The sequence below is a fragment of the Streptomyces sp. NPDC058619 genome (assembly GCF_042717785.1).
Classification (GTDB): Bacteria; Actinomycetota; Actinomycetes; order Streptomycetales; family Streptomycetaceae; genus Streptomyces.
In genome coordinates this window covers 1-57,671 of the sequence record NZ_JBHXQN010000022.1, presented here as the reverse complement: position 1 = coordinate 57,671, position 57,671 = coordinate 1, and the positions used below count along the sequence as shown (strand labels likewise).

The 57,671-nt window shown below is 72.1% G+C and carries 46 protein-coding genes, 1 tRNA gene and 3 pseudogenes (1 of these 50 running past the window's edge); 12 read left to right on the top strand and 38 right to left on the bottom strand.

All coding sequences use genetic code 11. The annotated features are described in order from the left end of the window. The 5 genes from ftsH to dacB all read right to left on the bottom strand — a co-directional run. A protein-coding gene (gene ftsH, locus ACFWTC_RS21980; protein ID WP_383918048.1) for an ATP-dependent zinc metalloprotease FtsH crosses the window boundary here: on the bottom strand, positions 1-1,139 show its 5' portion. 895 nt of this gene lie to the left of the window's left edge; the window shows 1,139 of its 2,034 coding nt (coding positions 1-1,139); the start codon lies at positions 1,137-1,139; the stop codon falls past the left edge of the window. A 207-nt stretch (positions 1,140-1,346) separates the two neighbouring features. Beyond that, on the bottom strand, positions 1,347-1,907 hold the full coding sequence (gene hpt, locus ACFWTC_RS21975) for a hypoxanthine phosphoribosyltransferase (RefSeq protein ID WP_383918050.1): 561 nt from the start codon (positions 1,905-1,907) through the stop codon (positions 1,347-1,349). A gap of 66 nt (positions 1,908-1,973) precedes the next feature. Continuing rightward, positions 1,974-3,035 (bottom strand): tRNA lysidine(34) synthetase TilS, encoded by a 1,062-nt coding sequence (gene tilS, locus ACFWTC_RS21970; RefSeq protein WP_383918052.1) that lies wholly within the window; start codon positions 3,033-3,035, stop codon positions 1,974-1,976. A gap of 246 nt (positions 3,036-3,281) precedes the next feature. After that, positions 3,282-4,427: a zinc-dependent metalloprotease gene (locus ACFWTC_RS21965; RefSeq protein ID WP_384028195.1), complete on the bottom strand. Its 1,146-nt coding sequence runs from the start codon at positions 4,425-4,427 to the stop codon at positions 3,282-3,284. Between the two features lie 38 nt (positions 4,428-4,465). Further along, complete coding sequence (gene dacB / locus ACFWTC_RS21960; RefSeq protein WP_384074385.1) at positions 4,466-5,920, bottom strand: D-alanyl-D-alanine carboxypeptidase/D-alanyl-D-alanine-endopeptidase; 1,455 nt, start codon at positions 5,918-5,920, stop codon at positions 4,466-4,468. A gap of 130 nt (positions 5,921-6,050) precedes the next feature. Here dacB and ACFWTC_RS21955 point away from each other — a divergent pair, with 130 nt between their 5' ends. Together ACFWTC_RS21955 and ACFWTC_RS21950 are read left to right on the top strand one after the other, a co-directional pair. Then, positions 6,051-6,545 (top strand): inorganic diphosphatase, encoded by a 495-nt coding sequence (locus ACFWTC_RS21955; RefSeq protein ID WP_267723126.1) that lies wholly within the window; start codon positions 6,051-6,053, stop codon positions 6,543-6,545. Positions 6,546-6,750: 205 nt separating this feature from the next. Continuing rightward, a complete protein-coding gene (locus ACFWTC_RS21950) occupies positions 6,751-8,394 on the top strand; it encodes a threonine/serine exporter ThrE family protein (protein ID WP_383918062.1) in 1,644 nt (547 codons plus the stop codon). On the opposite strand, the pseudogene ACFWTC_RS21945 reads toward ACFWTC_RS21950, so the two are convergent. The 9 genes and pseudogenes from ACFWTC_RS21945 to ACFWTC_RS21905 form a co-directional block, all read right to left on the bottom strand. Next, positions 8,391-9,264: pseudogene (locus ACFWTC_RS21945) on the bottom strand (DedA family protein). The gene ACFWTC_RS21950 and the pseudogene ACFWTC_RS21945 overlap by 4 nt on opposite strands. Positions 9,265-9,396: 132 nt before the next feature. Next, a complete protein-coding gene (locus tag ACFWTC_RS21940; protein WP_383918065.1) occupies positions 9,397-10,155 on the bottom strand; it encodes a MerR family transcriptional regulator in 759 nt (252 codons plus the stop codon). A 93-nt stretch (positions 10,156-10,248) separates the two neighbouring features. After that, positions 10,249-11,034 carry an ABC transporter permease gene (locus ACFWTC_RS21935; protein WP_383918068.1) on the bottom strand — a complete coding sequence of 262 codons (786 nt, stop codon included), beginning with the start codon at positions 11,032-11,034 and terminating at the stop codon, positions 10,249-10,251. Next, a complete protein-coding gene (locus ACFWTC_RS21930) occupies positions 11,031-12,017 on the bottom strand; it encodes an ATP-binding cassette domain-containing protein (protein ID WP_383918071.1) in 987 nt (328 codons plus the stop codon). The genes ACFWTC_RS21935 and ACFWTC_RS21930 overlap by 4 nt, the downstream gene beginning before the upstream one ends. A 94-nt stretch (positions 12,018-12,111) precedes the next feature. Further along, on the bottom strand, positions 12,112-12,726 hold the full coding sequence (locus tag ACFWTC_RS21925; protein ID WP_383918074.1) for a PadR family transcriptional regulator: 615 nt from the start codon (positions 12,724-12,726) through the stop codon (positions 12,112-12,114). A 13-nt stretch (positions 12,727-12,739) separates the two neighbouring features. Then, a complete protein-coding gene (locus ACFWTC_RS21920; RefSeq protein ID WP_383918077.1) occupies positions 12,740-13,252 on the bottom strand; it encodes a DinB family protein in 513 nt (170 codons plus the stop codon). A 133-nt stretch (positions 13,253-13,385) separates the two neighbouring features. Next, the gene (gene mrdA, locus ACFWTC_RS21915) at positions 13,386-15,479 is read right to left on the bottom strand and encodes a penicillin-binding protein 2 (RefSeq protein WP_383918080.1); all 2,094 of its coding nucleotides are present in this window, start codon (positions 15,477-15,479) and stop codon (positions 13,386-13,388) included. A gap of 61 nt (positions 15,480-15,540) precedes the next feature. Further along, positions 15,541-16,998 (bottom strand): aldehyde dehydrogenase family protein, encoded by a 1,458-nt coding sequence (locus ACFWTC_RS21910; protein WP_383918083.1) that lies wholly within the window; start codon positions 16,996-16,998, stop codon positions 15,541-15,543. A gap of 89 nt (positions 16,999-17,087) precedes the next feature. Beyond that, positions 17,088-17,966 carry a helix-turn-helix domain-containing protein gene (locus tag ACFWTC_RS21905; RefSeq protein ID WP_383918086.1) on the bottom strand — a complete coding sequence of 293 codons (879 nt, stop codon included), beginning with the start codon at positions 17,964-17,966 and terminating at the stop codon, positions 17,088-17,090. 357 nt (positions 17,967-18,323) lie between these two features. On the opposite strand from ACFWTC_RS21905, the gene ACFWTC_RS21900 reads away from it, so the two are divergent. Beyond that, positions 18,324-18,833, top strand: a complete 510-nt coding sequence (locus ACFWTC_RS21900) for an ATP-binding protein (protein WP_383918088.1) — start codon at positions 18,324-18,326, stop codon at positions 18,831-18,833. Between the two features lie 123 nt (positions 18,834-18,956). Here ACFWTC_RS21900 and ACFWTC_RS21895 read toward each other — a convergent pair whose 3' ends face one another. Further along, positions 18,957-19,202, bottom strand: a complete 246-nt coding sequence (locus tag ACFWTC_RS21895; RefSeq protein ID WP_069920830.1) for a DUF397 domain-containing protein — start codon at positions 19,200-19,202, stop codon at positions 18,957-18,959. Positions 19,203-19,322: 120 nt separating this feature from the next. Continuing rightward, entirely contained in the window at positions 19,323-21,368 is a 2,046-nt protein-coding gene (locus ACFWTC_RS21890) for an FUSC family protein (protein ID WP_384028197.1), read from the bottom strand. 183 nt (positions 21,369-21,551) lie between these two features. Between ACFWTC_RS21890 and ACFWTC_RS21885 the strand changes: the two genes are divergently transcribed. Further along, entirely contained in the window at positions 21,552-21,668 is a 117-nt protein-coding gene (locus ACFWTC_RS21885; protein WP_383918094.1) for a twin-arginine translocase TatA/TatE family subunit, read from the top strand. A gap of 33 nt (positions 21,669-21,701) precedes the next feature. Here the strand turns inward: ACFWTC_RS21885 and ACFWTC_RS21880 are convergent, their stop codons facing one another. Further along, the gene (locus tag ACFWTC_RS21880; RefSeq protein ID WP_383918096.1) at positions 21,702-22,877 is read right to left on the bottom strand and encodes a DUF2786 domain-containing protein; all 1,176 of its coding nucleotides are present in this window, start codon (positions 22,875-22,877) and stop codon (positions 21,702-21,704) included. Positions 22,878-23,252: 375 nt separating this feature from the next. Between ACFWTC_RS21880 and ACFWTC_RS21875 the strand changes: the two genes are divergently transcribed. Continuing rightward, positions 23,253-25,028 (top strand): bifunctional 3'-5' exonuclease/DNA polymerase, encoded by a 1,776-nt coding sequence (locus tag ACFWTC_RS21875; RefSeq protein ID WP_384028198.1) that lies wholly within the window; start codon positions 23,253-23,255, stop codon positions 25,026-25,028. Positions 25,029-25,053: 25 nt separating this feature from the next. On the opposite strand, the gene ACFWTC_RS21870 is transcribed toward ACFWTC_RS21875, so the two are convergent. From ACFWTC_RS21870 to ACFWTC_RS21860, 3 genes and pseudogenes are all read right to left on the bottom strand, one after another. Further along, on the bottom strand, positions 25,054-25,551 hold the full coding sequence (locus ACFWTC_RS21870; RefSeq protein ID WP_383918102.1) for a GNAT family N-acetyltransferase: 498 nt from the start codon (positions 25,549-25,551) through the stop codon (positions 25,054-25,056). A gap of 135 nt (positions 25,552-25,686) precedes the next feature. Then, entirely contained in the window at positions 25,687-26,925 is a 1,239-nt protein-coding gene (locus ACFWTC_RS21865) for a serine hydrolase domain-containing protein (RefSeq protein WP_384028199.1), read from the bottom strand. Positions 26,926-27,827: 902 nt separating this feature from the next. Next, positions 27,828-28,019: pseudogene (locus ACFWTC_RS21860) on the bottom strand (IS5/IS1182 family transposase); the annotation flags it as partial. 32 nt (positions 28,020-28,051) lie between these two features. Here ACFWTC_RS21860 and ACFWTC_RS21855 point away from each other — a divergent pair. Genes ACFWTC_RS21855 through ACFWTC_RS21845 form a run of 3 tightly spaced genes read left to right on the top strand, consistent with a single transcriptional unit; the run spans position 28,052 to position 29,774 of the window. Beyond that, positions 28,052-28,786: an NAD(P)-dependent oxidoreductase gene (locus ACFWTC_RS21855; RefSeq protein WP_384028200.1), complete on the top strand. Its 735-nt coding sequence runs from the start codon at positions 28,052-28,054 to the stop codon at positions 28,784-28,786. Beyond that, the gene (locus ACFWTC_RS21850; protein ID WP_383918110.1) at positions 28,726-28,974 is read left to right on the top strand and encodes a hypothetical protein; all 249 of its coding nucleotides are present in this window, start codon (positions 28,726-28,728) and stop codon (positions 28,972-28,974) included. The genes ACFWTC_RS21855 and ACFWTC_RS21850 overlap by 61 nt, the downstream gene beginning before the upstream one ends. After that, positions 28,971-29,774: a thioesterase II family protein gene (locus ACFWTC_RS21845; RefSeq protein WP_384028201.1), complete on the top strand. Its 804-nt coding sequence runs from the start codon at positions 28,971-28,973 to the stop codon at positions 29,772-29,774. The genes ACFWTC_RS21850 and ACFWTC_RS21845 overlap by 4 nt, the downstream gene beginning before the upstream one ends. 390 nt (positions 29,775-30,164) lie before the next feature. Here the strand turns inward: ACFWTC_RS21845 and ACFWTC_RS21840 are convergent. Beyond that, a tRNA-Thr gene (locus ACFWTC_RS21840) sits at positions 30,165-30,238 on the bottom strand. Between the two features lie 409 nt (positions 30,239-30,647). Here ACFWTC_RS21840 and ACFWTC_RS21835 point away from each other — a divergent pair. Next, entirely contained in the window at positions 30,648-31,115 is a 468-nt protein-coding gene (locus tag ACFWTC_RS21835) for a hypothetical protein (protein ID WP_384028202.1), read from the top strand. Here ACFWTC_RS21835 and ACFWTC_RS21830 read toward each other — a convergent pair. The 10 genes from ACFWTC_RS21830 to bldG form a co-directional block, all read right to left on the bottom strand. Continuing rightward, positions 31,042-32,664, bottom strand: a complete 1,623-nt coding sequence (locus ACFWTC_RS21830) for an alpha/beta hydrolase (protein WP_384028203.1) — start codon at positions 32,662-32,664, stop codon at positions 31,042-31,044. The genes ACFWTC_RS21835 and ACFWTC_RS21830 overlap by 74 nt on opposite strands. 182 nt (positions 32,665-32,846) lie before the next feature. Then, complete coding sequence (locus ACFWTC_RS21825; RefSeq protein WP_383918164.1) at positions 32,847-34,058, bottom strand: DNA polymerase III subunit delta'; 1,212 nt, start codon at positions 34,056-34,058, stop codon at positions 32,847-32,849. Between the two features lie 73 nt (positions 34,059-34,131). Continuing rightward, positions 34,132-37,431, bottom strand: coding sequence for a dTMP kinase (tmk, locus tag ACFWTC_RS21820; protein WP_384028204.1), 3,300 nt, complete (start codon positions 37,429-37,431; stop codon positions 34,132-34,134). Positions 37,432-37,701: 270 nt separating this feature from the next. Continuing rightward, on the bottom strand, positions 37,702-40,518 hold the full coding sequence (topA, locus tag ACFWTC_RS21815; RefSeq protein WP_384028205.1) for a type I DNA topoisomerase: 2,817 nt from the start codon (positions 40,516-40,518) through the stop codon (positions 37,702-37,704). Positions 40,519-40,783: 265 nt separating this feature from the next. After that, positions 40,784-40,981, bottom strand: coding sequence for a hypothetical protein (locus ACFWTC_RS21810; protein ID WP_383918172.1), 198 nt, complete (start codon positions 40,979-40,981; stop codon positions 40,784-40,786). A 113-nt stretch (positions 40,982-41,094) separates the two neighbouring features. After that, a complete protein-coding gene (locus tag ACFWTC_RS21805) occupies positions 41,095-42,609 on the bottom strand; it encodes a methyltransferase (RefSeq protein ID WP_383918175.1) in 1,515 nt (504 codons plus the stop codon). 224 nt (positions 42,610-42,833) lie between these two features. Continuing rightward, a complete protein-coding gene (locus tag ACFWTC_RS21800) occupies positions 42,834-43,394 on the bottom strand; it encodes a small secreted protein (RefSeq protein ID WP_383918177.1) in 561 nt (186 codons plus the stop codon). Positions 43,395-43,602: 208 nt separating this feature from the next. Next, complete coding sequence (locus ACFWTC_RS21795; RefSeq protein WP_383918180.1) at positions 43,603-46,005, bottom strand: sodium-translocating pyrophosphatase; 2,403 nt, start codon at positions 46,003-46,005, stop codon at positions 43,603-43,605. A gap of 257 nt (positions 46,006-46,262) precedes the next feature. Continuing rightward, entirely contained in the window at positions 46,263-46,703 is a 441-nt protein-coding gene (locus ACFWTC_RS21790; RefSeq protein ID WP_383918183.1) for an ATP-binding protein, read from the bottom strand. A 101-nt stretch (positions 46,704-46,804) separates the two neighbouring features. Then, the gene (gene bldG / locus ACFWTC_RS21785; protein ID WP_267751850.1) at positions 46,805-47,146 is read right to left on the bottom strand and encodes an anti-sigma factor antagonist BldG; all 342 of its coding nucleotides are present in this window, start codon (positions 47,144-47,146) and stop codon (positions 46,805-46,807) included. An 81-nt stretch (positions 47,147-47,227) separates the two neighbouring features. Between bldG and ACFWTC_RS21780 the strand changes: the two genes are divergently transcribed. Continuing rightward, entirely contained in the window at positions 47,228-49,726 is a 2,499-nt protein-coding gene (locus ACFWTC_RS21780; RefSeq protein WP_383918188.1) for a DEAD/DEAH box helicase, read from the top strand. 42 nt (positions 49,727-49,768) lie between these two features. Here the strand turns inward: ACFWTC_RS21780 and ACFWTC_RS21775 are convergent, their stop codons facing one another. From ACFWTC_RS21775 to ACFWTC_RS21750, 6 genes and pseudogenes are all read right to left on the bottom strand, one after another. Beyond that, positions 49,769-50,173, bottom strand: a complete 405-nt coding sequence (locus tag ACFWTC_RS21775; RefSeq protein WP_383918191.1) for an Rv3654c family TadE-like protein — start codon at positions 50,171-50,173, stop codon at positions 49,769-49,771. Further along, a complete protein-coding gene (locus tag ACFWTC_RS21770) occupies positions 50,170-50,580 on the bottom strand; it encodes a TadE family type IV pilus minor pilin (RefSeq protein ID WP_383918193.1) in 411 nt (136 codons plus the stop codon). Before ACFWTC_RS21770 ends, ACFWTC_RS21775 begins: the two co-directional genes overlap by 4 nt. After that, positions 50,567-50,764: a DUF4244 domain-containing protein gene (locus ACFWTC_RS21765; protein WP_383918195.1), complete on the bottom strand. Its 198-nt coding sequence runs from the start codon at positions 50,762-50,764 to the stop codon at positions 50,567-50,569. The genes ACFWTC_RS21770 and ACFWTC_RS21765 overlap by 14 nt, the downstream gene beginning before the upstream one ends. 48 nt (positions 50,765-50,812) lie before the next feature. Next, a complete protein-coding gene (locus ACFWTC_RS21760; RefSeq protein WP_384028206.1) occupies positions 50,813-51,592 on the bottom strand; it encodes a type II secretion system F family protein in 780 nt (259 codons plus the stop codon). After that, entirely contained in the window at positions 51,592-52,479 is an 888-nt protein-coding gene (locus ACFWTC_RS21755) for a type II secretion system F family protein (protein WP_384028207.1), read from the bottom strand. Before ACFWTC_RS21755 ends, ACFWTC_RS21760 begins: the two co-directional genes overlap by 1 nt. Next, positions 52,476-52,784, bottom strand: a pseudogene (locus ACFWTC_RS21750) (ATPase, T2SS/T4P/T4SS family); the annotation flags it as partial. The pseudogene ACFWTC_RS21750 and the gene ACFWTC_RS21755, both read right to left, overlap by 4 nt. 44 nt (positions 52,785-52,828) lie before the next feature. On the opposite strand from ACFWTC_RS21750, the gene ACFWTC_RS21745 reads away from it, so the two are divergent. After that, the gene (locus ACFWTC_RS21745) at positions 52,829-54,394 is read left to right on the top strand and encodes a recombinase family protein (protein WP_384028208.1); all 1,566 of its coding nucleotides are present in this window, start codon (positions 52,829-52,831) and stop codon (positions 54,392-54,394) included. Positions 54,395-55,062: 668 nt separating this feature from the next. After that, on the top strand, positions 55,063-55,641 hold the full coding sequence (locus tag ACFWTC_RS21740) for a recombinase family protein (RefSeq protein ID WP_384028209.1): 579 nt from the start codon (positions 55,063-55,065) through the stop codon (positions 55,639-55,641). 76 nt (positions 55,642-55,717) lie between these two features. On the opposite strand, the gene ACFWTC_RS21735 is transcribed toward ACFWTC_RS21740, so the two are convergent. Next, the gene (locus ACFWTC_RS21735; protein ID WP_384028210.1) at positions 55,718-56,824 is read right to left on the bottom strand and encodes a helix-turn-helix domain-containing protein; all 1,107 of its coding nucleotides are present in this window, start codon (positions 56,822-56,824) and stop codon (positions 55,718-55,720) included. Positions 56,825-57,671: the final 847 nt, after the last annotated feature.

Here is a 57,671-nt window from a genome sequence, read left to right as displayed (position 1 = left end):
GCACCGGTGAAGCCGGGCGTGCGCCGGGCAACCGCGCCCAGGTCGACGTCCGGGGCGACCGGCTTGCCCTTCTGGTGGACCTTGAGGATCTCCAGACGGCCCTGCATGTCGGGACGGTCGACCGCGATCTGCCGGTCGAAACGGCCCGGACGCAGCAGCGCCGGGTCGAGGATGTCCGGACGGTTCGTGGCGGCGATCAGGATGACGCCGCCCTTCACGTCGAAGCCGTCCATCTCGACCAGCAGCTGGTTGAGGGTCTGCTCGCGCTCGTCGTGGCCGCCGCCGAGACCCGCACCGCGGTGCCGGCCGACGGCGTCGATCTCGTCGACGAAGACGATCGCCGGGGCGTTGGCCTTGGCCTGCTCGAACAGGTCACGGACACGCGAGGCACCGACACCGACGAACATCTCGACGAAGTCGGACCCGGAGATCGAGTAGAAGGGGACACCGGCCTCGCCCGCGACGGCGCGCGCGAGCAGGGTCTTTCCGGTGCCGGGCGGGCCGTACAGCAGCACGCCCTTGGGGATCTTGGCGCCGACGGCCTGGAACTTCGCCGGCTCCTGGAGGAACTCCTTGATCTCGTGGAGTTCCTCGACGGCCTCGTCCGAACCCGCGACATCGGCAAACGTCGTCTTCGGGGTGTCCTTGGTGATGAGCTTGGCCTTGGACTTCCCGAAGTTCATGACCCGGGAGCCGCCGCCCTGCATCTGGTTCATCAGGAACAGGAAGACAACGACGATGAGGACGAAGGGCAGGAGCGAGAGCAGCACGCTCAGGAACGGGCTGGTCTTGTCCGGAGAGACGGAGTAGCCCTTGGGAATCTGACCGGCTTCGTACTTGCTCTGGAGGTTCTGGGCGAGCTGGACGCCCTGATCCCCGATGTAGTTGGCCTGGAACTTGGTGCCGTCGCGCTTGTCGAGCTTCTGATCGCTCTTCAGATCGATCTTGATCATCTGGCTGTCGCCGGTGGTCAGGCGTGCCTGCTCCACCTGGCCACTGTTGATCGCCTTGATGACCTCGCTGGTGTCCACCGACTTGTAGCCGCCGCCGGAGCCGACGACATTCATCAACACGACCACGGCGAGGACGGCCAGCACGATCCACATGACCGGCCCACGGAAGTATCGCTTCACGTCCATCCATACGGGGCGCCAGGCACCCCGTCCCTCCTGCCCGTAGGTAAATGCTGCTGTGAGTAAAGACTGTTCTTCGGAATGTACCCCTGTATTGTCACCCGCGGCCTCGTGGGACGGCTGACAGACCCGCTTCCCCTGCTCCAACGCCGGAGAGCGCCCCCAGGTTCCCCTCGCTCTGCGAGGGGGCGGTCCCGGGGGCCGGGAGGGTGCTCAGCCGCCGTACACGTGCGGGGCGAGCGTGCCGACGAACGGCAGGTTGCGGTACTTCTCCGCGTAGTCGAGGCCGTAGCCCACGACGAACTCGTTGGGGATGTCGAAGCCGACCCACTTCACGTCGATGGCGACCTTCGCGGCGTCGGGCTTGCGCAGCAGCGTGACGACCTCCAGGGAGGCCGGCTCGCGGGAGCCCAGGTTCGACAGCAGCCAGGACAGCGTCAGACCCGAGTCGATGATGTCCTCGACGATCACGACGTGCTTGCCCTTGATGTCGGTGTCCAGGTCCTTGAGGATCCGGACCACGCCCGAGGACTGGGTCCCGGCGCCGTACGAGGACACCGCCATCCAGTCCATGGTGAGCGGGGTGGACAAGGCGCGCGCCAGGTCCGCCATCACCATCACGGCGCCCTTGAGCACACCGACGATGAGCAGGTCCTTGCCCGCGTACTCCGCATCGATCTTCGCGGCCAGCTCGGCCAGCTTCGCGTCGATCTCTTCCTTGGTGATGAGCACCGACTGGAGGTCGCTGCCCATGTCCTTCTCGTCCACCCGCATCACTTTCGTTGTCGGCCGGGGCTCCGGGGGCGACCCCGGAGGACTCAGCCGTGTTTCGAGCGCCAATCAGCCCTGCCGAATGACAAGTCTGCCACCCTGCCGCTGGGCCTCGACCCGGCCGGGCAGGTTGATGGCGCCCTGACCGCGCCATCCGGTGATGAGGCGGTCGACTTCCTCGATGTGACGGGCGAAGAGGGACCCCGCGGGGGAACCGGCGGCGACCACGGCCCTGCGCAGCACCCGGCGGCGGACGGCCGGGGGCAGGGCGTACAGCTTGGCGCACTCCAGGCGGCCGTCGTCGTCCCGTACGCCGGTCTCCGCGGAGGCGGCCCAGGAGTCCAGGGCGTCGGCGTCGTCGCGGGACAGCTGGGCGGTCCGGGCGAGAGCCTCGACGACCCCCTTGCCCAGCGCCTTCTCCAGGGCGGGCAGTCCCTCGTGGCGCAGGCGGGAGCGGGTGTAGGCGGGGTCGGCGTTGTGCGGGTCGTCCCAGACGGGGAGGGACTGGACCATGCAGGCCTTGCGGGCGGTCTGCCGGTCGACCTGGAGGAAGGGGCGGCGGTAGCGGTTGGTGCGGCCGGGGCCGCCCGACTTCTCGGCCATGCCGGAGAGGGACCGGATGCCGGAGCCGCGGGCGAGGCCCAGCAAAACGGTTTCGGCTTGGTCGTCGCGGGTGTGGCCCAGCAGTACGGCGGCGGCGCCCAGCCGGTCGGCGGCCTCGTCCAGGGCTCCGTAGCGGGCGTCGCGGGCGGCGGCCTCGGGGCCGCCGTCACGGCCGACGCGCACGGCGACGGACTCCACCGGGTCGAGGCGGAGCGCGGTCATGCGGGTGACGACCTCGGCGGCGCGCAGGTCGGAGCCGGCCTGGAGGCCGTGGTCGACGGTGATGCCGCCGGCCCGGATGCCGAGCTTGGGCGCCTCGAAGGCCAGGGCGGAGGCGAGGGCCATCGAGTCGGCGCCGCCGGAGCAGGCGACGAGGACGAGCGGCGGGCCGCCGGCCGGGGTGCGCGGGTCGGCACAGGGCGCGGCCCCGGACCGGGTCTGGGGAAGTTCGGTGAGATCGGTGAGGATGTCGTGGAGTACGCGGCGGACCGCCAGGCGTATCGCCGCGACCGCAGGATGGGGACCCATGTCCGGTGCCCTTCGGTGGAGTTCGGATGCCTCGGAGGCTCCCCCGGCAGGTGTCGGGAGGGCCCCTGGTATGGGGTGCTCTGGAGTGGTGCCCGGATTTCCCCGCGGAGCGGGGATGTCACTCAGAGTGCGTCGATGGTGACAGAGCCGAGCCGTTCCCCGAGCATCGCACGCCCTTTCCCGGCCCACGGTCCCTCGGACGGGTGACGCTGCTTCCCCCAGTGAGACATGTTTACGCCCCCTGCGTCACCCCCGTTCGCTCTCTTCGCTCCCCTTGCGGTGCACCCGGGCCACCCAGTCCGCGGGCCTGGCGATCTCGGCCTTGGTCGGCAGTGTGTTCGGAGAGGTCCACACGCGGTTGAAGCCGTCCATGCCGACCTGGTTGACGACGGCGCGCACGAAGCGTTCGCCGTCGCGGTACTGGCGCAGCTTCGCGTCGAGGCCGAGGAGCTTGCGCAGCGCGGCGTCGAGTCGGCCGGCCCCGGTGGCCCTGCGCTGCTGGAACTTCTCCCGGATCTCGGCGACGGAGGGCACCACCTGGGGGCCGACCCCGTCCATGACGAAGTCGGCGTGGCCCTCCAGGAGGGACATGACGGCGGTGAGCCGGCCCAGCACCTCGCGCTGCTCGGGGGTCTGCACGAGCTCGACGAAGGAGCGGCCCTCGTCGCCCCGTTCGGCGTCCGGGCGGGCCCCGGCGAAGGACTGGGCGGCTTCACGGATTCGCTCCAGGACCGTCGAGGGGTCCATGTCGGTGGCTCCGAGGAACGTCTGGATTTCGCCCTCCAGGTGGTCCCGGAGCCACGGGACGGCCGTGAACTGCGTACGGTGGGTCTCCTCGTGCAGGCAGACCCACAGCCGGAAGTCGTGCGGGTTCACCTCCAGCTCGCGCTCCACGTGCACGATGTTCGGCGCGACGAGCAGCAGCCGCCCGCCGCCCGCGGCGGCGCCCGGCAGGTCGCGGGAGGGCGGGGCGAAGGTCTCGTACTGGCCGAGGACGCGGGAGGCCAGGAAGCTCAGCAGCATGCCGAGTTCGACGCCGGTGACCTTGCCGCCGACCGCACCGAGGACGGCGCCGCCGGGAGTGGCGGCGCGGCGCTCCTGCATCGTGCCCAGCAGGGGCTGGAGGAGGGCCCGGAAGCCCGCCACGTTGGCCTTGACCCATCCGGCGCGGTCGACGACCAGCACGGGCGTGTCGGGGAGGACGATGCCCTCGGGCATCATCCGGGTGAACTCGCGCACGTGCCGTTCCGAGGTCCTGGCGTGCCCGCGCAGCTCCGCGACGACGGCCCGCGCCTCGTCCCGGCCGACCTCCGGGCCGGGTCGCACCAGCCGGGTCGCGGTCGCCACCGCGAGGTTCCAGTCGACCATCTCCGCACCACTGATGCTCGTCATGCGTCAACCGTACGTGGACCGGCCCCCCGGCGGACCCCCTACGACGTGGCCGCGACCGCCGCGGCCAGCTTGTCCAGGGCCTTCTCCGCGCCTTCGGGGCCCGGGCTGTTCGAGGTGAGGAAGGCGAAGGCGAGGAGCCGGCCGGAGGAGTCGACGACGGTTCCGGCGAGGGAGTTCACCCCGGTCAGGGTGCCGGTCTTGGCCCGGAGCAGGCCCGCGGCCGGGGAGGCGCCGGCGTTGCGGGCGCGCAGCGTGCCGGTGAACCCGGCGACGGGGAGCCCGGTCAGGACGGGCCGCAGCTCCGGCCGCTGCGGGTCGGCGGCCTCGGCCAGCAGCCCGGTCAGCAGGCCGGCGCTGACCTTGTCGGCGCGGTTCAGACCGCTGCCGTCGGCGAAGCGGGAAGCGGCGGTGTCGACGCCGAGGGAGGCGAGGCGGGCGGCGACGGCCTTCTCGGCGCCCTCGAAGCTGGCGGGCTGCCCGGAGGCGAGGGCGGTCTGCCGGGCGAGTGCCTCGGCGATGTCGTTGTCGCTGTTGGTCAGCATCCGCTCGACGAGCCCGGCCAGCGGGGTGGAGGGGGTGGAGGCCAGCGGCTGGGCGCCCTGGGGGGCCTTGGCGCGGGCGGGTTCGCCGGTGACCGTGATGCCGCGCTCGGCCAGCAGGGCGGCGAAGGCGCGGGCGGCGTCCTTCGACGGGTCCTCGGACCGGTCGACGGGGCCGGAGACGGACTCGTCGGGACGGCCCTCGTCGGCCGTAAGGGCGGTCACGAGCGCGAGGTTGGGGTTGACGCCGATCGGGTGGCGGGCGGGGCCGGTGTAGAGGGAGTCGTCGTACCCGAGGCCCACGGAGGCGGTGCCGGCGGCCTTGAGGGCCTGGGCCGTGTCGGCGGCGAGGGCTACGAGGCTGCCGCCGGAGCCGGCGGGCGCCTTCTTGCGGGCGGTGAGCGAGGGGTCTCCGCCGCCGACCAGGACGATCTGCCCGGGGGCGGCGCCCTGGGCGACGGTCGTACGGATCCGGTGCTCGGGCCCGAGGGCGGCCAGCGCCGCCGCCCCGGTGGCGATCTTGACGGTGGAGGCGGGGGTCATCGCGTCCCGCGCCCCGGCCTCGTACAGCACCTGCCCGGTGGCGGTGTCGACGACGGAGGCGGCGCGGACGGTGCCGAGGGCCCGGTCGGCGAGCAGCGGGCCGAGCGCGGCGGCGAGACCTCCGGAGGCGGCCGCGGCCTGCCCGCGCGGGACGCCCGGGCCGACGGCCCCGAGCACCCCGGGGGCGCTGGGCGCGGCCTGCGGCTGCGGCCCGGCACCGTGATCTGCGCCACCCGTACGGCCCCAGGAGGCGACCCTGTCCCGCTCGGCCTTACGCTGGCCGGAGTCCCAAGGACCGGCGGCGGACACCGTCGCCACCGACAGGGCCAGGCCGAGGGCGGCCGACCCTGCGATGAGCTGCCACGTCTTGAGCGAGGGCACCTCGGACCAGCCCCTTTCGCGATCACACATATGCGTGAGGGACACTTAACCACTGCGTCTTGCCGCGAGCATGGCACCCCACCCCCGCGGGGCGGGGCACCGCGCGCGCTGGAACCAACGCAGTCCCGGAGCAATGAAGCTGATCATGGAGGAGCAGGACGTGGAGTTCGACGTCACCATCGAGATCCCCAAGGGTTCGCGGAACAAGTACGAGGTGGACCACGAGACCGGCCGGATCCGTCTGGACCGACGCCTCTTCACCTCGACCAGCTACCCGGCCGACTACGGCTTCGTCGAGAACACCCTCGGCGAGGACGGCGACCCGCTGGACGCGCTGGTCATCCTGGACGAGCCGACCTTCCCCGGCTGCCTGATCAAGTGCCGCGCGATCGGCATGTTCCGCATGACGGACGAGGCGGGCGGCGACGACAAGCTGCTGTGCGTGCCGGCCTCCGACCCGCGCGTCGAGCACCTGCGCGACATCCACCACGTGTCCGAGTTCGACCGCCTGGAGATCCAGCACTTCTTCGAGGTCTACAAGGACCTGGAGCCGGGCAAGTCGGTCGAGGGCGCGAACTGGGTCGGCCGCACCGAGGCCGAGGCCGAGATCGAGAACTCCTACAAGCGCCTCGAGGCGCAGGGCGGCCACCACTAGGTTCCGCCGGTGAGCGGGTCCGAGGGGCGCTTCGCCCCCGGCCTGCGCACGCGTCAGCGGGCGGCACCCCCCGTCGGGGGTGCCGCCCGCTGTGCGTTTCCGGTGCGGGCCCGCCCCCCTTCGCCGGGGACGAAACGATTCCGCATACTGAAGGCGCGGATGATCACGGGGATGGTCACGGGGGTGATCACGAACAGGAGGACGCGTGGCGGAGGCCGACGGGGCAGAGGACAGGAAGCCCCAGTCCGACGAGGCGCACAGCGCCTTCACCACGCCGTCCGGGATGGCGCCCGAGGCGGCGGAGGAGGACCAGCCGACCTCCGAGTTCGCGGTGCCCGACGGCTTCGCGACCCTCCCGGTGGAGCCGGAGGGCTCCGCGTTCGCCCACCCCGCGACGTACAGCGCCCACCACTCCCCGCCCGCCCACACCCCCGGCCAGGGGTTCCCCGTGACCCGGTTGAAGGAGTCCCCCTGGCAGGACCGGATGCGCACCATGCTGCGCATGCCGGTCGACGTCCGCCCCGTGCCCGACCGCGTGTACAAGCAGCCCGAGGACACCGGCCCGGCCGTGGGGCGCGTCCTCGACCTGACCCTGCGCATCGGCGAGCTGCTCCTCGCGGGCGGCGAGGCCGCCGAGGACGTGGAGGCGGCCATGTTCGCGGTGGCCCGCTCGTACGGGCTGGACCGCTGCGAGCCCACCGTCACCTTCACCATGCTGTCGATCACCCACCAGCCCTCGCTGGTGGACGACCCGGTGTCGGCGAGCCGCACCGTGCGCCGCCGCGGCACCGACTACAACCGCCTCGCGGCCGTCTTCCGGCTGGTCGACGACATCAGCACCCACGACGACGTCTCGCTGGAGGAGGCCTACCGGCGCCTCGCCGAGATCCGCCGCAACCGGCACCCGTACCCCGGCTGGATGCTCACGACGGCCGCCGGGCTCCTCGCCGGCGCGGCCTCCACCCTCGTCGGCGGCGGGGTCCTGGTGTTCTTCGCGGCCGCGATCGGCGCGGTCCTCGGCGACCGGCTGGCGTGGCTCTGCGCCGGTCGGGGACTGCCCGAGTTCTACCAGTTCGTCGTCGCCGCGATGCCGCCCGCCGCCATCGGCGTGGCACTGAACATGACCGGCATCGACGTCAAGGCCTCCGCCGTGATCACCGGCGGGCTGTTCGCGCTGCTGCCCGGGCGGGCCCTGGTCGCGGCCGTGCAGGACGGCCTGACCGGCTACTACATCACCGCCTCCGCCCGGCTGCTGGAGGTCATGTACCTCTTCATCGGCATCATCCTGGGCGTGCTGGTCGTGCTCTACGTGGGGCTGCAGTTCAACGACGCCTCGCCCCGGCCGGAGGAGGTCCTCCAGATCCAGCAGCGGCCGCTGATCCAGATCGCCGCCTCGATGGTGCTGGTGTTCACCTTCGCGATCCTGCTCCAGCAGGAGCGCTCCACCGTGTGGATCGTGACGCTGAACGGCGGAATCGCCTGGTCGACGTTCGGGGCGCTGCACTACGCGGGGGGCCTGGAGCCGGTGCCGTCCACGGCCATCGCGGCCGGTCTGGTCGGCCTGTTCGGGCAGCTCTTCTCCCGCTACCGCTTCGCGTCCGCCCTGCCGTACGTGACCGCGGCCATCGGCCCGCTGCTGCCCGGCTCGGCGACGTACTACGGACTGCTGCTGATCGCCGAGAACCACCTGAGCCAGGGGCTCGGCTCGCTGACCAACGCCGCGGCCATCGCGCTGGCCATCGCGATCGGGGTCAACCTGGGTTCGGAGGTTTCGCGGATGTTCATGCGGATCCCGGGGGCCGCGAGCGCCGCCAAGCGCCGCGCGGCGAAGCGCACCCGCGGCTTCTAGCCCGAGGGCCGCGTCCCGCACCCCGCTTCCGCGCCCGCCGCTGCCCTCGTGCCGGCGTACGGCGCCCGTGCCGGCGTACGGCGCGCTCGGCGCACGCGTACGCCCCGGGGCCCTCTACGGGCCTCCGGGGCGTGACGGGCGTACCGCGGGCGGGCGGGGCCGCGGGCGGGGTTAGCGCTTGGCGTGGCGGCCGCGCTGGCCCGGCGCCTGCGGGCCCTCGTTCTCGACGGCCGGCGCCTGGGCGGCCTTCGCCTTGCCCTCCTTGCGGGCCTTCAGCACCTCGAAGACCACCGGGATCACCGAGACGAGGACGATGCCCACGAGGATCGGCTCGACGTTGGTCTTGATGAACTCGATCTGGCCGAGCCAGTATCCGGCGACCGTGACGCCCGCGCCCCAGCCGATGCCGCCGATGATGTTGTACGTCAGGAAGGTGCGGTACTTCATCGAGCCGGCGCCGGCGACCATCGGGGCGAAGGTGCGGATGATCGGCACGAAGCGGGCGAGCACGATGGCCTTCGGACCGTGCCGGTCCATGAACTCGTGGGCCTTGTCGAGGTTCTCGCGCTTGAAGAGCTTGGAGTTGGGCCGGTTGAACAGCTTCGGCCCGAAGAACTTGCCGATCATGTAGCCGACCTGGTCGCCGATGATGGCGGCGGCCACGATCAGCGTGCAGACCAGCCACAGCGGCTGCTTGATGTACTGGCCGTCCGCGACGAGCAGGCCCGCCGTGAAGAGCAGCGAGTCGCCGGGCAGGAACGCGAAGAGTCCCGACTCCGCGAAGACGATGACCAGGATGCCGATCAGACCGAAGTGCGAGATCAGATAGTCCGGGGACAGCCACGTAGGGCCGAGCGCAATCGTGTACACGGGTTCCGGACTCTCCTGGATCGGGGGGTTGCCGGCGCAGGCAGGCAGGCGGGGCGGGCGTCTCAATTATCAACGCACACGACCCCCGCCCGGTTCCAGGGACCGGCGGGGGTCGAATCCGTGACCTTCCGTCTACACGTTGCGGACCGCGTTGGCCGTGATCGCGTCCCGCACGAACACCGCCAGGCCGGGCCGCAGGGCGTCGTAGTAGGCCGTGAAGCGCTCGTCCGCGACGTACATCTCGCCGAGGCAGGTGTGCATCTCGTACGAGCAGGCGTAGTGGTTGCCGCTGATCCAGCCGCGGTGTTCCTCGGCCAGGTCCATGGCCGGCTCCGACTCGGCGGGCGCGCCCGAGTCCATCAGCGCGACGAGCCGCCGGTTGAGGTCGTCCGCCTGGTCCTGGATCCGCTGCCAGTCGTCCTTCGTGTAGCCGGCCGACCGGCGCTGCGACTCGGCGTAGGCGTCGGTGCCGCCCCAGCGCCGCTCCACCTCCTCCGCGTGATCGTCGGGATCGAAGTCCCCGAAGACCTCGAACTTCTCCTCGGGCGTGAGGTTGATGCCCATCTTCTGTGCCTCCATGGCGTTCTCCACGGCCGCGGCCATCTGCTGGAGCCGGGCGATCCGGCCGGACAGCAGGGCGTGCTGCCGGCGCAGGTGCTCCCGCGGATCCGATTCCGGGTCGTCCAGCAGGACCGCGACCTCGTCGAGGGGGAAGCCGAGCTCCCGGTAGAACAGGACGCGCTGCAGCCGGTCGAGGTCGGCGTCGTCGTACCGCCGGTGCCCCGCGTGGCTGCGGCCGCTCGGGGAGAGCAGCCCGATCTCGTCGTAGTGGTGCAGCGTGCGCACCGTCACTCCGGCGAATCCGGCGACCTGGCCCACGGAGTAGCCCATCTCTTCCGCTCCTCTCGGTTGGGTACGCCCTTCACTGTGGCTCCTCACGCGGCGTGAGGTGCAAGTCCGCCCCGCCGCGGGTCCGGGGACCGGTCAGCGGCTGAGGCCCCGGAAGCGGCCCACGGCCAGGGGGAAGAAGACCGCCAGCAGCAGGAGCGGCCAGCCGACGGCCAGCAGGCCGGCGTGGTCGGAGGCCCACGAGGAGGAGGCCGCCGCCGGGTTGCCGAACAGGTCGCGGACCGCGGTCGCCGTCGCCGACATCGGGTTCCACTCGACCACCGCCCCCAGCCACCCGGGCATCGACGCCGGGCTGGCGAAGGCGTTGGACAGGAAGCCCACCGGCCACACCAGGATTTGCACGGCCTGCACCAGCTCCGGCCGGCCCGCGACCATGCCCAGGTGGATCCCGATCCACAGCATCGCGAAGCGCAGCAGCAGGAGCAGCGCGAAGGCCGTCAGCGCGGCGCCCGCCGAACCGTGCCAGCGCCAGCCGAGCAGCATCCCGACCCCCGCCAGGACGGCGAGGCCCACCGCCGACTGGAGCATGTCGGCCGCGCTGCGGCCGACCAGGACGGCCGAGGAGGACATCGGCATGGCGCGGAACCGGTCGATGACCCCCTTGCCGAGGTCCTGGGTGACGGCCGTCATGGTGCCCTCCAGGCCGAAGGCCATGGTCAGCACCAGCATGCCGGGGACCAGGAACTCGACGTACTCGCCGTCGACGCCGCGTCCGCCGCCCACGAGGAAGCCGAACATCAGCAGCATCATGACCGGGAAGGCCAGCCCGACGACCACCTGCACCGGCTGCCGCGCCCAGTGCGCGAGTTCGCGCCGGGTCATCGTCCAGGAGTCCGAGACCATCCATGCCGCGGCGCTCATGCGGACACCTCCGTACGGTCGGCGCGGCCGGGCCGGGCGGACCCCCCGGACCCGTCGGACCCGGACCCGCCGGACCCGTCCGTCAGGTGGAGGAACACCTCGTCGAGCGTGGGCCGGCGGACCGCGAGGTCCGCCGCCTCGATACCGGCCCCCTCCAGCGCCCGCAGGGTCAGGGCCAGCCCCGCCATCCGGTCCTCGACCGGGAAGCCGAGCGTCGGCGGGTCCGTGGTCACCACCGGGTCCGGGAGCAGCGCGGCCGCCTCCGCCAGCCGGTCCGCGTCCCGCAGTACGACGACGATCCGGTCCGCGCCGACCAGGGACTTCAGCTCGTCCGCCGTCCCCTCGGCCGCGACCCGGCCGCCGTCGACCAGGGCGATCCGGTCGGCCAGCTGGTCGGCCTCCTCCAGGTACTGGGTCGTGAGCAGGACGGTCGTACCGCCGCCCACCAGGGAGCGGACCGCGCCCCACACCTCGGCGCGGCCGCGCGGGTCGAGCCCGGTGGTCGGCTCGTCGAGGAACAGCACCTCCGGGTCGGTGATGAGCGAGGCGGCGAGGTCGAGGCGGCGCCGCATGCCGCCGCTGTACTGCTTCACCGGCTTGCGGCCGGTGTCCGCGAGGCCGAAGCGGTCCAGCAGCTCGTCCGCCCGCAGCCCGGCCCGCCGGGCGCCCAAGTGGTAGAGGCGGCCGAACATCTCCAGGTTCTGGCGCCCGTCCAGTTCCTCGTCGAGCGCCGCGTGCTGGCCGAGGAGCCCGATCCGCGCGCGGACGGCGGCCGGGTCGGTCCGGGCGTCGTGGCCCGCGACGCGGACGGTTCCCGCGTCGGGGCGCAGCAGGGTGCTCATGATCCGTACGGCCGTGGTCTTGCCGGCTCCGTTGGGGCCGAGCACCGCCTGGACGGTGCCGGCGGGGACCTCCAGGTCGAGCCCGGTGAGGGCGGGCTTGTCCCCGTACCGCTTGTGAACGCCTTCGACGAAGACCGTCAAAGCGACTCCTTTGCTAGTCAAACTTGAATAGCGAGCTGCGCCAAGGTACTGCCCGCGAAGGGCCTAGTCAAACTTGATTACGCGGACTCGCGGATTACGCGTACGGATTCTCCTGGCCCTCGGCCAGAACCCCCACGAACGGTTCGCCGCCCTCGCCCGCGAAGGAGTACGCGCCCCCCTCGATCCGGGCGATCAGGCCCCGGGTCCAGTCCGCCTCGGCATCGGCGGAGTGCACCCAGCGGTGCATGATCTCGCCGATGTGCCCGAGCTGCTGCGGGCCGCCCTCCGGCGTGTAGTAGTCCGTCACCGACGAGCGCCACTGCGCCAGCTTCCCCAGCCGCTCCCGGAGCAGATCCAGCACCTCGGCCCGGGGGAGGTCGACCATGAAGCCGAGCGCCGAGGAGAGGAGGTCCGCCTTCTGGTCGTAGGCGGCCAGGGCCTCCCGCAGCAGCTTGAAGTACTCCTCGCGGCCGGCGGCCGTCACCTCGTACTCGGTGCGCGGCGGACCGCCGGCGACGCTCGGAGCCACCTCGTGCGCGAGCAGGACGCCCTGCTTGGCCATCTGCTTGAGCGCGTGGTAGATCGACCCGGGCTTGGTGTTGGACCACTCGTGCGCGCCCCAGTACTCGAGGTCGGCCCGCACCTGGTACCCGTGCGCCCGCCCGTGCTGGCGGACGGCACCGAGGACGAGAAGCCGGATCGCTGACATGGGGCCAGGCTACTCACCCCATCGCGCGGGTCCCGTCGAGGGATTCGCGGATGATGTCCGCGTGGCCCGCGTGCCGGGCGAACTCCTCCATCAGGTGCAGGAGCAGCCAGCGCATGGAGACCTTCGCGTCCTGCGGGAACCAGGGCGCCGGCGGCAGCGGGAAGCTGTCGTCGAGGCTGGGGACGGCGCGGATGAAGGCCTCCGTCTCCCGCGCGACCCCGTCCCAGTAGGCCAGGACGGACGCGATGCTCTCCCCCTCGACGAGCCGGAAGGCCTCGTTCCAGTCCGCTTCGGAACGCACGGTCTCGTCGGGCCTGCCCTGCGCCATCCGCAGCCAGCCCAGCTCGCACTCCGCCGCGTGCTTGAGCAGCCCGGACAGCGAGAGCTCGCTGACGCTCGGGCGGCTGGCCGCCTGCTCCTCGTTCAGCCCTTCCGCCGCCTCGCGCAGGGCGGCGCGCTGGGCCTCGACGAAGGACAGGAGGGTGCCGCGCTCGTCACCGGGGACCTCTGTGGAAACCTGAGCCATGGCGGACGCCTTCTTTCCGTGGGGTTCTCGTCGTTCTCGTGGTCTGTGCTCGTGGGCGAGGGGTTGTCGTCCCCCCGCTCACGAGAACCACGCTACGGAGCCTTGCGGTCAGTTCCCGTCCTCAATCGCCGGTTCAGCGCGCCGTGTCAGCGGTCTCGTCCGGGCGCAGGGCCGGGAGCCCGGCGGCCGGCTTCGGCAGCAGGGCCTTGGCGAGGTCCTGGTTGCCCTTCTCGTCCAGCCCGTACATGGCCTCGTAGATATTGCGGACCGCCGGGCCCGAGGCGCCGGAGCCGGTGCCGCCCTGGGAGATCGTCATGACGATCGCGTAGTCCTCGGTGTACGAGGCGAACCACGAGGTCGTCTGCTTGCCCTGGACCTCGGCGGTGCCGGTCTTGGCGTGCATCGGGATCTGCTTCTGCGGCCACCCGCCGAAGCGCCAGGCGGCGCTGCCGGTGGTGGCGACGTCGGCGAGGGCCCCGTCGATGTCGTCGCGCAGCTTCGCGTCCATCGGCAGCTTGCCCTGGACCTTCGGGGCGATCTCCTGCACCGAGGTGCCGTCGGCGCTGACGACGGCCTTGCCGACGCTGGGCTGGTGGAGGGTGCCGCCGTTGGCGATGGCCGCGTAGACGGAGGCCATCTGGACCGGGGTGACGAGGGTGTCGCCCTGGCCGATCGAGTAGTTGATGGCGTCGCCCTCGCGCATCTGGTTGCCCTCGCGGCAGTTCTCGTAGGCGATCTTCTCGGCGAAGGTGCCGTTCTTCTTGCCGTCGCGGCACCAGGCGGCCTTGCTCGCTTCGAAGAAGTCCTGCTTCCACTTGCGGTCGGGGACCCGGCCGGGCACCTCGTTCGGCAGGTCGATGCCGGTGGGCTTGCCGAGGCCGAACGCGTGCGCGGTCTTGAAGAACCAGTCGTTGGGGTTCTTCTTGGGGTTGATGCCGCCGTCCTTCTTCCACTCCTGGTCCGCGATGGCGTAGTACACCGTGTCGCAGGAGACCTCCAGGGCGCGGCCGATGGTGATGTCGCCGTAGCCCTGGGACTCGAAGTTGGTGAAGGTCTGGCTGCCGACCGAGTACGAGCTCGGGCAGGGGTAGCGCCGGTTGAAGGGGTAGCCGGCGTTGACCGCCGCCGTCGAGGAGACCACCTTGAAGACGGAGCCCGGAGCCGCCTGGCCCTGGATCGCCCGGTTCAGCAGCGGATAGTTCGACTTCTTGTCGGTGAGCTTGGCGTAGTCCTTGCCCGAGATGCCGCCCACCCAGGCGTTCGGGTCGTAGGTCGGGTTCGAGGCCATCGCCACGACGCGGCCGGTCTTGGCCTCCATGACGACGACGGCGCCCGAGTCCGCCACGTAGTTCTTGCGGGTGTTGTTCTTGTCGAAGGTCTTGCGGGCCTCGACCATGGCGTTGTTCAGCTCGCGCTCGGCGACCGCCTGCACCCGGGAGTCGATCGAGGTCACCACGTTCGAGCCGGGCTGCGACTTGTCGGTCTGGCCCTGGCCGGTGACCCGCCCCAGGTTGTCGACCTCGTAGCGGGTGATGCCGGCCTTGCCCCGCAGGTCCTTGTCGTACGTCCGCTCCAGGCCCGAGCGGCCCACCTGGTCGGAGCGCAGGTACGGCGAGTCGGAGTTCTTCGCCTTGGCGATCTCCTCGTCGGTCACCGGGGAGAGGTAGCCGAGCACCTGGGAGGTGTTGGCCCCGTCCGGTCCGGCGTAGCGGCGCATGGCGGTGGGCTCGGCGGTGATCCCGGGGAAGTCCTCGGCGTGCTCGTGGATCTGGAGCGCCTGCTCGGTGGTGGCCTCGTCGCTGACCGGGATGGGCTGGTAGGGAGAACCGTTCCAGCAGGGCTGCGGCGTCTTGGCGTCGCACAGCCGGACCTTGTCGACGACGTCCTGGGGGTTCATGCCCAGGACCCCGGCGAGGCGGGTCAGCACCCCCGTACCGCGGTCCTTCATCTTGAGCAGCTCGGTCCGGCTGGCGGAGACCACGAGGTGGGTCTGGCTGTCGGCGAGCGGGACCCCGCGGGAGTCCAGGATCGAGCCGCGGACCGCGGGCTGGACCACGCGCTGGACGTGGTTGTTCCTGGCCTCGTCCGTGTACTCCTGGCCGTTGCGTATCTGGAGGTACCAGAGTCTTCCGCCCAGGGTGAGCAGGAGCGAGAAGACGACGATCTGGATGACGACGAGCCGGTTCTGGACCCGAGGGGTCCGGCCGGTCTCGGGTATGTTGCTCAACTCTGTTCTCCCCCGGGCGGCTGCTCCGCGTACGCCCGGTCGAGTGTAGATCGGGCGCCCCTCAGAAGGGGAAGCGCGTCCGCCCGTGCTGCACCGAGATCCACTTCTGGGTCGTGAACGCCTCGACGGTCGCCTCGCCGTTCAGCCGGCCCAGCCCCGAGGCCTTCTCCCCGCCGAAGGCGGCCAGCGGCTCGTCCCCGATCGTGGAGTCGTTGACGTGGATCATCCCCGTCTCGATGCGCTGCGCGAAGCGCACGCCCCGCTCCACGTCCCGGGTGTGCACCGCGCCGCTCAGCCCGTACGGGGTGAGGTTGGTCAGCCGTACGGCCTCGTCCTCGCCGTCGAAGACCACCAGCAGGGCCACGGGGCCGAAGATCTCCTGGCCCAGCAGCGGGGAGTCCTCGGGGAGGCCGGCCAGGACGGTCGGTTCCACCAGATTGCCGCGCGTAGATCCGCGTACGAGCGCCTGCGCGCCCTCGGCGACGGCCCGGTCCACGAGCGCGGTGAGGGCGTCGGCCTGGAAGGAGTTGATCAGTGGACCGATGTGGGTGTCCGCGTCGTGCGGATCGCCCGTCTTCAGGGCGCGGACCCGGGCGGTGAACTTCTCGGTGAACTCCTCCGCGACGGAGGCGTCGACCAGGATGCGGTTGGCGGCCATGCAGACCTGGCCCTGGTAGACGAACCGGCTGAAGACGGCCGCGTCCACCGCGTAGTCGAGGTCGGCGTCGTCGAGGACGACGAGCGCGCTGTTCCCGCTGAGCTCCAGGACGGTCCGCTTGAAGTGCCGGGCGGCGACGGCGCCGACGTGCCGGCCGACGCGGTCCGAGCCGGCGAAGGAGATCACCTTGGGCACGGGGTGCGTCAGGAGGGCGTCGCCGATCTCCGCTATGTCGGTGACGAGGACGTTCAGCAGGCCCGCGGGGAGCCCGGCGTCCTCGAAGATCTTGGCGATGACCCCGCCGCCGACCACCGGCGCGTTCTGGTTCGGCTTGATCACCACGGCGTTGCCCAGGGCCAGGGCCGGGGCGACGGACTTCAGGGTGACCAGGAACGGGAAGTTGAACGGGCTGATCACGGTGATCACGCCGACGGGGAGTCGCTGGACGCGGTTCTCCTTGCCCTCGACCGGCGAGGCCAGGATGCGGCCCTCGGGGCGGACGGCCAGCTGGATCGCCTCGCGGATGAACTCCATGGCGATGTGGACCTCGTACTCGGCCTTGGGACGCGTCCCGCCGAGCTCGTCGATCATCGCCTCGACGATCTCCTTCTCGCGCTCCTCGGTGATCCGCAGGGCGCGCTCCAGGACCGCGCGTCTGGTGTAGGGGCTGGTGGCCGCCCACGCGCGCTGGGCGCGCTCGGCGCCGCGGTAGGCCTGGTCCACCTGCTCGACCGTGGCCACGGTGATGGCGGCGAGCTTCTCCCCGTTGTACGGGTTGACGTCGATGATGTCCCACGAACCGGTACCGGCCAGCCATTCGCCGTCGATGTACTGGTGAGCCAGGTCGCTGAATATGGACATGCCATCCCTTACTGCGAGCGCGCACCCGTGCGCTGCACCGGAGACCGATCGGTCATCATGCACTGATCAGACGTCATAGTACGTGCGAATCAAGACAGTTGGAGCAGGCCGCGAAGAAGATCCCTGGTCTGGCCCGGGTCCGGGCAGTCGGCCTGAAGTCGCTCCATGGCCCTGCCGTACTGCCCCACTTCCTCGTCCTTGTCCAGGTAGAGGGCACTGGTGAGCTGTTCCAGATAGACGATGTCCTGCAGGTCGGACTCGGGGAAGCGGAGCAGGGTGAAGGCCCCGCTCTCGCCCGCGTGGCCGCCGAAGGAGAACGGCATCACCTGGAGCTGCACGTTGGGCCGCTGGGAGATCTCGATGAGGTGCTCCAGCTGGCCGCGCATGACGTCGCGGTCGCCGTACGGGCGGCGCAGGGCGGCCTCGTCGAGCACGGCGTGGAAGACCGGGGCGCTCTCGGAGACGAGGACCTTCTGGCGCTCCAGGCGCAGCGCGACGCGCCGGTCGATCTCGGCCGCGGTGGCGCCGGGCATGCCGCGGCGGACTACCGCCTGGGCGTACGCCTCGGTCTGGAGCAGGCCGTGGACGAACTGCACCTCGTAGATGCGGATGTGCGAGGCGGCGCCCTCCAGACCGATGTACGTCTGGAACCACCCGGGCAGCACGTCTCCGTAACTGTGCCACCAGCCGGTGGCGTTGGCCTCGCGGACCAGCCCCAGGAGGGATTCGCGCTCCGCGTCGTCCGTGACCCCGTAGAGCGTCAGGAGGTCCTCGACGTCCCGTGCCTTGAAGCTCACCCTTCCCAACTCCAAGCGGCTGATCTTCGATTCGGATGCGCGGATCGAGTAGCCGGCCGCCTCGCGGGTGATGCCGCGGGATTCACGGAGTCGCCTGAGCTGCGAGCCCAGGAGGATTCGGCGCACCACAGAACCGCTGGCTTCTGCGGTCACTAGTCCTGCCCTCCCCATCGCGATGGATGTGCGCCCCTTCCGCACTCGCGTGCGGGCGGGACAGCCAGCGGGGCCCCCGTACCCCAGGGGCCGCAGTCTGCCACCAAAACGCATCGGCCCGTACTCGTTCTGTAACGGAATCCCGCCTGCGGGGAAAGAAGTCCGTCCGTATGCGTAGGAAGAAATGAGCAAGAACCGTCACGGGAGTGGACAGGTCCGGCGCGTGCACGTGCATCTGCCCTTGCATCCGGCTCCGCCATTCGGAACGATGGTCCCCGCGCACCTGCGTGCTGTTCGCGCCGGAGCACGGACCCACCCCGCAGTTCTCTTTGGACGAGGCCGCCGCTTCGCCCGCGAATCCCGGGAGTGCCTCGCATGGGGACGAATGGATCGACCATGCTCGAGCCGTTACGGCAGGGGCTTCCCCCGGTCGACCCCACGGCTGTCTCCGGGTCCGCCTCCTGTGCTCTGCCCGCCCGCTTCGAGGCGGTGCGGGGCGCCCGCACCTTCACCCGCTCGACCCTGTCGCAGTGGGATCTCGACGACCGCTTCGACGACGTGTCGCTGGTCGTCTCCGAGCTCGTCACCAACGCGCTGCGCCATGCCCTGCCCGAGGACGCGCGGGGTACGTGCGCCGAGGCGGAGCCTCCGGTGCGGCTGCACCTGATGCGGTGGAGCACGCGGCTCGTGTGCGCGGTGCGCGACCCCAGCGAGGACCGGCCCGGCGGGGCCTTCTCACCGGAGCGCACGGAGGAGAACTTCGACCTGGAGTCCGGCCGCGGGCTGTTCCTGGTCGACTCCTACAGCGACAGCTGGGGCTGGCACCCGCTCGCGGGACGCCTCACCGGCAAGGTGGTCTGGGCGCTGTTCCTGCTCCACGACTGAGCCGCGGCGCCGTCGCCGGAGACGGCGGACGGCTCACCCCTTACACGCCAACCGGCCGGGATTGATCACTGCGATCAATCCCGGCCGCTGCACGTGCATGGCTTGTATGAGTGCGCTGTTCCGTCAGCCGATCAAGTGATCGAACTCGCCGTCCTTGACCCCCAGGAGCAGCGCCTCTATCTCGGCCGGCGTGTACACGAGGGCCGGTCCGTCGGGAAAGCGCGAGTTGCGCATGGCGACGTCGCCGCCGGGCAGTCTCGCGAACTCCACACAAGAGCCCTGAGAGTTGCTGTGTCTGCTCTTCTGCCACGTCAGCTCAAACAAGGAAGCGAGTTCTGCAGCTGCCATCCCGTTGTACGCGTGGTCCACAGGAAGCCCCCGATAGTGCAGATGTCAACTGCACCGGATCATAGCTGTGTTCATAAGCGCCTGCATGGGCAGATGCACGTGCACGGAGGGTGGCCCACTGATCACAAAAAGGGGGGCCCTTCAGGGCCGCAGGGCTTCGGACACTCCGTCGAGGGAGTCCACGAGCTGCTCGGCGGCCCCCCGCAGCACTCCCGACGCGGGGGTGTCCCAGGCCGTCAGCAGGTCCCGTACGCCGTCCCATTGCGGGACGCGGCGCTCCCGTACGGCCTTGGCCCCCGCCTCCGTCGCGGCGCGCAGCGCCTCGGCGAACTCCGCCGCCCCCGGCACCGGGGCCCCGTCCCGGTCCGGGGGGTGGGCCTCCAGGAGCATGGCGTGGCGGCCCAGCGCCGCCAGGGCGTCGCCTGCACCCTCGGCCGCCGCCCGGGACAGCCCGCGGTGGCGCACCGGCTCACCCGCCGCCCGCGCGACCGCGTCCTGCCAGGCGATGCGGGCGTCGCGGGTGTCCAGCAGGGCCGCGCGGACGTCGGCGCGGCGGGCCCCGGCCGGGTCGGCGTACTGGCGCAGCACGGCGGCCGCGTACCGTCCGTCCGCGGCCAGCCAGTCGGCGAGGCGGGTGCGCAGCCGCGGGGTCTCCCAGGCCGGGTAGAGGGCGTACGCGGCCATCGCGAGCAGCCCGCCGACCAGGGTGAGCGCCACCCGGTCGGGCACCGTCTGGTCCCAGCGGACCCCGCCCATGCCGAGCAGGAAGACGACGTACGCGGAGACGAAGAGCTGCGCGACGGCGTACCCGGTGCGCATCAGGACGTACATGAGGCCCGCGCTGACCACCGCGAGCAGGCCCGACAGGTACATGTCCGGATGGGCGAGCTGCACGATGCCGGTGGCGACGGCGACCCCGACCAGGGTCCCCGCGAAGCGGGCGACGGCGCGGGAGTACGTCTGGGTGAAGTCGGGCCGCATCACCATCACGGAGGCCATCGGCGCCCAGTAGGCGTGCCCGAGCGGCAGCGCGAGCCCGATCACGAGTCCCGCGCAGGCTACGGCGGTGACGCGCAAGGCGTGCCGCAGCACCGGCGACCCGGGCCGCAGCTCCGCCCGTACGGCCTTCAGGACCAGCGGCGCCATCCGCCACAGGGTGGGCCGCAGCATCGACTCCCCCGGGTCGGCGGTGCGCCCCGAGCCCGGCTCGGCCGTCTCCCGTACGTCGGCCAGCAGGGCGGCGAGCCGGCGCGCGGCCCGCAGTGGCGCGCCGGTGAGGAGGTCCGCCGTGTCGGGGGACCTCAGGACGGCGAGGGCCGGAGCGGGCGGCCGGACCGGCTCCCCGTGCCGGATCGCCCGCGCGGCGGCGTCGAGCACCGACGCGGCGGCGGCGAGCAGCTCCCGCACCCGGTCCCGCGCCGGCCCCTCGGCGGGCGCCCCCACGGCCGGGTCGGCGAGCGAGGCCAGCACGGACCGGATCCGCTCGGCGAGCCCCCGCGCCCCGTGCAGTTCGGCGGGGCGCCGCCGGGCCTGCCGGGCCGTGACGGTGGCGGCGGCCCGCGCCCGCATCAGCGGCTGCGGGTCGAAGGGCGCGTGGGGGTCGTGGCGCAGCCGCCGGGCGTAGTCCGCCTCGGCGGCGAGCGCGTCGGCCAGGGCGTCGCGCTGGGCGCCCCAGCGGCGGATGGGGAAGAGGACGATCAGCAGCGCCTGGACCATCCCGCCGGCGGCGATCATCGCGGCGTGTCCGGCGGCCTGCGGGACGGAGGTCGGCAGGGTGACGGTGACCAGCATGATCGCGACGTTGCCCGAGGCGATGATCCCGGCGGTGGGGCCGACCGCCCACATCAGGCTCGCGGCGAAGGTCCAGACGGCAAGGAGCGCGAGGAAGAGCGCGGTGTTCGAGGAGCCGACGAGGTAGCCGACGAAGGTGGAGACGGCCAGGGTCAGGCCGGAGGCGAGGGCGAGGACGGGCCGCGGACGCCAGCTCTGCTGGAAGGTGGCGATGGCGGCCATGAAGGCGCCGAACGCGGAACTGGCGGCGGCCCCGGGACCGAGGAACGCGAGACCTGCGCCGATGACGATCGCGAGACCGGCGGCCGCGCGCAGGGCGACCAGGGGTTCCAGGCGCGTCCGCTCGACCGTCACGCCCGACCGGGCGGTGTCCTTCAGCGCCCGGAGCCAGCTCATGGCGTCGAGCGTAACCGTGCGGTGGCCGCTTCAGCTTTCAGGACTTCTTCAGATTTGTCCCGACCCGCTCCGCGGCTGTTCCATGGGTCCGATCATCATCCGATCGGTCATCATCCCGAAGGTCATCGTCCCGATCGGTCATCGTCCCGATCGCTGTTCGACAGCCGTCCGAGGGGGCCCTCCGTGTTCCGCAACGCCGTGCAACCGTGGCACCTGGTCGTGGTGCTGGTCGTCTGCCTGCTGGTGTTCGGCTCGAAGAAGCTGCCCGACATGGCCCGGGCGGTAGCCGGGCGGGGGTAGAGGGACGGGCCGGCGGGGCGGCGGTCCGGTGCTCTAACGGGGCAGCGGGGTGCGCCTGCCGCCCATGTGCGCGCGGTCGGCGGCCGCCGTGCCGTCCTCCCAGCCCGCGTGGTCGGTGGCCCCGCGCAGCCGGGTCGTCGTGGTCCGGGGGAACATCTCGTCCGCCCGGGAGGTCACCGCCACGTCGCGGGCCACCAGGGCGGGCAGGTTGTCCGGGGCCTCGGCGGCCGTGTGCTCGGCCGTCTCGGCGAGCCGCTGGCCGAGCCTGCTGGCGTACGCGAGCAGGAAAGATTGCCGGAAGGTCTTCGTCCGCTTGCGCCCGCCGGAGCGCTGCGCGGCCTCCGCGCGGGTCATCGCCGCCGTCCCCTGCACGAGCAGCGAGGTGTACAGCAGCTCCACCGCCTCCAGGTCGCTCTCGAAGCCGACCACCGTGGAGAACTCGAAGCCGCTGTTCCACACCGCCCGGCAGCGGTTGGCGGTGGCCACCGCGTCGAGCAGGACCGCCTTGGCCTCCTCGTACGGCGGCTCGACACCGAGCCGGCACGCCCCGGGCACCCGCGCGGGCCCGCCGCCGCGCGCCGCCAGCAGCGCCTCGTCCACGGTGTGCCGGGCCATCAGCTCCTGGGCCTTGGCGCTGAGCGCCTCCGCCTCCTCCGGGAAGGTGGTCGCCTCGGCCTTGGCGAGCAGGGCCCGGATGCGGCCGAGCATCCGCGGCTCGATGTGCGCGTGCTCCCCGAGGTCCGCCGGGTCGCCCGGCAGCGGGCCCACGGGCTCGATCGAGGGCAGCCGGATCAGCAGCCGCAGCACTTCCAGGAAGGCACCGGCCAGCGTGAACCGGTCCGTCCGCTCCCGCTGCGCCAGCCGGTCGGCGTACTCCCCGTCGCTCCCCCACCACGCCTCGGCGTCCGTCCACCGGGCGGGGAGCCGGGCGTAGCGGCGCGCCTCGGCGGCGATCAGGTCCCCGGTGATCCTGAGGTGCCGCTCGTCGAGGTCCCGGCGCACGAGCCGCAGCACGTCGGCCGGCTGCCAGCCGCGCTCCCAGCCCTGCCGTACGTACGCCTCCCCGCGCGCGAGCAGCTCCTGGCCCACCCCGGGCCACAGCGCGGGCTCGGCGACGAGCACCGACGCGCCGGTGTCCAGCCCGGTGTCGTCCTGGGCGTAGAGGGCGGCGGCGAAGGCTCGGTCGACGGTCTCGGCAAGGTCTCTCACACCCTTCAGCTTGGCATGTCCCCCACCCAAGCCCCCATTCCAGCCCCGCGGGGGCTTGAGGCGCGGGACCCTGCCACGGCCCCCATCCCAGCCCCGCCGGCGTTTGAGGCGCGGGGCCCGGGGCGGAGCCCCTTCCAGCCCGGGCAACGGCGCGGCACGACCACCCCCACGCGGGCGCACACCCCTCCACTCCCGTGGCAACGGCCCCCATTCCAGCCCCGCCGGCGTTTGAGGCGCGGGGCCCGGGGCGGAGCCCCGGCAACGGCGCGGCACCCGGCCCGACGACCCCCGGCACGGGACCGGCCCCCCAAGCCCCCGGCAGGGGACCGGCACGGCGCCACCCCCCTGTCAGACCCCGGTGGGACACTCGCACCCGTGAGCGAAAACGCCGGCCGGTGGGCCCTCGCCGAGGACGCCGACGGGTGGTGGCACGCCGCGCCCGTCACCCCCGGGACCCCGACCGGGGCCGGGGCCGGGGCCCCGCCGAGCCCCGCCGGGCCCCGGCTCCGCGTCCGCGACCCCGCCGAGGCGGTCCGGGCCGCCCCCGCCGGGACGCGGTGGGTGTGGCGGTCCACCGCCGCGGTGTACCCCCGCCTGCTCGCCGCCGGCGCCCGCGTCGAGCGGTGCCACGACGTCGAGGACGCCGAGCTGCTGCTGCTCGGCCACGAGGGCCGGTTCGGGGAACCCCGGTCGGCGGCGGCCGCCTGGGCCCGGCTCAGGAACGAGCCCGTACCGCCCGATCCGCCGCAGCGGGCCGCCGTGCCCGGTACGCAGGACTCCCTCTTCGACCCCCAGCCCGCCCCCGTACCCCTCGACGCACTGCTAGCCGTCCACGCCGACCAGGTGCACCGCCTCGGCGCCACCGCCCAACCCGACCGGATGCGGCTGCTCGTCGCCGCCGAGTCCGCGGCCTTCCTCGTCGCCGCCGAGATGAACCGCGCGGGCCTGCCCTGGCGGCCCGACGTGCACCGCGCCCTGCTCACCGACCTGCTCGGCGAGCGGTACGCCGGCGGCGGCGAACCCCGCCGGCTCGCCGAACTCGCCGACGAGGTGTCCGCCGCGTTCGGCCGCCGCGTGCGCCCCGACCTGCCCGCCGACGTGATCAGGGCCTTCGCCGAAGCCGGGATCAAGCTCAAGTCCACCCGCCGCTGGGAGATCCAGGAGCTGGACCACCCCGCCGTCGAGCCGCTGATCGCGTACAAGAAGCTGTACCGGATCTACACCGCCCACGGCTGGAGCTGGCTCGCCGACTGGGTCCACGACGGCCGCTTCCGCCCGGAGTTCATCCCCGGCGGGACCCTGACCGGCCGCTGGGTCACCAACGGCGGCGGGGCCCTGCAGATCCCGAAGGTGATCCGCCGGGCGGTCGTCGCCGACCCCGGCTGGCGGCTCGTCGTCGCCGACGCCGACCAGCTGGAGCCGCGCGTCCTGGCCGCGATCTCCCGCGACCCCGCGTTCATGGAGGTGGCCGGCCGGCCCGAGGACCTCTACACCGCCGTGTCCCGCCAGGGCTTCTCCGGCGACCGGGACAAGGCGAAGCTCGCCGTCCTCGGCGCCGTCTACGGGCAGACCTCCGGGGACGGCCTGAAGAACCTCGCCGCACTGCGCCGCCGCTTCCCCCGCGCCGTGGCGTACGTGGACGACGCGGCCCGCGCGGGCGAGGAGGGACGGCTCGTACGGACCTGGCTGGGCCGCACCAGCCCGCCCCCCGCCACCTCCGCGGACGCGGACGTCGACGCGGACGGGACCGGAACCGGAACCGGAACCGGCGGCAGCGGCAGCATCGGCAGCGAGGGCGGCGAAGCCGGACTCCCGCAGGAGCGCGACGACGCCTGGACCCCGAGCTACGCCTCGGCCAACACCCGGGCCCGCGGCCGCTTCACGCGCAACTTCGTGGTGCAGGGCAGCGCCGCCGACTGGGCCCTGCTGCTCCTCGCGGCCCTGCGGCAGGCGACCGCCGGGATGCGGGCCGAGCTGGTGTTCTTCCAGCACGACGAGGTGATCGTGCACTGCCCGGCCGAGGAGGCCGCGGCGGTCGCCGAGGCGATCCGCGCCGCCGGGGACCGGGCCGGGCGGATCGCCTTCGGCGACACCCCGGTCCGGTTCCCGTTCACGACGGCGGTCGTGGAGTGCTACGCCGACGCCAAGTGACTCCGGACCGGGACCGGGACGGGGTTCAGGCCAGGCCTTCCAGCCCGTGGAGGTAGATGTGGAACTCGTCGCGGACGAAACCCTCCGCCTCGTACAGCCCCTGCGCGACGTGGTTGTCGTACGCCGTCTCCAGCTGCACCGCGGCCGCCCCCGCCGCGGCGGCGCGGCGCAGCACCTCGCGCAGCAGCGCCGTCGCCGCGCCGGTACGGCGCCCGGCCGGGGCCACGTACAGGTCGCTGAGGATCCAGGCCGGCCGCAGGGCGAGGGAGGAGAACGTGCGGTAGACCTGCGCGAACCCGACCGTCCCCGCCCCCGGCACCTCGGCGAGCAGCACCAGTGACTCGTCCTTGGCGATCCGTTCGGCGAGGAACGCCCGCGGGCGGTCCGGGTCCTCGACCTCCACCTCGTAGAAGTCGAGGTAGCCCCGGAACAGCGCGGCCGCGTCGTCGAGGTCCGCCTCCCCGGCGGTGCGGAGCACGACCCCGGTGCCCGGCTGCTGCCCCTGCGATGCCTGAGCGTTCATGTACGTCGTCTTTCCCTCTGTCGGCGTCCCTCGCGGAAACCCATTGTGCGCGGGACGGGAGGGGACGGGATGGGGAGGGGCCTCCGGGGGCGTGCGGGGGGGGGTGGTGCGGCGCGGTGGGGCGCGCCCAGCCGCCTACTCCTTGCCGGCGACCGGCTGGGCGGGCAGCTTGAACACGTGGTCCGGGGTCACCACCCGGGTGATCGCCTCGCCGAACAGGGAGCTGGGCTCGGCCCCTTCGTAGGCGATGTCGGTGTTGAGCAGCACCACCATCGTGGCCTGCGCCTCGGGCAGGTACACGGTCAGCGACTGGTAGCCGGGCAGCGAGCCGTTGTGCCCGATCCAGCCCTCCGCCTCGAAGATGCCGAGTCCGTACCCGGTGTCGGGCAGGTTCCCGGCCGGGGTCGTCTTCAGCCGCTGCGCCTGGGTGGCCGGGGTCAGCAGCCGGCCGGTGGCCAGGCTCTCCGCCCAGACCCTCAGGTCGGCGAGGTCGGAAATCATGGCGCCGGCGGCCCACGCCCACGAGGGGTTCCAGTCGGTGGTGTCCTCGGTCTTCCCGGAGGCCGTCTGGTTCGTGTAGCCGTGGGCGTGCGGCGAGGGGAACTCCGCGCCCCGGGGGAAGAGCGTGTGCTTCAGCCCGGCGGGCCCGACGACCTCCTTGTTGACGTACTCGGCGAGCGGGGTGCCGGTGACCTTCTCCACCACCAGGCCGAGCAGGATCAGATTCGTGTTGCAGTACTGGAACTGCGCGCCGGGCTCGAACTGCACCGGGTGCGAGAAGGAGAACGCGAGCAGTTCCCGCGGGCTGAAGTTCCCCCGGGGGTCGCTGGTCAGCGCCTTGAAGAAGGCTTCGTCGTCGGAGTAGTTGAACAGCCCGCTGCGCATCCCGGCCAGCTCGCGCAGGGTGATCCGGTCGCCGTTCGGCACACCGGAGACGTACGTGCCGATCGGATCGTCCAGGCCGACCCGGCCGTCGTCCACCAGCTGGAGCAGGGCGGTCACGGTGAAGGTCTTGGTCTCACTGCCCATCCGCATGAAGAGGTCGGTGGCCATCGGCGCGCCCGTCGCCTTGTCCGCGACGCCGAAGGCCCGTACGTACTCCCCCTTGCCCGGCGCCGACAGCGACACCAGCACCCCCGGCACCTTCGCCTCGGCCATGACCCCGCGGATCGCGGCGTCGAGCTGCGCGGCCACGGCCGGGGTCAGCCGAAGGAAGGCGTCCGCCGCGGGATCGGTGGCCGCGACCGCCGCGGCGGTGGCCGCCGCGGTCCGGGCCTGCGCGGCGGGGGCCTGCGCGGCGCCCCCGCCGAGGGGCGCCATCACGAGCCCGACCGCGACCGCCGCCATCGCCGCACTGCGCCATCGTGTCGCCATGACGGGCCTCCCACGGTGCCGAACAAGGACCGGTCCCTCCAACGTAACCGCGCCCCTGCCCGGCAGCGACCGGGACGGGGGCGGGCGCCGGGTCGGTCTTCCCGTGTCTGTCCTGATCGCCGGGACAGCACCACGCCCCACAGCGAGCGATTACGGCCAGTCAGCATTTCAATCGGATCACTCTTCGTAGTGCACTACCGCGCGTGCCAGAACCTCGAGCGGCCCGTTCGGAGTTCCGCCGTACCGACGGACTCCACAGGAAGGAGACAACTCACGGCCAGGCGCACCACGGCCCGGATCATCGCCACTCTCGCCACGATGACGACGATGACCGTCTTATCCCCCGCCGACACAGGCACGATCGGCTCTACGCCGGTGTGAACCTTCGACTACCAAGTCGGAGGCGTCACCGACAACAAGACGTACCGCACGTCCCGCGGCGCGACGCATCCCGAGTGCAAGATCGACCCCATGCGCGGCAACGTCCCCCAGAAACGTCCCCGCTACGGCCGGGCCTTGCGCCCATCTGCACATCAACGGCTTTCGCCGGGTCAGCCAGTGCCACCACATCACGAAGCGAGCCGCACATGACCACGCCCACCCCCAAGGCCCCGCCCGGGAGACGAAGCAACGCCGCACCGGGATCCCGCCTTCGTCGTCGGCGCCGCCGTGGCCCTCGCCTTCTTCGCCTTCTTCCCGGCCTCCCCCACGTCATCGACTGGGTTGCGGTCCTCATCTCGCTCGCCGTCGGCGGCCTGGCCCGCTGGGCGTCGCTGGCGTACACCTCGGCCCCTCGACCCGTCCGGCGAGGATGAGTCGTGCCTGCGGGCGATGCCGAGCATGGCGTGGTGGACTCCGTCGCCTTTGAGGCGGCAGTCACGGAGGATCTTGCGCGTCTTCACACGCGCGAGGACGTGCTCGCGCCAGTACGCCGCGACCAGCAGGGCCCGGTCCTCCAGCGGCAGGTTCCACGGCCGGCCCTTACGGGCCGCGTCCGCACCCCCGCGCCGCAGAACCGTCACCAGCTTCCCGCACTGCCTCGGGCTCAGCCCGCTGAACGGGGCTGTCCAGGACGGCTTTGACGCCGTGATCACACCAGCCGCGGCGAGATCGTCTCATCTTGATCATGCTGCGGGACCGCCAGCCTCTGGCGGGTGCCCGTGGTGCCGGCCACGATGAACAGGACGTCCAGCTCCGGGAACGGCACGCTATCGCGGCCGCGGTCGTCGATGTCTTCGCCACCGAACCGTGCACGGACTCCCCGCTCTTCGAGCTGGACAACGTGGTGGTCACCCCCCACCTGGGCGCCGGCACCGCCGAGGCCCAGGAGCGCGCCGGAACGGCCGTCGCCGCCTCCGTACGGCAGGCACTGTCGGGCCGGTTCGTGCCCGAGGCCGTCAACGTACGGACGGGTGCCGTCGACGGCGCGCTGGACCCGTGGCTGACCCTGACCGAGCAGCTGGGCCGACTGTTCACCTCGACCGCCGGCGGCCTGCCGCGCCGGCTGCGGGTACGCGTCGACGGGGAGATCGCCGGCCACGACACCGCGGCGCTGGAGCTGGCGGCAATCAAGGGCGCGCTCGGCGGGGTGGTCGAGGGAGGCGTCTCGTACGTCAACGCTCCGCTGATCACCCAGGAGCGCGGCATGTGCACCGAACTGGTCCCCGGAGCCGACAGTCCGGTGCACCGCAGCCTGGTCACGCTGTCGGGGGTGCTCTCCACGGTCGGCCACATCACCGTCGCGGGCACGCTGACCGGGCTGAACTCCGGTTCCGGCTGGTGGAGGTGTGCGGCTTCGCGGTGGACCTGCCCCTCACCGGGAACACCGTCTTCCTCCGTGCCCCCGACAGTCCGGGGCTGATCGGCGCCGTCACCGGAGCGCTGGCCGGCGTCCCCGTCACCGCCCTGCAGCTCGCCCACGCCTCCCCGCCCGGGAACGAGGTCCTGCTCGCCCTGAGCGTGGGCCGTCCCATCGTGCAGGAGACCCTGGACGACGCGGCTTCCCGGATCGACGCGACCCGGGGCTGGCCCTTGGAGCAGACTGCATGAACACGGACGGCGACCCGCAGACCCCCGACGACGAGGTGCGCACGAGCATGACGACCGGCACGAGCGGAACCACCTGGTTCCGCAGGTACCCCGCGACATCCGCCCCCCGGCATCGCCTGGTGGTCCTGCCCCACGCGGGCGGCTCCGCGAGCTTCTTCCACGGCTGGGGCCAGGCCTTCGACGGGGACACGGAAGTCCTGGTGGCGAAGTACCCGGGCCGGCACGAGCGGCTGCTCGACCCGTGCATCGACAGCATGGGCGTCCTCGCCGACGAGGTCACCGCGGCACTGCTCCCCTTCACCGACGTTCCCGTGACGCTCTTCGGCCACAGCATGGGGGCCTCGCTGGCCTACGAGGTGGCCCTGCGGCTGGAGGCCCGGCACTCCGTCCGGCCCGCCGCGCTGCACGTGTCCAGCCGCAAGGCCCCGCACCGCCTGACCCCGCGCAACCTCCACGAGCAGGGTGACGCCGCGCTGATCGCCGAACTGCACCGGCTCGGCGGCACCGACACCGCCCTCCTGGACGATCCCGACCTCCAGGAGCTCCTGCTGCCGGCGCTCCGGGCCGACTTCACCATCGTGGGCACCTACGGCCCGCGCAGCGCAATCCCGGTCGGCTGCCCCGTCCACGCCTGGATCGGCGACGCGGACCCGTCCACCGCGGTCGACGAGATGGAGGCCTGGGCCGACATCGCCCCCCGCGGGTTCCGGCTCCGGGTCCTGCCGGGCGGCCACTTCTACCTGGTCGAGCAGCACGACGTAGTGGTCCGCGAGGTCTCGACCCACCTGGCCCCCACGTGACCGGACCCCCCCGATCCCCGGGCACGGCCACACGCGGGTCGGCTCCGCCTCCACCGGCACGCTCGCCGGACGTGACCTCGTACCGCTGGGCGAAATCGCCAACAACCAGGCCCGCCTGGAAAGTCCTACGAAGAAGGTGTCGAAGCGCCCCGGCGGTCCCGTCGAGACGACCGTGCAGTTCCCCGTCTGGATGGACCCGGTCACCCGGCCCCATGCGGTCCTAAGCCGCCTCACAGGGGCACCGGGCCAGCGAAGCCACCCGCGGCTTCGTCTACAACGCCGACATCGCCTCGATCCCCTCGGCGATCCCCTCGGCCGCCACGCGCCGACCCGACCCCGGAAATAGCAAAACCCCCAGGTCACGGCGAGTGAGTCCTGGGGGTTCTACAGAGCCGCCTTCGGGATTCGAACCCGAGACCTACGCATTACGAGTGCGTTGCTCTGGCCAACTGAGCTAAGGCGGCACCGCTGGTCAGACAAGTATTCCCTCGAAGAGGTGCTCTCATCAGCAGCGGCGCCAAGTCTACAGGGTGTCGACGGGTGCCCCGAACCGGGTTCTGCGGGAGGAGGACGTAGGTCACATATTGGTGCAGATGCGGCACATTCGGCGGGTCCATTCGCCGTCACCGTTGAGGGATGAGAGGCCCCGTGGCTCGAGCCGTGCACACCCCACCGGCCCCGGCGCGGCAAGCCGTTCGACGGCGTCCGGGGGCGGGCGCCGGGCGGTGGGCGGTGGGCGGTGGGCGGTGGGCGGTGGGCGATGCTTGCCGTGCTCTGCGCCAGCCTGCTGCTGGTGGCCGTGGACGCCACCATCGCGAACGTCGCCCTCCCCTCCCTCATCGACGACCTCTGGCCCCGTGCGATCCAGCAACTGTGGATCATCGACATCTACGACCTGGTGCTCAGCGGAATCTCGTCACCACCGCCACCCTCGGCGACCGGCTCGGCCGCAAGACGCTCCTCCTGGCCGGCTTCGTCCTGTTCGGCGTGGCCTCCGTGCTCGCCGCCATCGCCGGGCAGGCCGGTGCCGTGTCCGAGACCTCGTACGAGCTCGGGGTCGGCCTCGGCGTCGCGCTCCTCGGATCCATCCACGGCGCCGGGGAGCACGCAGAGACCCTGCCCGACGCCGAAGGCGCCCTGATCACGACCGCGTACGTTTCCATCGGCATCGCGGCCGCCGTGCTGGTGCTCGCGGTGTGGATGGTGCCCGGCTCCTTCAAGGCCACCGGGTCCGGCCACTCAGCCCGCGACACCCGGGTCACCCGGCTCACTGGGTCGCGTCGGAAGGCTCGCACCGCTTGCCGTCCTGCGGCGCCTTGCCCTCCAGCAGGTACCGGTTGATCGAGGTGTCGATGCAGTCGCTGCCGCGCCCGTACGCCGTGTGGCCGTCGCCCTCGTACGTCAGCAAGGTGCCCGATTCGAGCTGCCCGGCCAGGGCCTGGGCCCACTTGTACGGGGTCGCGGGGTCCCGGGTCGTGCCCACCACCACGATCGGCGGGGCGCCCTTCGCCGTCAGCTTCTGCGCCGTGCCCGTCGCCTTCACCGGCCAGTACCCGCAGTTCAGCGAAGCCCACGCCAGCCCCTCGCCGAAGACCGGAGACGCCTTCCGGAACGACGGGAGGGCCGCGTCCACCGCCTCCGGGCCGCTGAACGCCGCGGGCTGGTCGATGCAGTTGACGGCGGCGTTGGCGAACATCAGGTTCGCGTACGTACCGTCCGGCGCCCGCTCGTAGTAGCTGTCGGCGAGGGCCAGCAGGGAGGCCCCGTCACCGTTCATGGCCGCGCCGAGCGCCTCGCGCAGCTGCGGCCAGGCGCTCTCGTCGTACAGCGCTGCGATCACCCCGGTCGTCGCGAGGGACTCGCCGAGCGGGCGGTCCGCGTCGCCGGTCGGCACGGGCTGGGCGTCGACCTTCGCGAAGAACTCCTTGAGGCGCGCCGCCACCGCCTTCGGGTCGCCCGTGCCCAGCGGGCAGTCGGTCTGCTGCGCGCAGTCCTCGCCGAAGGCGTTGAAGGCGGTCTCGAAACCGGCCGTCTGGTCCCGGTTCAGGTCGAGCGCCGGGCGCGAGGGGTCCATCGCCCCGTCCAGGACGAGGCGGCCGACGCGGCCCGGGAAGAGGTCCGCGTACGTCGCCCCGAGGAACGTCCCGTACGAGGCCCCGACGTACGTGAGCTTCTCGTCGCCCAGCACCGCGCGCAGCAGGTCCATGTCGCGGGCGGCGTCCACGGTGGACACGTGCGGCAGGATCCGCTGCGATCGCTCCTTGCAGGCCGCCGCGAACTCCTTGAACGCGGCCACCAGCCGGGCCCGCTCGGCCGCGTCGTCCGGCGTCTGGTCCACCTGCGTGAACTTGTCCATGGCGGGGCCGCTCAGACACTCGACGGGGGTGCTGCGGTCCACGCCCCGCGGGTCGAAGGAGACCATGTCGTACTGGGCGCGGACCGGTGCCGGATAGCCGATGCCCGCGTACGCCTGGAGGTACCCGATTCCGGAGCCGCCGGGCCCGCCGGGGTTGACCACCAGCGAGCCGAGCCGCTTGCGGGGCCCGGTGGCCTTGCGGCGGGCCACCGCGATGTCGACGTCCTGCCCGGAGCCGGGGGACGCGTAGTCCAGCGGGGCCTTCATCGTGGAGCACTGGAACCCGGGGACACCGCAGTCGCGCCAGGTCAGCTTCTGCTCGTAGTACCGGCGCAGCGCGACCGGGTCGGGCGACGGCCGCGCCGGGGAGGACGCCGAACCGGCGGGGGCCGTTGCGGAACCGCCCGCCGAGGACGACCCGGGCGTCGCGGAGGCCCGGAGATCCCCCGACCCGCCGGAAGTGCACCCGGAGAGCAGCAGCCCGGCAGCTGCGATCACGGTCCCGGTCGTACGCAGCAGGCGGCTGGTGTCCATTCCCGGAGCCTACGTCCTGACGGCCGGGGCCCATGGGCGCTCCTGCCCCGGACGGCCGCGCGCCTTCCGTGGTCCGCGCCGGACCGGGCGCGTAACGGGACCGTCCCGGCCCCGGCGGCGGACCGCCCGTACGGGTGAGCCCGTCAACCGCGCGCCCCGACGCGTACCGCTCCGGAGGGCTGTCAGCCCGCGCGCAGCGACATCGTCATCGCCTCGACCGCCAGCAGCGGGGCCACGTTGCGGTCGAGGGCGTCCCGGCAGGCGATGATCGACTCGATCCGCCGCAGGGTCCGCTCCGGCCCCGAGGCACGGGCGATGCGGTCGAGGTCCGGCCGTATCTCCTCGTTGGCGATGGCCACGGTGGAGCCGAGCTGCAGGGCCAGCACGTCCCGGTAGAAGCCGGTCAGCTCGGTGAGGGCCAGGTCGAGGCTGTCGCGCTGGGTACGCGTGCGCCGGCGCTTCTGCCGGTCCTCCAGCTCCTTCATTACGCCCGCGGTGCCGCGCGGCATCCGGCTCCCGGCTCCCGCTCCGGCGCCGAGCGCGGCCCGCAGGTCCTCGGTCTCCTTGCCGTCGACCTCCTCCGCGACCTGCTTGGCGTCCTCGGCGGCGGCGTCGACCAGCTCCTGCGCGGCCTTGAGGCAGCCGCCCACGTCCTCGACCCGCAGCGGGAGCTTCAGCACGGCGGCCCGGCGGGCGCGCGCAGCCGCGTCGGTGGCCAGCCGGCGAGCCCGTCCGATGTGCCCCTGGGTCACGCGGGCGGCCGCCGCGGCGGCGGCGGGCTCGATGCCGTCGCGCCGGACCAGGACCTCGGCGACCGCCTCGACGGAGGGGGTGCGCAGGGTCAGGTGCCGGCAGCGGGAGCGGATCGTGGGCAGTACGTCTTCCAGCGAGGGTGCGCAGAGCAGCCACACCGTGCGCGGAGCGGGCTCCTCGACGGCCTTCAGGAGCACGTTGCCCGCGCCCTCCGTGAGCCGGTCGGCGTCCTCCATGACGATGACCTGCCAGCGGCCGACGGCCGGGGAGAGCTGCGCCTTGCGTACCAGGTCGCGGGTCTCCTTCACGCCGATGGACAACAGGTCGGTACGGATGATCTGCACGTCGGAGTGGCTGCCGACCACGGTGGTGTGGCAGCCGTCGCAGAACCCGCAGCCCGGTTCGCCGCCGAGGGCGCGGTCGGGGCTGGTGCACTGCAGGGCGGCCGCGAAGGCGCGGGCGGCGGTGGACCGCCCTGAACCGGGCGGGCCGGTGAACAGCCAGGCGTGGGTCATCTTGTTCGCGGCGGGCGGCTCGGTCCCGTCCGAGATGGCCGTGACCAGGGCGTCCGCGTCACGGGCGGCGGCGGCCAGCTGCGTCTGGACACGCTCCTGTCCCACCAAGTCGTCCCATACGGGCATCCCGCCCACCACCTTTCACTCTCCGTGCACCCATTGTGGCGGGCGCCACCGACAATTCCCGTCCCGCGGCCGCTCAGCGGCGGCGACGCGGGCCCCTGCCGTTGTCCTCGTCCTCGCCGGGCTCGTGGTGGCGGCCCAGCAGCTCGTCGGCCAGCGTCGGCAGGTCGTCCAGCGGGGTCTCCTCGGCCCAGTCCGAGCGCCCGCGGCGCGGGGGGCCGTCCTCCCCGACCACCGGGAGCTCGCGCGTCCGGTCGTTGTCGGAGTCCCGGAAGATGCCCGGCGGCACGCGGTCGGCCGGGTTCTCCGGCGGGCGCTGGGCCGTCGGCCGCGACGCGGACCGTGCCGGTCCGGCCGCCGCCTGCGGGCCGTCGGCGCGGGAGCCGCGGTCCGACCGCGCCCGGCCCTCCCGGCCGCCGTCCGGCCGTACGGGCGGCAGCACGGCCGTCTCGTCGGTCGGCCGCACCGGCGGCAGCACCGCCGTGTCGTCCGTGGCGCGCACCGGCGGCAGCACCGCCGTCTCCGCCGCGTCCGCGGGGGGCGCCGCGGCCGGGTCCACCTTCGGCACCGGGACCGTCTGGGTGACGTCGTCGGGCCGGACGACCCGCTTGATCAGGGGCGTCTCCACGGTCACCGCGTCGTCCGCGTGCCGGGGCGCGGCCCCGGCCCCGGAGGGAGCAGGAGACGCGGGAGGCGCGGAGGGAGCGGCCGGAGCCGGTGCGGGCGCGGCCGCGGCCTTGGCCTTCGCCGAAGCCGCCTCCGATGCCGCCGCCGCGGCGGCCGCGCTCGCCGCCGCCTCGGCCGCGGCGGCCGCCGCCAGGCGGCGCGCCTCCTCCGCCTTCAGCAGGGACTCCTCCGCCCGCCGCTGCTTCTCCAGCCGCCGCTCCTCGGCCTCGGCCCGCAGCCGGGCCTCCTCCTCGTGCTGCCGGCGCAGCCGCTCCGCCTCGGCGGCGCGGGCCTTCTCCTCGGCCTCCGCACGCAGCCGCTCGGCCTCGGCCCGGGCCCGGGCCTCCTCCTCGGCGCGCTGCCGCTCCTCCACGGCCCTGCGGGCGGCCTCCGCCTCGGCCTTGATGCGGGCCTCTTCGGCCTCGCGGGCCAGGCGGGCCTCCTCCTCGGCCTTCAGCCGCGCTTCCTCGGCCTTGCGCGCGGCCTCTTCCTCGGCCTTGCGCCGGGCCTCCTCCTCAGCGAGGCGCCGGGCCTCGGCGCGGGCGGCGACCTCGGCCTCGGAGAGCGGCAGCATCCTGTCCAGCCGGTGGCGTACGACTGTGGTCACCGAGTCCGGGTCCTGGCCCGCGTCGACCACCAGGTAGCGCCCGGGGTCGGACGCCGCCAGCGTCAGGAACCCGGACCGCACCCGCTGGTGGAATTCCGCCGGCTCCGACTCCAGCCGGTCCGGTGCCTCCGTGAAGCGCTCGCGCGCCGCCTCCGGCGACACGTCGAGGAGCACGGTCAAATTCGGTACGAGCCCGTCGGTGGCCCAGCGCGAGATCCGGGCGATCTCGGTCGGCGACAGGTCGCGGCCGGCGCCCTGGTAGGCCACCGAGGAGTCGATGTAGCGGTCCGAGATGACGACCGCCCCGCGCTCCAGCGCCGGGCGCACCACGGTGTCCACGTGTTCCGCGCGGTCGGCGGCGTACAGCAGGGCCTCGGCGCGGTTCGACAGCCCGGCGGAGGACACGTCCAGCAGGATCGAGCGGAGCCGCTTGCCGACGGGGGTGGCCCCCGGCTCGCGGGTCACGACGACCTCGTGGCCCTTGCTCCGTATCCAGTCGGCCAGCGCTTCCACCTGGGTGGACTTGCCGGCGCCGTCGCCGCCCTCCAAGGCGATGAAGAACCCGGCATCGGATGCCGACTGCACCGGCTCGCCACCGCGCAGCGCCTCGCGCAGGTCGCGCCGCAGCGGTACGCCGCTGCGGTCGTCGGCCTTGGCCAGCACCACCGCGGCGACCGGCAGCAGCAGGGCGCCGACCAGCATCAGCGTGAAGGCGGCGCCGCCGTGGGCGAAGACGACCTCCCCGCCGGTGAGCCGGTGGGGGCCGATCAGGGCGGCCAGCACGGGGCCGGTCACCGCCCCGACGGCCACGGCCACCCGTACGACGGCCTGGAGGTGCTCGGTGACCCGGGACCGGCGGAACTCCTCGGTCTCCTGGTCGATCAGGGTGTGCCCGGTGTTGGCCGCGACGCCCGCGGCGGTGCCGGCGAGCAGCGACAGGAACAGGACGGTCGCCGTGTCCGGCACCAGGCCTGCCAGCAGCAGCGCGACACCGGCCACCGCTATGGCCAGCGCCAGCAGACGGCGGCGGGACAGGGCGGGGAGCACCTTGCCGGCCTGGTTGGCGCGGATCCCGGCGGCGGTGCCGCCCACCAGCGCGAGGACGAACAGCGCGAAGGCGGCGGGGCCGCCGCCGAGGTCGAAGGCGTGCAGTACGGCCACGGCGGCCGCGCAGGACACCGCACCGGCGACCGCGGCGCAGGCCAGCACCAGCAGGGGGACTGCCCCCGTGCGGCCGGTATCGGGCCGGTCGCCGGCCTTGGGGGCCCGCAGGCCCTCCAGTGGTGAACGGGGGCGCGGGGTCTTGCCGTCCGGCAGCACCAGCGGGAGCAGCAGCGAGACCGACGCCGCGAAGAGGCCGGCGGCCACGTACGAACCGAGGGCGGCCTGGTTTCCGGCGAACCAGTCGATGCCGAGGCCGAGGGCCTTGCCGACCAGGGTCGCGGCCAGCAGCGCGGCGGCGGCGACGGGAAGCGCCGCGAAGGCCGTGCGCAGCGTCAGCCGGCGCAGGGCGTCCAGGTGGTCCGGGAGCGGCCGTACGGTCGCCCCCTCGGGCGGCGGCGCCGGCAGCAGCGCGGGCGCGGCGCTCTCCTTGGCCAGCGTCCACAGCCGCTCGGCGGCGCCGGAGACGAAGACGGTGGCCAGCAGCGCGGTGAGCGCGTGGGCCGGGATCCAGTCGAGCCACAGGGGGGCGACGACGAAGAGCGCGAGGCGGACCCCGTCGGCGCCGATCATCGTCCAGCGGCGGTCGAGCCTGCCCCCGGAGCCGACGAGTCCGGCCAGCGGACCGAGGAGGACCGCGCCGAAGAGGAGGGTCGCGAGGATCCGGACGCCGAAGACCGCGGCGACGGCGAGGGCCGCTCCGCGGTAGCCGCCGCCGAAGGCTTCTTCGGAGACGGCCGCCTGAAGGGCCAGCAGCACCAGCACCAGGAGGGCGAGGGCGTCGCCGATGCCGCTCACCAGCTGGGCGCTCCACAGTCGGCGCAGCCTGGGGGTGCGCAGGAGTGCGCGCACCGCCCGCTCGCGGGAGTCCACTGCTAGGGCTTCGTCGTAGGTCGGCTTCGCCGGGGCGGTCACGACCGTTGGCTGCTCGGCTCGCGTCATTCGCCCAGCCTATCCGCTGCGCCTGCGGGGTGCGGAAGGCCTGTGGACAACCCCCGCCGCGACCCCGCGCGGAGGCCCGGCAGCCCTCGCGGCACCCCCTCCGCCACCGCCCCGCGCCCCGCCGCCGCCCCGCCCGGACACGGCGAGGGGCCCCGCACGCTTCCGCGCGGGGCCCCTCGTACGCACACCGGACGCCCGGGGCCTCGACAGCCCCCGACCAAGCCGGACCGCCCGCGACCAGCAGGAACCGCCCGCGACCGGGCAGAGCGGCTACTCGTCCGCCGTGGCGGTCGCCGTCTTCTTCGCCACCGTCTTCTTCGCCGTGGTCTTCTTCGCGGCGGCGGTCTTGGTCGCCGCGACCGTCTTCTTCGCCGCCGCCTTCTTGGCCGGCGCCTTCTTGGCGGCCGGGGCCTTCTTCGCGGGGGCCTTCTTCGCGACCTTCTTGGCCGGGCCCTTCGCCCGCTTCTCCGCGAGCAGCTCGTAGCCCCGCTCCGGCGTGATCGTCTCGACGTCGTCGTCCCGCCGCAGCGTCGCGTTCGTCTCGCCGTCCGTCACGTACGGCCCGAAGCGGCCGTCCTTGACCACCACCGGCTTCTCGCTCACCGGGTCGGTGCCCAGCTCCTTCAACGGCGGCTTGGCCGCCGCGCGGCCCCGCTGCTTCGGCTGCGCGTAGATGGCCAGGGCCTCGTCCAGCGTGATCGAGAACAGCTGGTCCTCGGTCTCCAGCGACCGCGAGTCCGTGCCCTTCTTCAGGTACGGGCCGTAGCGGCCGTTCTGGGCCGTGATCTCCACGCCCTCCGCGTCCACGCCGACTACCCGCGGCAGCGACATCAGCTTGAGCGCGTCGTCGAGCGTGACCGTGTCCAGGGACATCGACTGGAAGAGCGAGGCCGTCCGCGGCTTGACCGCGTTCTTGCCCGTCCTCGGCGTGCCCTCGGGCAGGATCTCCGTCACGTACGGGCCGTAACGGCCGTCCTTGGCGACGATCTCGTTCCCGCTGACCGGGTCCTTGCCGAGCTCGAACTCACCGCTCGGCTTCGCGAACAGCTCCTCCGCGTACGCCACGGTCAGCTCGTCCGGAGCCATGTCCTCCGGTACGTCCGCCCGCTGGTGGCCCTCCGCGTCCTTCTCGCCGCGCTCCACGTACGGCCCGTAGCGGCCGACCCGCAGCACGACCCCGTCGCCGACGGGGAAGGAGGAGATCTCCCGGGCGTCGATCGCGCCCAGGTCCGTGACCAGCTCCTTCAGGCCGCCGAGGTGGTCGCCCTCGGCCGGCACGACCTCGGAGGCGTCCTCCGCGCCGAAGTAGAACCGCTTCAGCCACGGCACGGACTGGGCCTCGCCCCGCGCGATGCGGTCGAGGTCGTCCTCCATCTTCGCGGTGAAGTCGTAGTCGACCAGGCGCCCGAAGTGCGTCTCCAGGAGGTTCACCACGGCGAACGACAGGAAGGACGGCACGAGCGCCGTGCCCTTCTTGAAGACGTAGCCGCGGTCGAGGATGGTGCCGATGATCGACGCGTAGGTCGACGGACGCCCGATCTCGCGCTCTTCGAGCTCCTTGACCAGCGAGGCCTCGGTGTAGCGGGCCGGCGGCTTGGTCGAGTGCCCGTCCGCCGTGATCTCCTCGGCGGCGAGCGCGTCGCCCTCGGCGACCTGCGGCAGCCGCTTCTCCCGGTCGTCGAGCTCGGCGTTCGGGTCGTCGGCGCCCTCGACGTAGGCCTTCATGAAGCCGTGGAAGGTGATCGTCTTACCGGAGGCCGAGAACTCGGCGTCGCGGCCGTCCGCGGCGCGCCCGCCGATCTTCACGGTCACCGAGTTGCCGACCGCGTCCTTCATCTGGGAGGCGACGGTCCGCTTCCAGATGAGCTCGTACAGGCGGAACTGGTCGCCGGTCAGACCCGTCTCGGCCGGGGTGCGGAAACGATCACCCGAAGGACGGATCGCCTCGTGCGCCTCCTGCGCGTTCTTGACCTTGCCCGCGTAGACGCGCGGCTTCTCCGGCAGGTAGTCGGCCCCGTAGAGCTGCGTGACCTGGGCGCGGGCCGCCGTGACGGCCGTCTCGGAGAGCGTCGTGGAGTCCGTACGCATATAGGTGATGAAGCCGTTCTCGTACAGCTTCTGGGCCACCTGCATGGTCGCCTTCGCACCGAAGCCCAGCTTGCGCGAGGCCTCCTGCTGGAGCGTCGTCGTTCGGAACGGGGCGTACGGGGAGCGGCGGTACGGCTTGGACTCGACCGACCGGACGGCGAACGAGGCACCCTCCAGCGCGGCGGCCAGCGCCCGGGCGCCCGCCTCGTCGAGGTGCAGCACCTCGCTCTTGAGCGTTCCGGTGGAGCCGAAGTCGCGGCCCTGGGCGACACGCTTGCCGTTCACCGTGTTCAGGCGGGCCACCAGCGTCGACGGGTCGGACGCGTCGCCGGCCCGGCCGGTGGAGAAGGTGCCGGTCAGGTCCCAGTACTCGGCGGTGCGGAAGGCGATGCGCTCGCGTTCCTTCTCGACGACCATGCGCGTGGCCACCGACTGGACGCGGCCCGCCGACAGCTTCGGCATGACCTTCTTCCACAGGACCGGCGAGACCTCGTAGCCGTAGAGGCGGTCGAGGATGCGGCGGGTCTCCTGGGCGTCGACCATGCGCTGGTTGAGCTCGCGCGGGTTGGCGACGGCGTCGCGGATCGCGTCCTTGGTGATCTCGTGGAAGACCATCCGGTGGACGGGGACCTTGGGCTTGAGGACTTCCTGCAGGTGCCACGCGATGGCTTCGCCCTCGCGGTCCTCATCGGTGGCGAGGAAGAGTTCGTCGGACTCGGCCAGCAGCTCCTTGAGCTTCCTGACCTGGGCCTTCTTGTCGGCGTTGACGACGTAGATCGGCGCGAAGTCGTGCTCCACGTCCACGCCGAGGCGGCGGACCTCACCGGTGTACTTGTCGGGGACCTCGGCCGCGCCACTGGGGAGGTCGCGGATGTGCCCGACGCTCGCCTCGACGACGTACCCGGGGCCGAGATAGCCCTTGATCGTCTTCGCCTTGGCAGGGGACTCGACGATGACGAGTCGGCGGCCGCCCTTTGCGGTCTCGCTAGTCGGGGACAACTTGGCTCTTCTCTCCGGTCGGCACTCGGTCGCAGTACGGCGACGCTGCGGAGTGTGACGGTACAACCCGCCCCCGTGTCAAACGGCACAAGCCCGCAACGGCCACTCGAACGGTAACCCGACAAGCGCCGTTTCTGCCGCCCGGATGCCGCGCCGGACCGTTCCCGGTCACCGGGCCGGGTGGCCGCGGGGCCGTCTGGCCCCGCTCCCGCACCCCTTCCGACGTCGGCGTTCGCCCGGCGGGTACGCCGCCCGCGCCCTTCCGTCAGAGCCGGGCGAGGCACCACAGCCCGAGCGCCAGGAACACCCCGGCGGTGAGCAGGGTCACCGGTACGGCGACGGCGGGGCGCACACCTTCGGCCACCGGCGCGCGGTGCAGGGCGCGCGCCCCCGTCCAGAGCAGAAGAGCGGCCCCGAACAGCAGGAACACGACCGCCGCGAAGACCGCCGGACCGTTTTCCATGCCGCTCCCCTTACCCCCGGGCCGCTCCCGGGATCCCCCCGGATCCCGCTGCGCAGGAGCCTGGCAGGCACGGGGATACGGCGGGCGAACCCCGGGTTACATCCCGGGTCCGGTCAGGCCGCGGGGTCCGTCACCGGCTCCAGGAAGCCCTGCTCGACGAGCATCCTGATCGCCTCCGGCGTGCGGTCGCGCAGGACGATCGGGTCCTCCTGGACCAGCTGCGCGATCGCGTCCAGAATCCGCCCCGCGCTCAGTGAGCCGTCACACACTCCCGCGAACCCGGCGCCCACCGTGTCGACCTTGGTGGCGCGCCGCATCCCGAGGTTCTGGCGGAGCACCACGTGCTCCGGATCCTCCGCGCCGGGCGCTCCGACCTGCTCCTGGACCACCTCGGCGGCGAGCAGGAAGCAGCCCTCCAGCAGCGCCGCGTCGTCGTGGTCCCGCAGGTAGTCCTGGCGGGCGAAATGAGCCAGGACCGTCTCGCCGAGGGGCTGCTCGACCGTGTGGGGCCACTCCTCGACCACGATCGAGGGCTCGGCCGCGTCCGACCGGCGCAGGGTGATCCAGCCGAAGCCGACGGCCCGGGTCTTGCGCGCCTCGAACTCGTCGAGCCACTCCTCGTACCGCCGTGCGTACGCCTCGGGGTCGTCACGGTGGTCGCCCGCGTCGCGCAGCCACAGCTCCGCGTACTGCGTCACGTCCTGCACGTCACGCTGCACGATCCACGCGTCGCAGCCCCGGGGCACCCAGGAGCGCAGCCGGTCGTGCCAGTCCTCGCCCTCCACGTGCTGCCAGTTGCCGAGGAACTGCGCGTACCCGCCCGGGTTGAGCCGCGCCCCGGCCTCCTGGACCAGGGTCCGGCACAGGTCGTCGCCGCCCATGCCGCCGTCCCGGTACGTGAGGCGCGCGCCCGGCGAGATCACGAACGGCGGGTTCGACACGATCAGGTCGTACGTGGCGTCGCCGACCGGCTCGAACAGCGACCCGGCGAGCAGCTCGGCCTCCGGGGCCCCGGACAGCGCCAGCGTCAGGCGGGTGAACTCCAGCGCCCTGGGGTTGACGTCGGTCGCCGTGACCCGGGTCGCGTGCTGGGCGGCGTGCAGCGCCTGGATGCCCGAGCCGGTGCCGACGTCGAGCGCGGAGCCGACCGGGATCCGGACGGTGATCCCGGCCAGCGTGGTGGAGGCGCCCCCGACGCCGAGGACCACCCCCTCCTCCCGGCTGCCGATCCCGCCGGCCCCGCCGACGGCGCAGCCGAGGTCGGAGACGATGAACCAGTCCTCGCCGTCCGGGCCGCCGTACGGGCGTACGTCGACGGCCGCGCGAACCTCGTCGCCCTCGCGCCGTAGCCAGCCGTCGGCAAGGGCCGCCTCGACGGGCAGCGCGGCGGCGGCGTGCGCGTACTGCACGGAGCCCTGGAGCAGGAACAGCCGGACCAGGCTCGCGAGCGGACCGTCGCCGCCGCGCAGGGTGGCGCGCAGGGCGGGAACCGTCTCGCTGCGCGCCAGCGCGGCGTAGGCGGGGGCGCCGAGCAGGTCGAGCAGGCCGTCGGCGGTGAAACCGGCGGCGAGCAGGGCGGTGCGCAGCTCGGCGGCGTGGTCGGACGAGGGGAGGCTGGTGGTACTCACCCGTCCATTGTGTCCGCTGGCGGCGCCGATCCGTGCTGCGCGCGTACGTCGGCGCGGTCCGGGCGCCGTCGCGGGCCCGCGCCGGCCGCCGAGGCGGCCGCGTCGGGGCGTACGGCAGGGCGGCCGCGGCCCCTCCCGGGACCCCGGCCGCCCTGCCGGCGCGCCGCGCGGAGGGCCGTACGGCGTCCCGCCGCGGGCGCGGCGGGCGGCGTCGGCCGCCGCGGCTACTGGGGCGACGGCGCCGTGACCTGGCAGCCCTTCTGGCCGTTCATGGCCTTGTCCAGACCGCCCGCGTTGAGCTGCGTGAGGGCGTCCTTGCCGCCCTTGGTCGCGTTCTCCAGGCCGCCCGCGAGGGTCTTGAGGCCATCGGCGAACTTCGTCTGGTCGTTGACGTCCAGGGCGTCCATCTGGCTCTTCAGGTCGGAGTAGCCCTTCGAGGTCTCCTCGAAGCCCTTGACCGCTGCGGCCTGGGTCGTCTGGCCGTCCTTGACCGGTGGGACTCCCGCCTTCTGCAGGGCGGTCCCCATCGTCTTGTACGACTCGGACATGGTCGCGAAGGCAGCCGAGTCGGTCTTCTGCACTTCGTCTGGCTTGCTGCTCTCCGTCGCCACGCGCTTGATCTCGGCGTTGGCCGTCTCGATCTTCTTGAGTTCGGGCTGCCACTGGTCGCAGACCTTCTTGGCCCAGGCGTCGGCCTTCTTGTTGCCGTCGTCCCCGCCGCAGCCGGACAGGACGAGCATCAGCACCGCACCGCCCGAGAAGGCGGCCGCAAGCTTCTTGTTCACCGGATTGGTCCCTTCGAAGGCTCTCGGCCCGGAAGATACACGCCCGCCATCCGGGGATGCACAAAGGCGGACAGGCGGCGCGTCAGTACGCACCGCCTGTCCGCCGTTCGGGCGTACGCCCGGCCCTGCCCGGCCCTGCCCGGCTGCCGCCCGGGCCAGGCTCGGGCCGGGGCCGGGGCCGGGGCCGGGGCTCGGGCCGGGGCTCGCGTCAGGAGACCGTCGCCGTGCCGGGCGCCTGGACCACCCGCTCGGCGGCCCCGTCCTCGGCCTCGTCCCCGACGGCGATGCCGCGGCGCTTGGAGACGTACACCGCGCCGATGATGACGCCGATCGCGAGGATCGCGACGACCGCCCGTACGACCGCGCTGGCGTCGTCGCCGTAGCTGAACTGCACGACGGCCGGTGCGATCAGCAGCGCCACCAGGTTCATGACCTTCAGCAGCGGGTTGATCGCGGGGCCGGCGGTGTCCTTGAACGGGTCGCCGACCGTGTCGCCGATGACGACCGCGGCGTGCGCGTCGCTGCCCTTGCCGCCGTGGTGGCCGTCCTCGACCAGCTTCTTCGCGTTGTCCCAGGCCCCGCCGGAGTTGGCGAGGAAGACCGCCATCAGCGTGCCCGTGCCGATGGCGCCCGCGAGGAAGGACCCGAGGGCCCCCACGCCGAGGGAGAAGCCCACGGCGATCGGGGTGAGCACGGCGAGCAGGCCGGGCGTGGCGAGCTCGCGCAGCGCGTCCTTGGTGCAGATGTCCACGACGCGCCCGTACTCGGGCTTCTCGGTGTAGTCCATGATCCCGGGGTGCTCGCGGAACTGCCGGCGCACCTCGTAGACCACGGCGCCCGCGGAGCGGGAGACCGCGTTGATGGCCAGGCCCGAGAACAGGAACACGACCGCGGCGCCCAGGATCAGCCCGACCAGGTTGTTGGGCTGGCCGATGTCCAGGCTGAGGTTCATCTCCCCGGCCTTGGCGCCGACCTCCTTGACGGCGGTCGCAATCGCGTCGTTGTACGAGCCGAAGAGCGCGGCCGCGGCGAGCACGGCCGTGGCGATCGCGATCCCCTTGGTAATGGCCTTGGTGGTGTTGCCCACGGCGTCCAGGTCGGTGAGCACCTGCGCGCCGGCGCCCTCGACGTCGCCGGACATCTCGGCGATGCCCTGGGCGTTGTCGGAGACGGGCCCGAAGGTGTCCATGGCGACGATGACGCCGACGGTGGTGAGCAGGCCCGTGCCGGCCAGGGCCACCGCGAAGAGCGCGAGCATGATCGACGTGCCGCCGAGCAGGAACGCGCCGTAGACGCCGAGGCCGATGAGGAGCGCCGTGTAGACGGCGGACTCCAGGCCGACGGAGATCCCGGCGAGGACGACGGTGGCCGCGCCGGTGAGGGAGGACTTGCCGATGTCCCGGACGGGCCGGCGGCTGGTCTCGGTGAAATAGCCCGTGAGCTGCTGGATCAGGGCCGCGAGCACGATGCCGATGGCGACGGCGACGACGGCCAGCACGCGCGGGTCGCCCGGGTGGGCGGCGATCGCGGCGTCCTCGACGCCGACGAGCTCCTTGTAGGTGGCGGGCAGGTAGGCGTAGACGGCGATCGCGACCAGGACGAGCGAGATCACGGCGGAGATGAAGAAGCCCCGGTTGATCGCGGTCATGCCGTTGCGGTCGGAGCGGCGCGGGGACACGGCGAAGATGCCGATCATCGCGGTGACGACGCCGATGGCGGGGACGATCAGCGGAAAGGCTAGGCCCAGGTCGCCGAAGGCCACCTTGCCGAGGATGAGTGCGGCCACGAGGGTGACGGCGTACGACTCGAAGAGGTCCGCGGCCATTCCCGCGCAGTCTCCGACGTTGTCGCCCACGTTGTCGGCGATGGTCGCGGCATTGCGCGGGTCGTCCTCAGGAATGCCCTGTTCGACCTTGCCGACCAGGTCGGCGCCGACGTCGGCGGCCTTGGTGAAGATTCCGCCGCCCACACGCATGAACATCGCGATCAGGGCGGCTCCGAGGCCGAAGCCCTCCAGCACCTTGGGGGCGTCGGCGGCGTAGACCAGGACGACGGACGAGGCACCGAGGAGGCCCAGACCGACGGTGAACATGCCGACCACGCCGCCCGTGCGGAAGGCGATCTTCATCGCCTTGTGGGAGACCTCGGTGAGGTCCTTGGCGGGCTCCCCCTCGGCCGGGGTGGCCTCGCGCGCGGCCGCGGCGACGCGCACGTTGGCGCGGACCGCCAGACGCATGCCGATGTAGCCGGTGCCCGCCGAGAAGAGGGCGCCGACGAGGAAGAACGCGGACCGTCCCGCCCGCTGCGACCAGTCGTCGGCGGGGAGCAGGAAGAGCAGGAAGAAGACCACGACGGCGAAGACGGCGAGGGTGCGCAGCTGCCGTCCGAGGTAGGCGTTGGCGCCCTCCTGTACGGCGGCGGCGATCTCCTTCATGCGGTCGGTTCCCTCGTCGGCCGCGAGGACCTGGCGGACCAGGATCTGCGCGACGACGAGCGCGGCCACGGCCACGGCCGCGATGACGATCACGATGAGCCGGTTGTCATCGGTGAGTACTGCGGCTGCCAGATCAGTGGCGCGATCCGGCGCGATAGGGGTGAAGAGCCCCGTCATTCGTCCTCCTTGACGTGATGAGCTCAAGATGTGGACGGATTGTAGGGAGCGCACCCCGATCAAAACAGTACGCGGGAAACGCAATTGGCCTGCACTTGCCCCTCAGCAATAGATCACGTCACTCCATTACCCTCGAAAGTGGTAATGGGGCAAAAGCATTGACGGCCGATCACCGATCAAGGGAAATGAAAAAGGCCCTGCTCAGCAGGGCCTTGACTGAAGATCAGACGATACGAGGGAATGCCGATTCGGTGGATCTACCGCAGCTCGGACGTCCCCGAAACGGGCCAGCTCATCCGGATGGTCCCGCCCGATTCCCCACTGGTCACCTCGACGTCGTCGACGAGCCCGCTGATCACGGCGAGGCCCATCTCGTCCTCCCCCTCGATGTCCGGGTCCAGGACGGCGTCGATGCCGGACACGGCGTCGACGGGACCGCCGGCGGGGCCGGGGACCTCGTCACCGACCTCGATGGAGAACACCTTCTCCTCATCGGTCAGGACGACCCGGACGGGCGCGGTCAGCCCGTTGCCGCGATGCAGTCCGACGGCGCGCGAACAGGCCTCGCCCACGGCGAGGCGGACCTCGTCGAGGACGGCTTCCTCGACACCGGCCCGGCGCGCCACGGCGGCCGCGACCAGGCGGGCCGTCCGGACGTGTTCGGGCTGGGCGCTGAAGCGCAGTTCAACGGTGGCCATGCGCGTCCCCCTCGGACTACGGGCGTGCCTTGACAGGGGCCCGGGCCGACCATGGCCCGGTACCCCCGTTCTCCCTGCCGGCTGCTCGCCGTCGGGAGCGGTCAGTCAGTGGCGCTGACGGCGTCTTCCACCGAGGTGTGGATGGGAAACACCTTGGTCAGACCGGTAATACGGAAGATCTTCAGGATGCGCTCCTGGTTGCACACCAGGCGCAGCGAACCCTCGTGCGCACGGACGCGCTTGAGGCCTCCCACGAGCACACCGAGTCCGGTGGAGTCGAGGAAGTCCACTCGCTCCATGTCGACAACCAGGTGGTAGCTGCCGTCGTTCACCAACTCCACCAACTGCTCGCGCAGCTTGGGCGCGGTATACACATCAATCTCGCCACCGACCTCTACGACCGTTCGGTCGCCGACAGTGCGAGTCGACAGGGACAGGTCCACGGATCCTCCAGCACCTTGCTATCGAGCGGCGCCCCCCAGGGGCCTCGCCACCCGAAGGTGCACGAGGGATTGGCTGCCGCGATGGCATTCAATCACTTACCGGCAGGGACGCACGACGCCTTGGGACCATTGTCCCGCACGTCGGTGACACACTCGGTTCCGATGGCCAATACTCACCGCCCCGGTCGGCCCACGGCACCCGCGGACCCTCGACCCACTCCGGACACGGTCCTGGACCGCCTGTCACGGGGGCCTTCCCGAGCTGCGCGCATCACCCATACGGAGCACTTGCCCCCTCGGGCGGGTCGTCATGCGGTCTGGCCCGATCGCATCCGAACGGATGTCGTAGCCGCCATCCAGGCCGCCGGAATCGAACACCCGTGGGAGCATCAGGCCGCGGCCGCCGAGCACGCCCTGGACGGCGAGTCCGTCGTGGTCGCCACGGGCACCGCCTCGGGCAAGTCCCTGGCCTACCTCGCGCCCGTGCTCTCCGCCCTCGCGGACGGCGCCGAGGCCCCCAACGGCAGGGGGGCCACCGCCCTGTACCTGGCCCCCACCAAGGCCCTGGCGGCCGACCAGCGGCGCGCCGTACGGGAACTGGCCGCGCCGCTCGGCAACGCCGTACGCCCCGCCGTGTACGACGGGGACACCCCCGTCGAGGAGCGCGAATGGGTGCGGCAGTACGCGAACTACGTCCTCACCAACCCCGACATGCTGCACCGGGGGATCCTCCCCGCCCACCCCCGCTGGTCCTCCTTCCTGCGGGCCCTGCGCTACGTCGTGATCGACGAGTGCCACACCTACCGCGGCGTGTTCGGCTCCCACGTGGCCCAGGTCCTGCGCCGGCTGCGGCGGCTGTGCGCCCGCTACGGCTCCGATCCCGTCTTCCTGCTGGCCTCCGCCACCTCCAGCGATCCGGCCACGGCCGCCTCCCGGCTGACCGGAACCCACGTGATCGAGATCACCGACGACGCCTCCCCGCGCGGCGAGGTCGTCTTCGCCCTCTGGGAGCCGCCGCTTACCGATCTGCGGGGCGAGAAGGGCGCGCCCGTGCGCCGTACGGCCACGGCCGAGACCGCCGACCTGCTGACCGACCTGGTCGTGCAGGGCGTCCGTACGGTCGCCTTCGTCCGCTCCCGGCGCGGTGCCGAGCTGATCGCCGTGATCGCCCAAGAGCGCCTCGCGGGGGTGGACCGCTCGCTGGTCCGGCGGGTGGCCGCCTACCGGGGCGGCTACCTGCCCGAGGAGCGCCGGGCCCTGGAGCGGGCCCTGCACTCCGGCGAGCTGCTGGGACTCGCCGCCACGACCGCCCTGGAGCTGGGCGTGGACGTCTCCGGCCTGGACGCCGTCCTGATCACCGGATACCCCGGCACGCGGGCCTCCCTGTGGCAGCAGGCCGGCCGCGCCGGGCGCTCGGGGCAGGGCGCCCTGGCCGTGCTGATCGCCCGGGACGACCCGCTGGACACCTACCTGGTCCACCACCCGGAGGCACTGTTCCGGCAGCCGGTGGAGGCCACGGTCCTGGACCCCGACAACCCGTACGTCCTCGCCCCCCACCTGTGCGCGGCGGCGGCCGAGCTGCCCCTGACCGACGCCGACCTGGAGCTCTTCGGCCCGGCCACCGAGGACCTCCTCCCGCAGCTCGAAGCGGCCAGGCTGCTGCGGCGCCGGGCGACGGCCTGGCACTGGACCCGCCGGGAGCGCGCCTCCGACCTGACCGACATCCGGGGCGGCGGCGGCCGCCCGGTGCAGATCGTCGAGGCCTCGACCGGCCGGCTGCTGGGCACGGTCGACGAGGGAGCCGCCCACACGGCCGTCCACGAGGGCGCCGTCCACCTCCACCAGGGCCGCACCTACCTGGTCAGGCACCTCGACCTGGAGGACTCGGCCGCCCTCGTCGAGGAAGCGAACCCGCCCTTCTCCACCACGGCCCGCGACACCACCTCCATCGCCATCCTGGAGACCGAGACCGAGATCCCGTGGGGCTCGGCCCGGCTCTGCTTCGGCTCCGTCGAGGTCACCAACCAGGTCGTCTCCTATCTGCGCCGCAAACTGATCACCGGCGAGGTCCTGGGCGAGGCCAAACTCGACCTGCCGCCCCGCACCCTGCGCACCCGGGCCGTCTGGTGGACGGTCACCGAGGACCAGCTCGACGAGGCCCGGATCAACCCGGAGATCCTCGGCGGCGCCCTGCACGCCGCCGAGCACGCCTCCATCGGCCTGCTCCCCCTGTTCGCCACCTGCGACCGCTGGGACATCGGCGGCGTCTCCGTGCCGCTGCACCCCGACACCCTCCTCCCCACGGTCTTCGTCTACGACGGCCACCCCGGCGGCGCCGGCTTCGCCGAGCGGGCCTTCCACACGGCCCGCGCCTGGCTGACCGCGACCCGCGACGCCATCGCCGCCTGCGAGTGTGAGGCCGGCTGCCCGTCCTGCATCCAGTCCCCCAAGTGCGGAAACGGCAACGACCCCCTCCACAAGCGCGGCGCCGTCCGCCTCCTCACCCGCCTCCTCTCGGAGTCCCCGGAACCCCCGGCGGCCTCCCTCCCCGAGGCCGCCCCCGAGCCTTCCCGTCCGTAACCGCGGTCCCAGGGGGCCATCCGGGTGATCCGCCCGCTCCCGTCACGGCTCCTCCGGTCCCGGGCGGCCGGAGTCGGCGGGCGGGGAGGACGGGGAGGAACCGGCCGGGGGACGGCTCTCGGCGGGCGGGCCCGCGCGGGCCTGGATCCCCGGGGTGAAGGTGCCGGTGGCCGGGTGGGCGCTCACCTCGGCCACCTCGCCCAGGACCCGGCAGGAGCTCAGCTCCGCGTCCTGTGCCCGCGCCACCCGCCGGGCCGCGGCGCAGGCGGCCTCCGGCCCGTGGGCCCAGGACGCGGCCGCCGCGAGGGCCGCCAGGTCGGCCGCCGCCGCGGCCCGGTGGCGGGCCACGACGGCCTGCCCCAGCACGAGCACGCCCCCGAACACGGCGCTGAGCACCGTCGTCACCAGTGCCGCCCACACCGTGGCCGACCCCCGGTCCCGGCTCACGGGGGCGGCCCCACGCTGTCCTCCGCCAGAGCCACCGCCCGGGCCCCGAGCCGTACCGGCAGGCCACCCGGCCCCGGCGCCGGAGCCGCCACCCGGACCCGCCACAGGTCGCCCGTCCGCTCCAGCTCCACCTCCGCCCCCGGCGGGGCGGCCGCGCGCGCCGCGGCCACCGCCACCTCCACCGGCTCCGACCGGGCCGCCGCCCGGGCTCCGGCCCGGGCCGCGTCCACGCACCGGATCTGCGCGGCCGCCGCCATCAGCGCCCACACCAGCAGCGCCGCGAACAACACCAGCGCCGGGATCACCAAGGCGGCCTCCGCCGTCACATATCCCCGGTCGGCCCTATTTCCACGTACGGCGGAGTTCTCCTCAGAACGGCACGCGGAGTTCTCCTCAGAACGGCACATCGAGCGCCTTCCCGATGGTTGACTGAAGGGCCGTGGAGACCACTTCGCTCGTCACCACCTTGTACAGAACCGCGGCGAACGCACAGGCTGCGATCGTGCCCATGGCGTATTCCGAGGTGGACATCCCTTCGTCGCCCCCACGGCCACTCCAAGCCGTCCGCACGCGGCACCAGATGATCCTCATGGCAACTCCCTTTGATTTCCGTTGTAGACGTTCGTGATCAATGTGTTCTCAGGTGTCGGAGAGAAGTCCGGAGGCCATTCCGATCACCACCGGCGCCACCCCGATCGCTAGAAATGCGGGAAGGAAACACAGCCCCACCGGTGCTGTGACGAGAACCGCCGCCCGCTGCGCCCGCGCACCCGCCTGCCTCGCCCGGTCCTCGCGGAGACCCGACGCGATCCGGGACACCGGTTCGGCGGCGGGAGCCCCCGTCCGGGCCGCCCGTTCCAGGCAGTCCGCCAGCGCTCGGGCACCCGGTATGCCGGCCAGCCTCCCCCACGCGGAGCCCGGTTCACCGCCGAGTCGCAGCTCCGCCCCGGACCGGGCCAACGCCTCGCCCACCGGCCCCCCGAGCGACTCGCCCACCACCTCCGCCGCCTCCACCGGCCCCGCCCCGGCCGCCAGGCACGCGGCCAACAGATCGGCGGCCATGGGCAACTGACGCTCCGCCTCCCCCGGGTCGACCGCGCTCTGCGGCCGCGGCGCGGTCTGCCGACGCCACACCCCGACCGCCGCCACAGCCCCCACGGCCGGGCCCCAGCCCCCGCCGATCAGCACCCAGGCCACGAAGAACACCCCGGCCGGGGCGGCCCACACCGTCCACAGCCCCCGCAGCCGCGACCGCGACACGGGCGCCGCCCGGCGGGCCCGTTCCGCTCCCAGCAGGGCCGCCACCCGGCGGCGCACCGCCCGGGCGCGGACCCTTCCCGTCAGCGCCGACACCGCGCACACCGCCACCGGCACGAGGCACAGCGCCGTTCCCAGCCTGTGGACCTCGGCGGCGGCCATCACCGCTCCCCCGTCCGCACGATCCGCCGGCACCACAGGATGCCCAGCCCCTCCAGCACCCCGCCCGCCAGCAGGCAGCCCCAGCCCATCGGGGTGTGCAGCAGGACCCGCAGCGGATCCGCCCCCAGCCCGGTGCCGATCAGCAGGCCCACCATCGGCAGCAGGGCGAGCACCACCGCCGTCGACCTGGCGCCCGCCAACTGGGCCCGCAACGACTCCCGCCGGTCCCGCTCGGCCCGCAGGGCCCCCTCCAGCCGGTCCAGCCCGGCGGCCAGTCCGGCGCCCCCGTCGACCGACACCCGCCAGCAGGCCGCCATCCCCGCCAGCCCCTCCGCACCCGGCTCCCGGGCAGCGTGGCGCAGCGCCCCCGGTACGTCGCCGCCGAACGCCGCGGCGGCCAGCACCCCCGCCTCCGCCGCCCCCGGCCCCCCCGGCCCGGCCGCCGAACGCCGCATCGCCGCCGTCAGCGCCTGCCCTGGCTGGGCGCCCGCCCGCAACTCACCCACCGCCGCACCGCACAGCGCCACCACCTCGGCGGCCCGCGCCGACCGGGCTCGCTCCCGCGCCCGGATCCGCAGCCACCGGCGCACCAGGGGCACCGCGGCCGCCCCCGCCGCCAGCGGGATCACCGACCCGCCGGCCACAGCCACCAGCAGCCCGGCCCCGAGGCAGGCCCACTCCGGCCAGCGGGCCGCCGCGCGCACCCGTACGGCCGCCGCCACCCGATCGCGGCGGGAGGGCCCGCGCACCTGCGCCGGGCCGACCCCGGCGAGCACCACCCGGGTCCGCCGGGACACCCGGTCTCCCCCGGCGAGCAGCCAGGCCGCCGCTCCCGCGCACAGCACCCCGGAGAACACCGGGACCGACAGCACCGCCCCCGCGCTCACCGGGCACCCCGCAGCAGCGGACGCAGCCGCTCCCAGCCCAGCTCCCGCACGAAGCCGCGCGCACCCCACCGCAGCGCCGGCACGGTGACCACGAGCCCGGCGGTGTCCCGTTCCAGCACGTGCACCTCGGCCACCCGGCGGCGCCCTTCACGGTCCCGGACCAGATGGACCACCAGAGTCAGCGCGGCCGCCAACTGACTGTGGAGGGAGGCCCGGTCGAGTCCCGCAGCCGTACCCAGGGCCTCCAGCCGGGCCGGAACATGGGCGGCGGCGTTCGCGTGGACCGTGCCGCAGCCCCCCGGGTGCCTCGCCTAACACTCCAAGGCGATCGACTCACTAAGGACCTGGTGTGAGCCAACCCACCTGCGTCATCTACGACCGACTCTCCCGCCTCCACGCTGACGAAGCCCCCGACCACCGCATCAACGCCTGCAAGGCCTGCAAGGCCTATGCCGCCCAGCGAGGGTGGAAGGTCGTTCATGTAGCGACCGACACGAATGTCTCCGGCGCCACGTGCCTTGAAGACCGGCCCGGCATGCGGGAAGTCCTCTCCTGGCTGCCCCGTGTGAACTACGTGTTGGCCGCCAAGCTGGACCGGTACGCGCGCAGCGTCCTGGAGTTTCAGCGGCTACTCAAAGTCGCAGCGTCCACGGTCACCACGGTCATCACTGCTGACGGCATGGTCTCGCCGGAAAACTCGTCGTTCATCGTCAACGTTCTCGCCTCATTCGCTGAGTACGAGCGGGAAATGATCACGGCCCGCATCACGGAAAGCAAGAAAGACCTCCGCTCGAAGGGCGCCCACATGGGCGGCATAGCCCCGTACGGGTATCGCACCATCGGCGGTATCAACAAGAAGACTTGGGCCATAGACGAACCAGCGGCAGCCATCGTGCGTGAGTGCGCTGACCGGCTGATCAATCACGGGGCTTCGCTGGTCGGCCTTGCAGCGGACCTGAATAGGCGCGACATCCTCCCCCCAGCGGACCATGCCCGGCAGCGAGACGGCCGAAAGGTGCGGGATCAGCGCTGGCACACAACGACTCTGCGGGACGTGCTCTACACGCCGTCTCTGCGCGGATGGGCCATTCAGGCTGCGCCGGGCAAGAAGCGGGGCGCGCTCACCAATCAGCCCGTGCTCGACGCTAAGGGGAATCCCGTATCGACCGGTCCGGCGATCCTTGACGCTGAAACGTGGACGGCTGTGCGCGACATACTCGACGGCAAGGCCAAGGGCAGGGGAACCGACCGGACCGGCAAGGCACTGCTGCTGCATGTGGCGGAATGCTCGGACTGCGCTGGCCCCATGTACCGGCAGCGCCGTGTTTCCAGCGAGAAGGACTATGGGCGCTACGTGTGCCCGAACGGTGTCGGCAAGAACAGCCTGCATCCGTCCAATGCCATTGCCGCCCCGGCGCTGGAGGAGCTGGTCACCGCCGATTACCTGCAACGGTTCGGCGGAATGGCGCTGATGAGGTGGGCTGAGCCGGACGGCAGCGCGGTACTGCATCTGTCTGAGGTGACCGGCCAAATCGAGCGCCTTGCCGGGAACCTTACCCAACTGGATCCGGCAGGCCCGTCAGCACGCATGGCAGTCGGTCAGCTCAGGGCCCTTGAGGCACGGCAGCGGGAATTGCAGCATGAAGCCACCCACGCTGAGGGCCGCTGGGTTGATGCTGGGGGCACCGTGGGCGAAGCCTGGGAATCCCGCAGCGAAGCCGGGCGCCGGGATCTTCTGGAATCGCTGGGAGCGCGTCTGATCGTTCGGCCGGTAACGCCGGGGGCAGTCCGCCGATTTGATGCCCAGCGGGTGACGTTGACGTTTGAGGGTCCGGCATGGTGGCGCGAGGGCGACCCGATGGCAGCGCACTTGGTGGCTCTCGAACTGGAAGAAATACTGAGCCACACCATGTGAGCTAAGTCTCTTTGTAACGCTAGGGCGGTTGCTGGCTTCGGCTGGTAGCCGCCCTTTTGCGTGTCAGCGGTCATGAGAGTGCAGGAAGGTTCCTGACACCCTTTCAGAACAACCCCTCTGACCTGCAAAGATGTAGAAGTGTATTTGAGACCCACACAACCAACCCACCCTAGGGTTCTTAAGGGGATTGCCGGATCACACCTTGGATCTACACTTCTACATCCCAGACCAGGCAGCCGACTCAGGGCGATTCTGACGAGAAAGCCCTCAGCGTCTCCCTGAGGGTCGAAAGCTGGACCTGCGACCTCTGAGCCAGGCGAGTGCTCCAAGGCGCTTACGTGGGCGTACAGGACTCCTGAGGGTGCTATCCGCGCGCCACCACGAACCCACTTACCGAAGTTCGCATGTGCCAAGCTGCCCGACCCCTGGGGGGTGCCCCCCTTCCGGCCCTGACTTCACCCGGCAGGGAGGTGAAACCCTGGCGCCGCAGGTTGAGGCGTTTGCGCGGGTAGTTGCTGAGCGTGACAGCCCGCAGACCGTCCATCAAACGATGGTTTATGAGACGGCCCGACTGGCGCCCTGAGGGGCCCGAATTTGCGTTCAAAACCCGTCTCACAACCTCCCTGAAACCCTTGATGTTCTGAGACGAGTTGTGAGACGATGTGGTCATGAACACGAACACGGGACACCTCATCGGTTACGCACGGGTCAGCACGGATGACCAGGAAGCGCAGTTGCAGCACGACGCGCTGACGGCAGCGGGTTGTACTCGGATCTTCACGGACAAGGCGAGCGGCAAGAACACGGACCGCCCGGAGCTGACGGCGGTACTGGACTACGTCCGCCCGGGGGACACCCTGTGCGTGTGGAAGCTGGACAGGTTCGCTCGCTCGCTCATCGACCTTGTGAACATGGTGGATGCTCTCGCTGCCCGTGGGGTCGGCTTCAAGGTGCTGACGGGTGCGCTTGCGTCCATTGATCCGAACACGCCGGACGGCCGCCTGATGCTTCAGGTGGTTGGCGCCATGGCGGAGTTTGAGCGCAGCCTGATCAAGGACCGGACGCGTGCGGGTCTGGACGCTGCTAGGGCTCAGGGTCGTGTGGGCGGTCGTCCGGCCGTGATGGACGCTGACAAGCTCGCTATGGCCAAGGCTCGCAAGGCTCAGGGGGAGAGCGTCACGGCCATCGCCAAGGCGCTTAAGGTGTCCCGCGCGACGCTGTACCGGGCACTGGACGAGAGCAAGTAGCCCGTACCCCCGAAAGGCCGTCTGCCCGCTGTGGTGGACGGTCTTTCTGCTGTCCGGGAGCTCGGCCGGGACAGCCTCAGGACTGTTCGACCTCTGCCATGAGGAGTCGCAGAGTGAGCGAGTGCTTTTCCGGCGGCAAGGCATCCAGCGCGCCCCGTGCGTAAGCGGTCCCGCCGGATACGTCGCCAGACCGGGCGAGCATCAGCCCCCGGTGCATCTCAAGATGAGTCGCGAACCGGGGGAGCTCTGCGGGCAGCTCACGCCGCGCTGCCTCCTGCGCCTGAACCGCTCCCTGTTCGTCTCCCAGGCGGGCCAGGAGGAGCGACAGGAAGACGTTCATGCGCCACCAGGGCACGGCATAGTCGCTGGTCTGTTCGTAAGACCCTGCCTTGTCGAAGATGCGCCGACCATCCTCGGCAAGCTTGAGTGCTGTGGCTCGGTCACCTCGGAGCGCTGCCGCGTGCGCCTTGCCCATCACGGCGTTCAGGAGGCCCAGGGAGGGCCGTTCCGATATGGCCAAGGCTTGGTCCGCCAGCACGTCAGCGACTCCTAGCGATGCCCCTTCGTAGCCCAGGGCAATAGCAGCACGGCCACGAACCCACACGCGTGCTTCATCGTCTCCGGACTCGTCTGCGGCTCTCGCTGCCATCCGGTACCAGTGGACAGCCTTGGAGCCGTCCGAACCCGGAAACGTCTTGGCATACAAGGTCATCAGGCGAGAGGCGACCGACCACAGCCGGGGGGTGTCTAGCTGTTGCTGGACGACGACGAGTTCACCGCTGATGCGACGCTGGATGTCGGCAGCGCCAAGGCTCATGTACTCCGTGCCATAGGTGGATAGCTTGGCTTCCCAGGCGTCCACTGAGGGCCCGCCGGACAGTCGGGCGGAGAATCCTGCGGACAGCAGGTCTGAGGCGATCACGGGGGCTATGGCGACCCCGGCAACGTCGGTGAGGAAGGTACGGCGCTCCACGTCGTTCTCCAGGACAGCTAGGGGTACGTCGAGCGTGGCGGACAGCGCAGCGAGGTAGTAGGCGCCGGGGCGGATCTTTCCCCGCTCCCAGTTGCTCACGTACTCGCGGGACAGCGTCGTCCCGTACGCCTCATTGATCGCTGAGGCTAGGCGGCCCTGGCTCCATCCGCGAGCCGTCCGCAGGTCCCTGATCAACGTCCCGAGGTCCATGCGCTCAGCCTGCCACTACAGGTGCCACTAGACAGCCAAATACCCACCCTGCGGGGCGTCTTCACACTACGGATCGCACTATGCCGTGCAATTGCATGAGTCGATGGTTAGAGCACACTCCATGTGGTTGGCGGAAGGGTGCGTGATGGCGGCGACGGCTGAACAGCTATGGCGGCAGGTACCGCAGCGGGACCCCTTCGAGCGGCCGGACGCGGAGCCCCACCCCGGGTGCGATGTCTGTGCGGCGCTGGTGAAGCAGCGGTCTGAGTTCCGCGCGGAGGGCAACGCCAGCAGAGTCACTGACTGCAACATCGAGATCCGGCAGCACCCTCACCCCGAAGGGTCGAGCGTCCTCCGAGCCCGGAAGAGCGCCCGGTGAACCGGCTCAAGCTCGGTGAAAAGGTCTTTGACCGGGAGCGGCAGATTCGGGGAGAGGCAGTCAAGCTCTACCCGTCACCTCTCGTCGTCCGGCTGATGGACCCAGGCGGGTTCCAGTGGATCGCCCGAACCGCTTCCTGTGTGCCGCTGACTCGGCGTGCACCCAAGGAGAAGCCCCCCGTCCGCATCCCACCCGGCACGGCCCCCGTGGACTGCCCGCCTCACGAACTCAAAGTCGGTGATCACGTCTTAGCCGGGGGGTGCCTTATCCCCATCGCGGATCTCCGATACAGGGCCGGGGCTACCCGGACGATGATCCTGCGGAATGGTGCCGTGTGTGTCGCTGAGCGGACCATTCGCGTCTATCGCAGGTTCTAGTAGGGCTTGGTCAGGTCGGTTGTGGTTGAGCGTGTCCTTCTGGCCCGGTGTTGCGTTGAGGGGGCGTGACTCCGGACGAGATTGTGTCTGT

What these genes read in the sequence shown, in the direction of transcription:
- hpt (WP_383918050.1), bottom strand. Translation starts at nt 1,907, where the DNA reads ATGCGGGTGGACGAGAAGGACATGGGCAGCGACCTCCAGTCGGTGCTC.
- tilS (WP_383918052.1), bottom strand. Translation starts at nt 3,035, where the DNA reads ATGGGTCCCCATCCTGCGGTCGCGGCGATACGCCTGGCGGTCCGCCGC.
- ACFWTC_RS21965 (WP_384028195.1), bottom strand. Translation starts at nt 4,427, where the DNA reads ATGACGAGCATCAGTGGTGCGGAGATGGTCGACTGGAACCTCGCGGTG.
- dacB (WP_384074385.1), bottom strand. Translation starts at nt 5,920, where the DNA reads ATGTGTGATCGCGAAAGGGGCTGGTCCGAGGTGCCCTCGCTCAAGACG.
- ACFWTC_RS21940 (WP_383918065.1), bottom strand. Translation starts at nt 10,155, where the DNA reads ATGGGCTACTCCGTGGGCCAGGTCGCCGGATTCGCCGGAGTGACGGTG.
- ACFWTC_RS21935 (WP_383918068.1), bottom strand. Translation starts at nt 11,034, where the DNA reads ATGAGCGCCGCGGCATGGATGGTCTCGGACTCCTGGACGATGACCCGG.
- ACFWTC_RS21925 (WP_383918074.1), bottom strand. Translation starts at nt 12,726, where the DNA reads ATGTCAGCGATCCGGCTTCTCGTCCTCGGTGCCGTCCGCCAGCACGGG.
- ACFWTC_RS21920 (WP_383918077.1), bottom strand. Translation starts at nt 13,252, where the DNA reads ATGGCTCAGGTTTCCACAGAGGTCCCCGGTGACGAGCGCGGCACCCTC.
- ACFWTC_RS21910 (WP_383918083.1), bottom strand. Translation starts at nt 16,998, where the DNA reads ATGTCCATATTCAGCGACCTGGCTCACCAGTACATCGACGGCGAATGG.
- ACFWTC_RS21905 (WP_383918086.1), bottom strand. Translation starts at nt 17,966, where the DNA reads ATGGGGAGGGCAGGACTAGTGACCGCAGAAGCCAGCGGTTCTGTGGTG.
- ACFWTC_RS21900 (WP_383918088.1), top strand. Translation starts at nt 18,324, where the DNA reads ATGGGGACGAATGGATCGACCATGCTCGAGCCGTTACGGCAGGGGCTT.
- ACFWTC_RS21890 (WP_384028197.1), bottom strand. Translation starts at nt 21,368, where the DNA reads ATGAGCTGGCTCCGGGCGCTGAAGGACACCGCCCGGTCGGGCGTGACG.
- ACFWTC_RS21870 (WP_383918102.1), bottom strand. Translation starts at nt 25,551, where the DNA reads ATGAACGCTCAGGCATCGCAGGGGCAGCAGCCGGGCACCGGGGTCGTG.
- ACFWTC_RS21865 (WP_384028199.1), bottom strand. Translation starts at nt 26,925, where the DNA reads ATGGCGACACGATGGCGCAGTGCGGCGATGGCGGCGGTCGCGGTCGGG.
- ACFWTC_RS21855 (WP_384028200.1), top strand. Translation starts at nt 28,052, where the DNA reads ATGCTGCGGGACCGCCAGCCTCTGGCGGGTGCCCGTGGTGCCGGCCAC.
- ACFWTC_RS21845 (WP_384028201.1), top strand. Translation starts at nt 28,971, where the DNA reads ATGAACACGGACGGCGACCCGCAGACCCCCGACGACGAGGTGCGCACG.
- ACFWTC_RS21830 (WP_384028203.1), bottom strand. Translation starts at nt 32,664, where the DNA reads ATGGACACCAGCCGCCTGCTGCGTACGACCGGGACCGTGATCGCAGCT.
- ACFWTC_RS21825 (WP_383918164.1), bottom strand. Translation starts at nt 34,058, where the DNA reads ATGCCCGTATGGGACGACTTGGTGGGACAGGAGCGTGTCCAGACGCAG.
- tmk (WP_384028204.1), bottom strand. Translation starts at nt 37,431, where the DNA reads ATGACGCGAGCCGAGCAGCCAACGGTCGTGACCGCCCCGGCGAAGCCG.
- ACFWTC_RS21810 (WP_383918172.1), bottom strand. Translation starts at nt 40,981, where the DNA reads ATGGAAAACGGTCCGGCGGTCTTCGCGGCGGTCGTGTTCCTGCTGTTC.
- ACFWTC_RS21795 (WP_383918180.1), bottom strand. Translation starts at nt 46,005, where the DNA reads ATGACGGGGCTCTTCACCCCTATCGCGCCGGATCGCGCCACTGATCTG.
- ACFWTC_RS21790 (WP_383918183.1), bottom strand. Translation starts at nt 46,703, where the DNA reads ATGGCCACCGTTGAACTGCGCTTCAGCGCCCAGCCCGAACACGTCCGG.
- ACFWTC_RS21780 (WP_383918188.1), top strand. Translation starts at nt 47,228, where the DNA reads ATGGCATTCAATCACTTACCGGCAGGGACGCACGACGCCTTGGGACCA.
- ACFWTC_RS21770 (WP_383918193.1), bottom strand. Translation starts at nt 50,580, where the DNA reads ATGTGCCGTTCTGAGGAGAACTCCGCGTGCCGTTCTGAGGAGAACTCC.
- ACFWTC_RS21765 (WP_383918195.1), bottom strand. Translation starts at nt 50,764, where the DNA reads ATGAGGATCATCTGGTGCCGCGTGCGGACGGCTTGGAGTGGCCGTGGG.
- ACFWTC_RS21760 (WP_384028206.1), bottom strand. Translation starts at nt 51,592, where the DNA reads ATGGCCGCCGCCGAGGTCCACAGGCTGGGAACGGCGCTGTGCCTCGTG.
- ACFWTC_RS21740 (WP_384028209.1), top strand. Translation starts at nt 55,063, where the DNA reads ATGAACACGAACACGGGACACCTCATCGGTTACGCACGGGTCAGCACG.
- ACFWTC_RS21735 (WP_384028210.1), bottom strand. Translation starts at nt 56,824, where the DNA reads ATGGACCTCGGGACGTTGATCAGGGACCTGCGGACGGCTCGCGGATGG.